Source organism: Enterobacter sp. 01-M-02-SI-ECC (genome assembly GCF_047530595.1).
Classification (GTDB): Bacteria; Pseudomonadota; Gammaproteobacteria; order Enterobacterales; family Enterobacteriaceae; genus Enterobacter; species Enterobacter cloacae_M.
The window spans coordinates 1-57,343 of sequence record NZ_JBLKCZ010000011.1 but is presented as its reverse complement, the minus strand read 5'-3'; the positions used below and the strand labels follow the sequence as shown (position 1 = coordinate 57,343).

The following is a 57,343-nucleotide window of genomic DNA, read 5'->3' as shown; positions in this document are numbered from 1 at the left end:
TTGCTTTAGAATCAAAAGACACACAGGAAAAGTGGACAACGTAATGTTTAAGCACGCACAGCTTGAAACGGTTAAGGCATGGATTATCGACCCCGCTAACGAATCGCTACCGCTTCATGAAAGGATCCAGAGAGCAATACGGACGCTGATACTGGAAGGGGTATTATCTCACGGTAAGGCCCTTCCTGCCTCACGCGCTCTGGCAGCTTCTCTCAGCGTTTCCCGGGATACCATTGAAGCGGCCTACTCCAGCCTGCATGCCGAAGGTTTTATTGAGAGACAAACAGGCAGAGGGAGCTTCGTCTCTTCCAGCGCGCGTTTTTTAAAACCCCGTCCTCGACAGCATCAGCCAACCGCTGAGATAAGAAAAGCGAAACTCAGCGTCCGGGGAAAGATCGTTTATGAAAGCGGCGGGATCCGAGAATTTTCTTCACCTCGCCCCCTTGCGCCCGGCATTCCTGAAACCCGCATGTTTCCCATTCCGATCTGGGAGCGTCTTCAGCGACAGGTCCTGAAGGAGTTTCAGCATCAGGCATTAGAGCAAAGTCCCCCACAGGGTATAGAGCGCCTGCGACGGGCAATTGCGGAATATGTCAACCTTGAGCGCGGAACGCGTGCGAGGGCGGAACAGGTCATCGTTCTGACAAATTCTCAACAGGCGCTTGCGCTCTGTTCCCACGTGCTGATGGACGCCGGTGATGGCATTGTCATTGAAGATCCCTCCTATCAAGGGGCGCACAAAGCGTTCAACGCTGCAGGGCTTCGCTGTATTCCGGTTCCTCTTGATGAAAAAGGCATCTCGGTTGACGGTCTTAATTCTCTGACCGAGCCTGCCAGGGCGATCTACCTTACGCCTTCTCATCAGTACCCTACCGGGGTGACGCTCTCTCTTGACCGACGACTGGCAGTTGTTAAATGGGCAAACCGTTACGGAGCCTGGATTATTGAGGATGACTATGACAGCGAGTTTCACTACGAAGGCAAGCCAATGGCCAGTCTTCAGGGGCTTGATACTTCCAACCGGACAATTTATATCGGCACGTTCACCAAGTCTCTGTTCCCTGGGCTACGTATTGCCTACACCATCGTTCCCTCAGAACTGATAGAGCCCTTTACCATGGCGAGGACATTAATGGATGGTCACACCGCCTCAATAACCCAGCTGACGCTGGCTAAATTTCTGGAGGGGGGCCATTTTGGCGCCTATGTTCGTAAGATGCGGAGTATTTATGTTGCTCGTCGCGACGCGCTGGCAAGCATGATGGACGAATATCTCTCCGAATATGTTACCTGTGAAACGCCTGCGGGGGGAATGCAAATGCCTTGTCACCTGAAATACGGCATATCCGAGAAAGAAATAGCCACCGCCGCCCGCCGCGCGGGTGTTGATATACTTGGTCTTACCAATTTATATGCAGGTCCTCCCGCGTCCACCGGTTTTTTGATGGGATTTGCTGCTTACACGGAAAGGGAGATAGAAGACGCTGTAAAAAAACTGGCCGCAATTTTCCGTCATGTTTGATGCCGTCGACCGGTCAGCGGCGAACACTCATTCCGGGCGAGCAAGGCTATAAACAGGTATCCGCCGGGTTGTTTTGGTGAGCGTATCAAACACCTCGGCGTCGGACGTCACGATCCTCATCCCCGTTTTGCGTAATCTCTGCACATCGGCCGCGATGCGCTGAATGCCAAACCAGAAAAGCCCGTCGAGTGCCGTTATCGCTAACCCATTTTCCAGCGCCAGCTTAAGTCGTTCGCGGGGGGCTTTAACCTGCTGGGCAATTTGCCGGTAAGGCGCTTCATTGCATCCTGTCGCGTCACTGCGCTGGATACGCGTTTTCAGCTGATAGGTAAACTCGTCAGGTATGCCGTCCAGATCCCTTTTAAGGCTATAGACGCAGCCAAAGCGCTTGCCGTTAAACAGAACATTTTTCTGACTGAGCTGAAGCTCTTTTCTGACAGCGTCAATCAGCTGGGGCGCGCGGGTGAGGAGCAGCCTGAACGGCAGCTCGAAGCTGGTGACATAATCCACATTAAGCAGCGCGAGACGCAGACGATCCTCCGCACCGGACTGTTGCTCACGGCACTCCTCCAGCACCTCCGCCCACTGGCGCGTCAGGCGCTCCGGTTCGGCGGCTTCGGTCAGGAGATATTTTTCAATCTGATAATCAACTCTTCCGGTCATCGTGTGGTATCCCGTCGCTGTGGCTGCGGTAATTCTATACAGCGCGGTGAGTTTTATAAAGGACTGAACCGCAGCGACAATCTGTAAATGTCGTTGCGATTCAGTATCCTGACGTTTCGGATCAGTGCGCCATAATCCAGCCCATCAGAAGCGTGGCGAAAATTACCGTCGACGCGCCGCCGATGCGGGTGGCGATCTGCGCGAACGGCATGAGCGACATCCGGTTAGACGCGGACAAAATGGCCACGTCCCCCGTTCCGCCCAGCCCGCTGTGGCAGCAGGTCACAATGGCCGCTTCCACAGGATACATATTCAGACGCGACGCAATAACGTAGCCGCTCAGCGCCATCGCAATCACAACCGAACCGCATACCACCACGTATCCCACCGAGAAGACCGACACCACGCTCTCAAGCGGCACGTATAACATCCCGAGGCCGATCATCAGCGGCCAGACCAGCGCAGCCGAGACGAATTTATAGCAGCTATGCGCGCCCTGCTCCATTGAGGCCGGGATCACCCTGAAGTATTTACACAGAACGGCAATCAGGATCATCAGCACCGGGCCGGGAATGTGCACCAGTTTTTCAAACAGTCCGCCGACGATGAAAAACGCGCACACCATCAGCAATCCGCCGCCCATCAGATGAAAATCCGTCTGCTGCGTGCTTTGCGCCCCGGCAAACAGGCTGGCGTCGTCTTTACTCCGCGTGAGCATGCCATTTCCCGAAAGCGCAGGACGTTTCGCGCCGAGTCGCGCCAGCGAGCCCGCACAAATAATGGCAAAGATATTCCCAACGACCGCAGCGGGTGCAAGCTGCGCAACGTAGACGTCCGGCGTCTGCCCCAGTATTGCCGAATAGGCCAGGGACAGCGGCAAAATCCCCTCGCCGATCCCGCCGCCAATGATGGGCACAATGATGAAGAAGAAGGTGTGGTAAGGCGTATAACCAAACAGTGAACCCACAATGAGGCCGCTCAGCACGGCCATGCATGTTCCCGCCACCAGCGGAACAAACATGCGCATCATCCCCTGGATCAGCAGCACCCGATTCATCCCCAGAATGCTGCCGACCACCAGGCAGGCGATGACGAAATAGAGCAGATTCGCCTCTTTCATCAGCAGATGCACGGTATCAAGGGTATGTTTCCCGAATACGCCAAAATAGACCAGCACGGAGGGGACCATCAGGCACAGGATCGCCGGGCCGCCGATATCTTTCAGCACCGGGATTTGACGCCCGACTTTGGCAAAGGCGAAACCGAGGGTCATGATGACCGCGAGTCCACCTATCATATTTTTCGGCAGCAGCCCTGCCCAGGCGGACGTCGCCACAATCGCGGCAATCCCGACGAACAGCATCAACGGGACCGTGCCCACCTCGGTATTATTGAGCCCAAAGGCAAAACGCGAGGTCGACAGTTCTGAAGTCGGTACAGGATTATCTTTCATATAATCACCTGAATTTATGTTCGGATAAACAGAGAAAGGAATAACTGAAACTATTCCTGATACGAATAAATGTTCTTAAATATAAATAAAGACTTAGATGGCCTTTTCTAAAAACAGGCTCGCGATGAAATTATCATGGACCTGCGGGTAGAAATGTGAACAATCTGGCTCTTTGCTTTTAAATAACTTAATTCATCATTAAGTAACTAAAGTTATTTATAACGACTAATGTTGCTTTCTTGCGTCTTATCAATATTTGACGAAGGTATTAGTTATCCAACTAATGCAATCTTTTTGAAATTAATAAAACCAGAGAGAGTGTGACCCTTGTCACTCCTGTCCTGCTTTCTAAGCGCTAGATTAGCGCTGCAATAAAACACATAAAATACCCTACAGGAAATACTATGCCTTCATTACTATTACAGTCACTGTTTCCGCTCGTCTTTATAATGTTACTTGGATGGCTAAGTGGAAAGCTGGGATATTCCCGGCGTGAAGATGCAAACGTCATGGCAACCGTGGTGATTCGTTTCGCCCTTCCTTTCCATCTTTTTATCGGTGCATTGCATACCGATCCCAATAAAATTAAGAACCTGACCTTTATTGCCGTTTTAGTTGTCGGTTTAATGGGGTCGTATTTACTGACGCTATTTATTTCGCGCTACGTTTTTCGCCACGATATCAAAACCAGCGCCATTCAGTCACTGGTTTGCGCCTTTCCCGATATGGCCTACTTTGGCGCACCGGTCCTGGCGGTCTTGATTGGGCCGGAAGGATTTATCGGCGTGCTGATTGGCAATATTATTACCAGCGTTATCATGATCCCTCTGACTATCGTCCTGATTCGTATGGGTGATAAAAACGGTCATGACGGCCTGGAGGCGCTGCACCCGGGGGCGATGATCGTGCAAAACCTCATCAAGGCGGCACGCAATCCTATCGTCTGGATCCCGGTCTCCGGCGTATTGCTCAGTCTGGCCGGCGTGCAAATCCCTTCTATTCTCAGCATGCCTATCGAAATGGTTGGCAAAGTTTCAGGCGGACTGTCCCTGTTTGCCCTCGGCCTGTTGTTTTACGGTGAACGTCCAAAACTGAACGTGCAAACGTTTACCAATATCAGTATCAAAAACCTTATTCAGCCGGCAATGATGGCCGCCGCGGGGATCGCCTTTGGCCTGAGCCATACCTTACTGCAGCAGGTCGTCATTATTGGCGCAACGCCTTCCGCGATTGCCGCGGGGATGTTTGCGTTGCGCAGCGATACCTATATTGATACCGCATCCTCTTCCATATTAATTGGCACTGCCGTCGGGGTCGTGACCGAAGGCATTATGATCTATTTCATCTCTTAATCTGTTTTATTTAAAAAATTCAGGAGTTAACCATGTCCCGGAAAGAAGTTCTGTACACCCCCTATAACGGGGCCGTATTGCTGGAAAATCCGCTGCTAAATAAAGGGCTCGCATTTATTAAAGAAGAGCGTGACAATTTTAATTTGCATGGGTTATTGCCGCACAACGTTGAAACGATTGAGGAACAAACCGAGCGCGCCTGGGTGCAGTTCTGTCATTTTAAAAGCGATATTTCGCGTCATGTATACCTGCGAAATATTCAGGACACCAATGAAACTCTTTTTTATAACCTCCTGCGTTCGCACCTGAAAGAGACGTTACCGATTATCTATACCCCGACGGTCGGTGAAGCCTGCGAGCATTTCTCTACGATTTATCGACGCGCGCGCGGCCTGTTTATTTCATGGCCGAATCGCCATCGTATTGATGAGATGCTGCAAAGCTTTTCGCGCAACGACGTTCGCGTGATTGTGGTGACGGACGGGGAACGTATTTTAGGGCTTGGCGATCAGGGTATCGGCGGAATGGGCATCCCAATTGGCAAGCTGTCGCTGTATACCGCCTGTGGGGGGATCCATCCGGCCTCTACCCTGCCGATTATGCTGGATGTCGGCACCAATAATCAGCAACATCTCGACGACCCGATGTACATGGGCTGGCGCCACCCGCGCATCAGCGACGACCAGTACGCTGAGTTTATGGATATGTTTGTCAGCACCGTTAAAGCGCGCTGGCCCAATGTTCTCCTGCAGTTTGAAGACTTTGCGCAGAAAAACGCTACCAGGCTGCTCCAGCGCTACCGCGACCAGCTGTGCTGCTTCAATGATGATATACAGGGCACGGCCGCCGTCACCGCCGGTACGCTGATGGCGGCGGCGCATGCGGCGGGCACGCGCATTCGCGACCAGCGCGTGGTCTTCCTGGGCAGCGGCTCTGCCGGATGCGGAATAGCTGAAAAGATTGTGGCGCTGATGGTGGACGACGGCCTGACCGAGTCCGAAGCCCGCAGTCGGATCTTTATGGTCGATCGCTTCGGCCTGCTGACCGACGACATGACCAACCTGCTCGATTTCCAGAAAAACCTGCTTACCGCGCGCGACGCCGTTTGCAGCTGGCAGGTAGACTCGCAAAATATTTCCCTGCTGGACGTGGTGAAAAACGCGCATCCCACGGTGATGATCGGCGTTTCAGGCCAGCCGGGGCTGTTCAGCGAAGAGATTGTCAAAGAGATGCATCGCCACTGTCCGCGCCCAATCATCATGCCGCTCTCGAACCCGACCTCGCGGGCGGAAGCCCAGCCGCAGGATCTTATCGCCTGGACCCAGGGGGCCGCGCTGGTGGCCACCGGCAGCCCGTTTGCCCCGGTATTCTGGGAGAATGAACACTACGAGATCGCCCAGTGTAACAACGCCTATATTTTCCCGGGCCTGGGGCTGGGCGTGCTGGCCTGCAACGCGCGCCGGGTGACGGAAGAGATGCTGATGGCAGCAAGCCCCAGCCTGGCCGCGCAGTCTCCGCTGGTCACCACGGAAAAAGGCGGATTGCTGCCGCCGGTAGATCAGATTGAAACGGTTTCACGCCAGATTGCCGTCGCCGTCGCCCGGGCCGCGATTAAACAGGGCGTGGCTCCGTCGATAGATGATGAGACGCTGATGGCGCGTATTGAGAAGACCTGGTGGCAGGCGGACTATGCGCCGTACCGCAGGTCTGCGCTGTAGCGCCAGTCATGCCCTCACCGCAGGGTGAGGGCATCGCTGTGGTTTTAGTGCTGTATGCCTGAGCGGTCAGAAAAATCGCTGGCGGAGAGACTATCATCCCGAGTTGCCGCCTGTTTCAGACGGGCATACCGGTCAGGTCCCCCTTCAGGACGCGTTTTGAAGCGACGATGCAGCCACATATACTGCTCTGGCGCCATGCGTACGGCCTGCTCAATTGCCCTGTTCATCTGCGTCGCCACGGCTTCTTTATCGCCGCCCTGCAACGCCTCGCTGATATCCTCAAGAATAATCAGTTCGTAACCGGAGCCATCCGCCCTGCGGCGCGGCACAAAGGGGATGACGGCAGGCTTAGCGCTTTTGACCAGCATATAGCTTCCAGCGGTCGTGGCGGCATCCGGAACCGCAAAGAACGGCACAAAGACGCTATTGGTTTTGCCATAGTCATGGTCCGGGGCGTACCACAAAATCTCATTTTGCTTCAGCGAGCGGATCATGCCCTTTAAATCATGACGATCGAGCATGGTTTTATTGGAGCGCAGGCGTCCGCGCGTCTGAAGCCAGTCCAGCAGCGCGTTATTATTCGGACGATAAACCCCAATGCCGGGATTAAGCATGCCAAAGATCCGCGCGCCCAGCTCAAGGGTGAGAAAATGCATGCCAACGAGCACCACGCCATTGCCCTTTGCCCGCGCCTTTTCCATGTGCTCATACCCCTGCACGGTAAAGCATTTCTTCACCCGCCACGCGGGCCAGAACCATGCCATCCCGGTTTCGATTACCCCCATTCCTACCGATTCAAAATTACGCTGCAGCAGGGACTCTCGCTCCGCCTTTTTCATCTCCGGGAAACAAAGCTCCAGGTTGCGGCGGGCAATTTCGACGCGGCGGGGAAGCAGGCGCATCGCCAGTCGACCAAGGCCATGACCGATTCTGAACAGAAGCGGATAAGGGAGCAGCATGATGAGCCACAGAGCCGCAATGCCGGCCCAGCTTAGCCAGTAACGGGGATGAAGAAAGGCGAATGAAAAACGGGGTAATTTTGTCATGCGAAAATTATCCTTTAACGTGTCTGTCCTTAATTGATTCTTTTGAAGATCTTTCCTAAGGATTAATAATATGTCAGCCAGAAACGTTAATTGTAGCGGATAAAACAAAACGCATTTTTATCGATTTTTGCGAAAAAAATGAAGACGAGACGGGAAAAAACCGGGAAGGAGAGATCCATCCCCCCCGGCAAGTGCGCTTACATTGAATAGCCAGGCTTTTTAATTAATTCGTCCAGCTTCGGTCCTATTTCGGTATCCCAGACCTGCGCTTTCCAGTCCTCCTGGTTCACCTGATTCAACGCAACGGAGACAGAGCTGTCTTTGCTGTTGAAATGGCGAATAATGACCTCAGCAATATCCTCGGCCAGTGCGGCTTTTTGTTCGTCGTTCAAATCGCGGGGAAAACATTTGATATCTACGTGTGGCATATGCAGGCTTCCAGTTGTGAGTCAGGGCTCCACGTTATCAGATAATACCGTTGGCCTTTAACACCTTGTGCAGTTCCGGCAGCTGGCATACGGTGTCCGCAATAGCCGTAAACCTCGGCGTATTGGTCGCAAACCAGTCATGGCGTGGCCCCCAGGTTCGCGCCACCGCGATATACACATCCAGCAGCGTCAGCCGTTCCCCCAACGCAAACGGGGCGGCCTTGAGCTGAGTTTCGAACCACAAATAGAGGGACTTCCGGTATTCGATGCAGTTTTTCTGCAGCTGTTCAGGCGCATCCGGCGCCCAGCGTTCGGGATAGTCTGCATACGTAAACGTGGGATAGACGTTAGCCACAAACCAGATCAGCAAGCGCTGAAACTGCTGGCGTTCGGCCTGCCCCACGGGCGGCGCGAGATCGGGGCATCTGTCGAGCACCATCAGGGCAATCGCCGCCGTTTCGGTCATGATGGCGCCATTTTCCAGCTCCAGCGTGGGTACCTGACACAGCGGGTTGAGCTTTTGCAGCAGCTCGCGCTGCGGACCGGGCTGGTCAAACCCGTCCACGTTGATAAATTGATAGGGGATATCGGCCAGGGTTAGCATCACTTCACCGATCGCCGAGCCCCAGCCGGGTACGCCATAGAGTTTAATCATGTTGCCTCCTCAGGGATGAAAACCCTAAGTGTATACCCGCCATACTTCAAGTTGCAGGTGCGTTGGCTGCACTCACTCACCCCAGTAACGTACTAGTGTACGCTCCCGGGGATTCGTTCCCTTGCCGCGTTACTCGGCCTGTAGCCTCGCCCCTTCGGGGCCAGCGCAAGCGCTGTTCAAAACGGCAAGCCGTTTTGTCCTGCAACTCGAATTATTTTGGGTATAGAGCACCATTAGTAGGTTATCCCTGGCGGGTTGACCTCCGACTGCGCCACCGCTTCGCCCTGCTCGCCCCAGCGCGCCAGCACCTTCTGGTAATCACCTCGCTTAATCGCGCCGTCCAGCGCGGCCTGCAGCGCGTACACCAGCTCATTGCCCTTTTTGGTGGTGGTCGCGACATAGGCTTTTTTCGGCCCTAAACCGACGACGCGGGTTTTGCCCGTGAGCGCAGCCTTATAGGCCGATACCGACTGCGGACCAAAGAACACGTCCGCCCTGCCGGACTGAATATAGAGATTGCCCGAGGCATCGTCGTGGAGATAGACCGGCAGCGCAGGCGCCCTTCCCGCCTTTTTGTTCTCTTCGTTCCAGCCCAGCAGAATGCGCTCCTGATTCGTACCGGAGCCGACAATCACCTTCTTCCCGGCCAGATCTTCCGCGCTTTTGATTGACTGAATGTCGCTGGTGGATTTCACCGAAAACGCCAGCGAATCGACGCGGTAGGTCGCAAAATCAAACTTCTCTTTACGCTGTTCGGTCACCGCAATGTTCACCAGCGCCACGTCATAGCGCCCGGAGGCGATCCCCAGCGGCCAGTCCTCCCACGCCGTCGGCACCAGCTTTAGCTTCAGCCCCAGGCTGCCCGCCAGCAGGCGGGCAATATCCGGATCGCTGCCGATGCGCGTACGGTTATCGCTGGCGAGCAGCGCCAGCGGCGGAGAATTCAGCGCCGAAACGGCGACCGTGAGCGTACCCGGCTCAACGAATTTGTAATTGGCGGGGATCTTCGCCACGGCCTGCCGATCCACCGTCACCGGCAACGGCTGCTCGTTGGCTTTCAAATCAATGCTGGCGTGGCTCGCCGTCGTGAAGACCAGCCCCGCCAGAAGTCCATATTTCATTGGCGCTCCTTACAGCACTTTTGACAAGAACTGGCGCGTTCGCGCATGTGACGGACGGTTTAATACCTCGTCACTGCTTCCCTGCTCGACAATTTTTCCGTCGACCATAAACACCACCTGATCCGCCACTTCCCGGGCAAAGCCGATCTCGTGGGTCACCACCACCAGCGTGGTGCCGGACCGGGCCAGCTTTTTGATCACGTCCAGCACTTCCCCCACCAGCTCCGGATCCAGCGCCGAGGTGGGCTCATCAAACAGCATCACGCGGGGACGCAGCGCCAGCGCGCGGGCAATGGCGATACGCTGCTGCTGACCGCCGGAAAGATGGCGCGACCAGGCATCGGCTTTATCCCGCAGCCCGACCACGTCCAGCAGGCTGTACGCCCTTTCCACCGCCTCTTTTTTGCTGAGCTTTTTATGCGCGATGGGCGCCTCGATCAGGTTTTCCAGCACCGTGAGGTGCGGAAAGAGATTGAAGTTCTGGAACACGTAGCCCACGTTGACGCGCTGCTTGAGGATCTCCTTCTCCTTCAGCTCATAGAGCCTGTCGCCCTGACGGCGATAGCCGATGTAGTCCCCGTCAATCTGGATAAAGCCTTCGTCAACGCGCTCCAGGTGGTTAATAGTGCGCAGCAGCGTCGATTTACCGGAGCCCGACGGCCCGAGGATCACCGTCACGGACCCGGGCGGGATCTCCAGCGAAACGTTGTCGAGCGCCTTATGGCGACCAAAAAACTTGCTGACGCCGGTAATCGAAATGTGTCCTTCAGGAGAGGCTTGCATGGACGGGCTCCTGTGCTGGCGTGGTGGTGACAGAACGGGTGCGACGGGCGGCACGGTTCTGATTAACGGCAGAGCGGCGTTCGCTGCGGGCAAGCGCGCGTTCGACGCCATACTGGATAGCGGACAGGACGGTGGTGATCGCCAGGTACCACGCGGCACCGACCATCAGCAGCGGGATCACCTCCTGCGTGCGGTTGTAGATCATCTGGATGGTATAAAACAGCTCCGGCATCGCCAGGACGTACACCATCGCCGTGCCCTTGGCGAGGCTGATGATTTCATTGAACCCCGACGGCAGAATGGTGCGCAGCGCCTGAGGCAAAATGATGCGCACCGTGCGGCGCCAGGCGGGGAGGCCCAGCGCGGCGGCGGCCTCATACTGGCCGTGATCGACCCCGAGGAAACCACCGCGAACGATCTCGGCGGTATAGGCGCTCTGCACCAGGGTGAGCCCCACCACGGCGGTAGAGAACTGCCCCAGCACGTTGATGGTTTCAAAACTGCCCCAGGTAATACCGGTAAACGGCACGCCGAGCGAGAGCGTGTCGTAGAGATAGGAAAAGTTGTACAGGATAATCAGCACCACGATCAGCGGCAGCGACCGAAACAGCCAGATATAGGCCCACGCCAGGCTGCTCAGCAGCCAGGATGAAGAGAGTCTCGCCAGCGCCAGCATGCCGCCAAACACCACGCTCAGCGCGGTGCCGATCAGCGTCAGCAGCAGGGTCTGCCCGACACCTTCAAGGATCACCGGGTCAAAGAACCAGCGGGCAAACACCGCCCACTCCCAGCGCGGGTTAAAGGCCACAGACTGAATCACGACCGCCAGGACAAACAGCGCCACCGCGGCGCCGACGGCCCGCAGCGGATAACGCGCCGGGACCACCTTAATGGTTTCAACGTTGCTCATCGTCGTTCCTCATGCGGTTTTACTGAACGCTTCGCGTACCAGCGTTTTGGTGAAGCGCAGCCGACCGTCAAACGGCGGCTGGCTGTACTCTTCCGGATCGCGGTTCAGATCGAACTGCGCCTGATAGCCCTGGCTGAGATAGAGCCGTACCGCTTCCGGCTGGCGAAAGCCGGTTGTCAGGTAAATTTGGCTGTATCCTGCCAGCACCGCCCTGCTCTCGAGCTCCTGCACCACGCGCCCGGCAAGCCCCTGCTGACGCAGGGTTTTGTCCGTCCAGATGCGTTTGATTTCCGCGGTGCGTTCGTCGAAAGGTTTGTACGCGCCGGTGGCGATAATCTTCCCGTCGCGCTCCAGAACGATAAACAGCCCCTGCGGCGCTAAATACCATTCGGTGAGCTCAACCTCCGCGTCTTTGGAGAAGTAGTCCCCGTAGCGGGCGGCATATTCACCGAACAGCCCTTCGATAATGGGCTGAAGCTCGGCGTCTTCCGGGGAAACATCACGAAATCGTTCGCTCATCACGCCTCCTTAATCGCCCAGGCCAGCCGGATTCACTTCTGACTGAGGAATACGCTCAACGCCTTCCCCCCAGCGGTTCAGCACTTTGTCGTAGTCGCCGTTTTTGATGACGCCGTTCAGCGCGGTTTGCACCGGCTCAACCAGCCCGCTGCCTTTCTTCAGCGTGACCGCAATGTGCGCCGCCTTCGGCCAGCCGCCGTCGACGCTACCCACCAGTTTGGTTTTCCCGTTCAGCGCCGCTTTCCAGGCGCCAATCACGTTCGGACCAAAGTTGGCATCCGCGCGCCCCGACTGCAGCGCCAGCGTTTGTGCCGCATCGTCTTTGGTGTAGATCGGGGTAAAGGGCTTCAGCCCCTTCTTCAGATTTTCGGCATTCCAGGCCAGCAGGATGGCCTCCTGGTTGGTGCCGGAGCCGACGATAATCCGCAGCCCGGCGATGTCCTCAGCCTTCTGCAGCGACTTGATCGGGCTGGTTGATTTCACGTAGAACCCGAGGGAATCTTTGCGGTAGGTGGCAAAGTCAAATTTCTCTTTACGCTCTTTGGTGACGGTAATGTTGCTGATGGCGGCATCATATTTCCCGGAGGCCACGCCCAGCGGCCAGTCTTCCCAGGAGGTCGGCACCACGTTTAGCTCCAGCCCGAGGCTGTCTGCGACCAGACGGGCGACGTCAACTTCACTCCCTAACAGCGTTTTGTTGTCATCGGAAAACACCGTCAGCGGCGGTTGATTGAGGCCCGCCACCGCCACGGTAAATTTCCCCGGGACGGCAAAGCGATAGTCTTTCGGCAGCTGTGCCACCGCATCGTTGTTTTTAGCGGTATTAACCGGCGTTTTATTGGCCTCGATGCTCACGCCGGTGCCGTTAATATTCACATTATCTGCCCAGACGGCAGGGGAAAAGGCCAGCGCGAGCGCCAGAATAAGCGTTGTTTTCTGCATAGCGGGGTTCTCTTTTATTGTTGTGTGTATTGGTTTTCAGGTTCGTCTAAACCCAGACTTTCGCGCAGCGTGGTGCCCGGGTAGTCGGTACGGAACAGGCCGCGCGCCTGTAAAACAGGCACCACCTGGTCAACAAAGCGCGGGAAGGTGTCCGGCGTGCCGCCCTGAATGATGAAGCCGTCTGCGGCATAGCCTTCAAACCAGGCCTGCAGGCCGTCGGCCACCTCTTCCGGCGTACCGGAAAAGCGCGGGCGAGGCGAAGCGGCTTCAAGCGCCACCTGACGCAGGGTTAAGCTGCGCTCGCGGGCGTTACGCTTAATTTCATCGGTGGTGCTGCGGAAGCTGTTTTTGCCTAAGTCGCCGATATCCGGGAACGGCTCGTCGAGCGGATACTGGCTGAAATCGTGATGCTCGAAATAGCGTCCGAGGTAGTTGAGGGCATCGTTAATCGACACCAGCGCCGCCGTGGTCTGATACTGGTTTTCCACGCCATCGGCGTCTTTACCCACAATCACGCTGACGCCCTGGAAAATATGTAAATCCGACGCGCGGCGTCCGTTACTTTCCAGCTGCTGCTTCACGTCGCGGTAAAAGGCTTTCGCTTCGTCGAGCGTTTCGTGATGGGTAAAAATGGCGTCGGCATGTTTCGCCGCCAGCTTTTTCCCGTCGTCCGACGCGCCTGCCTGAAAGACAATCGGCCGCCCCTGTGGCGTTCGCCCAATATTAAGCGGACCGGCGACCTGGAAGAAATCACCGCAGTGGTCCAGGGTATGCAATTTTGCCGGGTCAAAAAACTGACCGCTCTCTTTATTGCGCACAAAGGCGTCGCCTTCCCAGGAATCCCACAGCCCTTTCACCACGTCGAGATACTCATCCGCAATGCGATAGCGCAGCGCGTGCTCGGGGTGTTTTTCGCGAGAGAAGTTCTTTGCTGATCCTTCCAGCGGGGAAGTCACCACGTTCCAGCCCGCGCGCCCGTTGCTCAGGTGATCGAGGCTGGCGAACTGGCGCGCCGTAGTGAAAGGCTCGCTGTAGGAGGTGGATAAGGTTCCCACCAGCCCCAGGCGCGAGGTGATGCTGGCGAGAGCGGATAACACCGTCAGCGGTTCAAAGCGATTTAAAAAATGCGGGATCGATTTCTCGTTGATATAGAGACCGTCGGCAACGAATAAAAAATCGAGTTTGCCCTCCTCCGCCTTTAACGCCGTCGCTTTGACGAAATCAAAATTGATGCTGGCATCGGCGACGGCCTCAGGGTGACGCCAGGCGGACATATTTCCGGATGCACCATGCAAAATGGTCCCCAGCCGCAGTTGACGATGTGCAGACATATTCACCTCTTAAGAATTAGACGTGTTGCAGGGCTTTTTCCGCAAGCTGTGCAAAATAGCGGGCAGCGGGCTCAATTAATGCTTCATCCGGATTGAATGCCGGATGGTGTAAACCGTACGGGCTTTTGCTGCCGATGCTGACAAATGCCCCAGGGATATGCTGCAGATAGACCGCGAAATCTTCCCCGCCCATATGCAGCTCGGCGTGCCGGGTTTCGTAGCCTGCTTCTCTGGCGACCGAGGTGGCGAAATCGGCCCAGCGCTCGTCGTTCACCAGCGCGGTGGGCCCGGCATACCAGGTGATGTCAATCTGCGCGCTAAAGGCGCTGGCAAACCCGGCGGCTATTTCGCCCACGCGGGCCTTCACATTCTGCTGCACTTCCGTGCGGTGGGTGCGCAGCGTGCCTTCCAGCTCGACGCTTTCCGGCAGCACGTTCCAGGTGTTACCGCCTGCAATGCGCGTCACGCTCAGCACCACCGAGTCCAGCGTGTTGACGTTGCGGCTGGCGACGCTTTGCAGCGCCGTTACCAGCTGGCTCGCCAGCACGATGGCGTCGTTGCCTTCGTGCGGACGCGCGGCGTGCGCGCCCTTACCGGTAATGCGGATCACGAAGCGATCGACGTTGGCATAAAACGGCCCGCCGCGGGTAGCGAACTCACCGACCGGCAGGCCGGGCTCGTTATGCATGCCGAAGATGGCGCTGACGTCACGCAGGGCACCGGCCCGAACCATGCTCTTCGCACCGCCAAAGTTCTCTTCGGCAGGCTGAAACAGGATCCGCACCCGGCCGTTAAGCGACGCTTCCCGCTCTTTCAGCTTTAACGCGGCGCCGAGGATCACGCTGGTGTGGATATCGTGTCCGCAGGCATGCATTACGCCTGCACGCTGGGAGCTAAACGGCACGCCGCTGCGCTCTTCAATCGGCAGGGCATCAATATCTGCGCGCAGCGCAATCAGTTTGTTGCCCGAGCCGATTTCCGCCACCAGCCCGGTCGACAGGTCGTAAGGCTGCGGAGTAATCCCGGCATTCGTCAGCCACTGGCGCAGGCGCGTTGTGGTCTCCACTTCCTGGCCGGAGAGCTCCGGGTTCTGGTGCAGCTCGCGACGCCAGGCAATCAGCTGTTCGCCAAAGCTCATACGGTGACCTCCTTGTTAAGACGCGCCTCGGCAAGCAGGCGCAGCGACGCGACGCGCGTTGCCCCCTCCGCTACCGGCGTGTCGATGATAAATTCGTCAATACCCCACTTTTCATGCAGGGCGTTAAGCTGTTCGAGCACCGACTCAGCCGTACCCGCCAGCAGCGACTGCGCCCGACGTGCAATGCGCACCGGCTCGCTGCCCGCCTGGCGCGCAAAGGCGTAGGCCTGCTCTTCGCTGGCCACGGTGACACGCTGGCCGTTTGCCAGCTCAACGCCCCACACTTCAACCTTCTGCGCCAGGGCTTCCGCCTCTGCCTGCGTCGGCGCGACAATCGCCTGTACCGCCACAATCACGTCCCGCGTGCTGTTCTTACGCCAGGTCGAGACCACCTCGCGCAGCAGCTCAGGGTCACCGTTCAGATGCGCGGCAAACACAAAGTGCCAGCCGAGCCCGGCGGCCAGCAGCGCGCTATCGATACTCGCGCCCAGCAGGAAACCCTCTGCAGGCAGCGGCGGCAGCGGCGTGGCGCGAACGGCCTCTTCATGAGACTGATGCTCAGGACGGATCCAGCGATCGAGCTGGGCCAGCTGTTCGGCGAAGCTGCCCTTTTCCAGTTGATTCAGACCCTGCTGAAGCGCGCGGGTTGAGAGCGGCAGCCCGCCGGGGGCTTTTCCGACGCCGAGATCCACGCGGCCGGGCGCCAGCGCGGCCAGCACGTTAAAATTCTCGGCGACTTTATAAGGGCTGTAGTGCTGGAGCATCACGCCGCCGGATCCGACGCGGATGCGCGTTGTCTGCCCGAGGATCCAGGCAATCAGCAGCTCCGGCGAGGGGCTGGCAAGATGGGGAGTGTTGTGGTGTTCGGCAATCCAGAAGCGGTGATAGCCCAGATTTTCTGCCTGCTGCGCCAGCGCCAGCGTACGCGCCAGTGCATCGGCAGCCGTTTCGTTTTCAGCGATGGGGCTTTTATCCAGAATGCTGATTCGCCATGACATGTTGCGTTCTCGTTTGACTTAACATGTCGACATTATTAAAGGCGCATTTCACCACTGAGAAACAATTAATTTACATTTAGTTTGCCGGAAATCAGATATATAAAACCATGCTAAGAATAAGACTTTAAGTCGGCAATCAGCGTTTTCCCCTGCTCGCGCCGGGTAATGCGGACGAAGCGAATATGCCCATACTGCGGGTTTTGCAGATCGGCTTCATAGCGCGTGCGGTTGTTACGCCAGGTTTTCATCGTCCAGATGAGAATGGACTCTCTGCTGAAGAACGCGCGCCGGAAACTCTCTTTGTTCCCGGTTCCGGGCCAGAGCTCTTGTTTATGCCAGGCGCGTTTGACTGCCCTGTTGACGGCCTGCCAGAGGGTGCGTGCAAAGCCATAATCGACCCATACCACAACGTCGACGTCACGCCATTTCACCGGGCGCGTGCGGTTATAGTTGCCGTCAAGCACCCAGTCTGGCGAAGCCTGTAGCGCCTGCTCCAGCTTTTCCTGAAACACATCGTCCGGCGTTCCCTGCCAGTCAGGCCGCCAGTAGAGTCTGTCCATCTCGATATAGGGAATAGCCAGTTCGGTCGCAATCTGCTTCGCCAGAGTGCTTTTTCCGCTCCCGCTGGTTCCGATGACGTTAATTTTCACCTCAGCCTCACTGTAATAACGAAAACTGACCAAATCATAGCGTTTTCATCCTGTTAACGAAACGCTATTTCAGCATGGCAATTTATCCTGAGAGACGATCTCCCTCTTTCAGTTTGGGTTATGTCGTTTATTTGCTGCGACTCCAGAATACGCTCCTGAAAATATTTTCATTTTTATTACATTCGCCAGCATTAACAGATTAAAAATAATGAACAACGCGTATTTCAGGCAGTCATAATTTCAGACAGAATATGCAGCAGAGCGTTATATAAAAATAATCACATTTATCATGCCGGAGCATTTTCCGGGCATTTTTTATTCTTGCACATCATCATGGAGTTACTCATGAGGCGTAACAGTCCCGTTACACAAAACGAGTATTTACTTAACGATGGTTCGACGTTAATGTCGACCACCGATACCAAAAGTCATATTACCTATGCTAATTCCGCTTTTATTGAAGCCAGCGGATATAAAGAAGAACACCTTCTGGGTGAGCCGCATAACCTCATCCGCCATCCCGACATGCCTGCCGAAGCGTTTGGCGACATGTGGTATACCCTGCAGCAGGGTGAGACCTGGACGGGGCTAGTGAAGAACCGTCGTCATAATGGCGACCACTACTGGGTGCGGGCCAACGTGACGCCGGTCTGGCAGGGTGGATCCCTGACGGGCTATATTTCCGTGCGAAATATACCCGCACGGGAAGAGATTGCGGCCAGTGAAAAACTGTATGCAAAAGTGCGTAATAACGAATTAAAACATTACCGCTTTTATAAAGGGTTACTGGTTCGGCGCGGTTTATTTTCGTTTATGTCGCTCTTTAAATGTCTCAGCACCAGTAAACGCATCCACCTAGGTATTGCGACGACGGCGTTACTCTCCTGCCTGGCGGTGTATTTATTCCCTGATAAACTTATGCAGTCGGGAAGTCTGGCGCTTCTGTTTATTGCCCTGACCTATTATCTTCATGCGCAGATCGCCCGTCCGGTAAAATCTATTGTGCAACAGATGCAGCGCGTGGTTTCAGGACGTAAAACGGACTATTACCATTTTGACAGGATCGACGACATCGGGCTGATGATGCGCCTGGTGAATCAATCAGGCTTGAACCTGAATTCGCTGGTTGACGATGTCGGGGCGCAAATCAGCGGGATTGGCACCATCAGCCAGCAGGTCGCGAAAGAAGGTGCGGCGCTGCAAACGCGTTCAGAAGAGACCGCAGACTTTCTGCAGCAAACCGCGTCAGCAGTGGAAGAGATCGCCAGCGCGGTGGAGCAGACGGCAGAAACGGCTAAAGAAGCCACGGAGATGGCGGATCGCACCCGCGACAGCGCCCACCGCGGTGAAGCGATGATGAAAGAGACCATCGGTATGATGCAATCCGTGTCGCAGGATAACAGCCAGATCGTCGATATTATCAGCGTTATCGATCGTATCGCCTTCCAGACCAACATTCTTGCGCTGAATGCGGCCGTGGAAGCGGCGCGTGCGGGTGAAGCCGGGCGCGGTTTTGCCGTGGTGGCGGCTGAGGTGCGCAATCTTGCGCAGCACTCCGCGACGGCGGCGAAAGAGATCAAAGCGCTGATTGAGAAAAACGTCGCCAGCGTCAACGCAGGCGTAGAGAAGGTAGAACAAACCGAAACGCAGCTGACGGTCATGATCGACAACGTGCTGCGGGTCTCCTCCCTGATTAAGGAGATAGGCCATGCCACGCAGGAGCAAACCCAGGCGCTGACGCTCATCAACGCATCCATCTCCCGTATCGGCGCAATGACCCACAACAATACGGGGATGGTGGATAACGTCACTCACGCCGCGAATCACCTGACGCAGCGCACCACGCGCCTGCAGCAGGCGATTGCCGTTTTTGGCGGTTAGCCGTTCGGATACTGCTCGTCGGTGACTTTTTCCAGCCATGCAACCGGGCTGCCGTTAACGGATTCGGCGATGGCAATATGCGTCATCGCCGTTTGCGCGCTTGCGCCGTGCCAGTGCTTTACGCCGGGTGGGATCCAGGCGATATCGCCCTGATTCAATATTTCCGCCGCTTTGCCCCACTCCTGTAACCAGCCGCGACCCTGCGTCACAATCAGCGTTTGCCCAAGGGGATGCGTATGCCACGCGGTGCGCGCGCCCGGCTCAAAGGTCACGGTTGCCCCGCCGACGCTGGCAGGTTCGCTCGCCTGAAATGGCGCGTCAATGCGGACGGTGCCGGTGAACCAGGCTTCCGGCCCTTTTGCTGAAGGTAATGATCCGCTGCGAATAATTTTCATCTTATGCTCCTCGTTTACTGTTGGGTTAACAGTAGCGCAAAGCAATCCGGAGCATTAGCGTGCATAATCAGATAGGAAATATGATTGAAATTCATAAATAGAGGCAATCGCGATGCTAAAAGATAATTTCAACGACCTCCTCTCTTTTATGGTAGTCGCCCGCGAGCGCAGCTTTACGCGCGCGGCGGCGCAGCTGGGCGTCTCGCAATCGGCGCTGAGTCATGCCATGCGCAAGCTTGAAGCGCGGCTCGACGTTCGCCTGTTAACCCGCACAACCCGCAGCGTGGTTCCGACACTCGCGGGTGAGCAGCTTTTTACGCGCTTAAGCCCGCATCTGCTGGAGATCGAACAGGAACTCACGGCGCTTCGCAGCGCACGCGACAAACCCGCAGGCGCTATCCGCATCGTCGCCGGCGAACACGCGATGGACGCCGTGCTCTGGCCGGTCCTGAAGGCTTTTATGGTGCAGTATCCTGAGATTAACGTCGAAGTGACGGTAGATAACGGCCTGACGGATATCGTGGATGGCCGTTTCGACGCGGGAGTACGCCTGGGTGAACAGGTGGCAAAAGATATGATTGCGGTACGGATAGCGCCGGATATGCGCATGGCCGTGGTCGGTTCCAGGGATTATCTGGCTCGCTTTGGCGTGCCGCAGACGCCGGAGCAGCTCGCTGACCACCGCTGCATCAACATGCGCCTGCCCACGCGCGGCGGACTGTATCACTGGGAATTTGAACGCGACGGGCGCGAGCTTCGCGTGCGGGTTGAGGGGCAGCTTACGCTGAGCAGCCTGTCGCAGCGCATCGACGCCGCTGAGAATGGACTCGGATTAGCCTACGTGCCGGAGGCGTCGGTTCTGGAGGCGCTTAATCACGGACGGCTGGTCAGGGTCCTTGAATCGTGGTGCCCTACCTTCGAGGGATATCACCTTTATTATCCGAGCCGTCGCCAGCACACTACCGCTTTCAGGTTACTGTTAGATGCTCTGCAGCAGTCAAAATCTTTACCACCTGGTAATAATTAAGAGATTCTGATGATTAAATAATCAACCCGCCGCATGTTTTGTCTAAAAACTCACCACGATTCAGCGTGTTGTGATCGCCGTCTGCTCTGACCACACGATTTCCTTCGACGTGCATCACTTTCGGCACGGTTATATTTTGCGTCGCTTATGAATTGCAGGTAGGATGCCTCGCCATGTTTCGCCTTATCCATACGCAGAATGACTGGGAAGGCGACATGTGTTTGCGCAGAAGCAATCGTTTGTATTGCGCTCTGCCAGGCAGGACTATCACGATAATGGTTCAGACAGGCAAACAGGTAACTCAATGAAAACAAGCAATAAAAGCGCAGCCGATCATCATGCTGCTAAACGTCGCTGGTTGAACTCCCACGAAGAGGGCTACCACAAAGCGATGGGCAACCGTCAGGTTCAAATGATCGCCATCGGCGGCGCTATCGGAACGGGTCTGTTTTTAGGTGCGGGTGCGCGTCTGCAGATGGCTGGCCCTGCTCTCGCCCTGGTCTATCTGGTGTGCGGGATCTTCTCTTTCTTTATTCTTCGTGCGCTGGGCGAACTGGTACTGCATCGCCCTTCCAGCGGAAGCTTCGTCTCTTACGCCCGTGAATTCCTCGGTGAAAAAGCGGCCTACGTTGCGGGCTGGATGTACTTCGTCAACTGGGCGATGACCGGTATTGTCGATATCACCGCCGTTGCGCTGTATATGCACTACTGGGGCGCGTTTGGCGATGTGCCGCAGTGGGTCTTTGCGCTTGGCGCGCTGGCGATTGTCGGCACCATGAACATGATCGGCGTGAAGTGGTTCGCGGAGATGGAGTTCTGGTTTGCGCTGGTTAAAGTGCTGGCCATCGTGGTGTTCCTGGTCGTGGGTACCGTCTTCCTCGGCAGCGGCAAGCCGCTGGACGGCAATGCCACCGGCTTCCACCTGATAACCGATAACGGCGGATTCTTCCCGCACGGTCTGCTGCCTGCGCTGGTCCTGGTTCAGGGCGTGGTGTTCGCCTTCGCCTCCATCGAACTGGTGGGTACCGCAGCAGGTGAATGTAAAGATCCGCAGACCATGGTGCCAAAAGCCATTAACAGCGTGATCTGGCGTATCGGTCTGTTCTACGTCGGTTCCGTGGTGCTGCTGGTTCTGCTGCTCCCGTGGACTGCCTATCAGGCCGGTCAGAGTCCGTTTGTGACCTTCTTCTCTAAGCTGGGCGTGCCTTACGTTGGCAGCATCATGAACATCGTGGTTCTGACGGCAGCGCTCTCCAGCCTGAACTCAGGCCTTTACTCTACCGGCCGTATCCTGCGATCCATGTCGATGGGCGGTTCTGCGCCGAAGTTCATGTCGAAAATGAGCAAGCAGCAGGTTCCCTATGCGGGGATTCTGGCAACGCTGGTGGTTTACGTCTTTGGCGTGTTCCTGAACTATCTGGTGCCGTCCCGCGTATTTGAGATCGTTCTGAACGTGGCTGCACTGGGGATTATCGCCTCCTGGGCTTTCATTGTGGTCTGCCAGATGCGTCTGCGCAAAGCGATCAAAGAAGGCAAAGCGGCTGATGTGAGCTTCAAGATGCCGGGCGCACCTGTGACCTCCTGGCTCACCCTGCTGTTCCTGTTCAGCGTGCTGGTGCTGATGGCGTTCGACTACCCGAACGGTACCTACACCATCGCGACCATTCCGCTGCTGGCGGTACTGCTGATTGCCGGCTGGTTCGGCGTGCGTAAGCGCGTTCACGAGATCCACAGCACCGCGCCGGTTCATCACGACGATGAAAAACACGACGCACCGCTGGTAGAAGAAACCTCGCGTTAAGCATCCGGTAAGCATTAAAAAGGGAAGGCAAATGCCTTCCCTTTTTTTATCTTACAGCGCGATACGAATTACGTCGTCAGGCTGGGTGGCTTCCTGCTGGCGAGTGGATTTTTGTTTCACCGTCACGTACAGGGTTTTGCCATCCGCAGAGAGCGCCAGGCTGTTCGGGTAGACCGGCGTGTCGAAGGTTTTGGTGACTTTATAAGATTTCGCGTTAATCACGCTCACCTTACCGGCTTCACGGTGCGTCACGTAAACCTCATTGCGCGTTGGGTTAAACAGGACGGCAAGTGATTCAGGCGCGGCGAGCTTCTCCATCACGCTGCCGTCTTTCAGGCTCACCACCAGCACTTCCGGCTGTTTTGAATCGGTCAGGAACGCGCGCTGGCCGGCGGTATCGAGGCTGATGTTCAGGTAGAAGTGCTCTTTGCCGTCATCCTGCACTTTTTTGCGGCTCAGGATTTTATTGGTCGCCGTATCAATGGTTACCAGCTCGCCGTCCGCATTCGTGGTGTACAGACGTTTTGCCTGCGCATCCAGCGCCAGGCCGGTGCTGTACGTACCGGTATTGGCAATAGTCTCTTTCAGCTTCAGCGTTGCGCCATCCACCACCCAAATCACGCTCTCTTTGCCGACACCGGTGATGTAAATCGTGTTGCTCGCGTCATCCGCCACCAGCTGGCGCGGCTGCAGCGGTTTGACGGTTTCACTGCGCTGGCGATTATCGAGCACCAGTCGCCCTTTCACGTCGCCCGTTTTCGCATCGATGGCCGTCACCGCGCCGTTGAGGGTGTTGCCAAACCACAGGGTTTGCGTCGCGCCGTCGAGCGTGGCGCCAAAGGGTTTGAGATCGCTGTGAATCGCCTGCGTCACGTCCAGCGTAACCGGATCAAGGCGATAGATAACTCCGCCCTTATCGGTTTTGCGGCTTTGCGAGGTCGCCACCCACAGCGCATTCTCCTGCTGGCTGACCGCCATTTCATACGCCCCTTTGCCCACCGCTTTACGCAGCACCTCTTCGGCGGCATGCACCTGGAACGTCCCGGCAAGCAGTAAAGTGGCAGACAGCAGTGACAGGCTCAGACGCGGCGAGCACAGATGACGTAAAGACATAACAATTCCTTTTCTGAAAAGAGGGGTTTGGGCTGACATCACTTCCGGCAGACAACGTCATGGCATTGTCTTTTGATAATGAGAATAGTAATCATTAATGGACTGAATGTGGAGTTTTTCTTTCGCGCTTCGCCTTTCATTAACGCAATGTGCGGTTATAGTTTTCAAAACATTTACAAAACCTTTAACATGTATGGACATGTTCCATTTGGTTCGTTTATACACCACAACCGGTTTTATTCATGAAAATCATTTCTGCCCGTAAGGCCTCTCTCCCGCTGCTGCTGGTTCCCGTTATTTTGGCGCCGCTTAGCGCAATGAGCGCGGAAGAACAAACCATGATCGTCAGCGCCACGCCGCAAACCGTATCGGAGCTCGATACCCCGGCCGCTGTCAGCGTTGTTAACGGCGATGATATGCGCCAGGCCGCGCCGCGCATCAACCTGTCTGAATCTCTTGGCAGCGTCCCGGGACTGCAAATTCAGAACCGCCAGAACTATGCCCAGGATCTCCAGCTTTCAATACGTGGGTTTGGTGCCCGCTCAACGTTTGGCGTGCGCGGTATCCGTATGTACGTCGACGGTATCCCTGCCACCATGCCGGACGGACAGGGCCAGACCTCCAACATCGATCTCTCCAGCGTGGAGAGCGTTGAAGTGCTGCGCGGCCCCTTCTCGGCCCTGTACGGCAACGCCTCCGGAGGCGTGATTAACATCAACACCCAGACCGGGCAGCAGCCGCCAACCATTGAAGCCAGCAGCTATTACGGCAGCTACGGGACCTGGCGCTACGGCATGAAAGCCACCGGCGCGATGGGTGACGGCACCCACGCCGGGGACGTGGATTACACCGTTTCCACCACCCGTTTCACCACCAAAGGCTACCGCGACCACAGCGGCGCGCGCAAGAATCTGGCCAATGCCAAGCTGGGCGTGCGCATTGACGACGCGAGCAAGCTGACGCTGATCTTCAACAGCGTGGACATGAAGGCCAACGATCCGGGCGGGCTGAGCTATCAGGAATGGCAGAACAATCCGCGTCAGTCTCCACGCGGCGATCAGTACAATACCCGCAAGACCATCAAGCAGACCCAGGCCGGCCTGCGCTACGACCGCCAGCTCAGCGCTCAGGACGATCTCAGCGTAATGATGTACGCCGGCGAGCGTGAAATGACGCAGTACCAGTCGATTCCGTATCAGCCGCAGCTAAAACCCTCCCACTCCGGCGGCGTGATTGATATGCAGCGTCATTATCAGGGTATCGATACCCGCTGGACGCACCGCGGCGAGCTGCTGGTGCCGGTGACCTTTACTACCGGCCTGAACTACGAAAACCTGAGCGAAGATCGTCGCGGATACGAGAACTTCGTGATGAACAACGGCGTGCCGGATTACGGCGTGAAGGGTGACAAGCGTCGAAACGAACGTAACCTGATGTGGAACGTCGATCCTTACCTGCAAACCAGCTGGCAGCTGACGCAGAAGCTGTCTATGGATGCGGGGGTGCGCTACAGCTCGGTCTGGTTTGATTCCAACGACCATTACGTTACGCCGGGCAACGGCGATGACAGCGGTGACGCGAGCTATCATAAGTGGCTCCCGGCCGGTTCCGTGAAGTATGCGGTGACGGACGCATGGAACCTCTACGCTGCCGCAGGGCGTGGATTCGAAACGCCAACCATCAACGAGCTTTCCTATCGCGCCGATAACCAGGGCGGCCTGAACATCGGCCTGCAGCCGTCCACCAACAACACGTATGAAGTGGGCAGCAAAACCCGCATCGGCAATGGCCTGCTGACCGCGGCGCTGTTCCGCACCGATACGGATGATGAGATCGTGGTGGATGCAAGCTCTGGCGGGCGTACCAGCTATAAAAATGCCGGTAAAACCCGTCGTCAGGGGGTGGAAGTCTCCCTCGACCAGCAGTTTGCTGAGAACTGGAAGCTGAAGATGGCATGGACGTATCTGGATGCCACCTACCGGACTAACGTCTGCAGCGACGCAGACTGTAACGGTAACCGGATGCCGGGCATTGCCCGCAACATGGGTTACGCCTCGTTTGGCTGGCAGCCGGAGGAAGGCTGGTACGCGGGCTCTGACGTGCGCTACATGAGCGATATCATGGCCGACGACGAGAATACGGCGAAAGCGCCGTCGTATACTGTGGTCGGGCTGAACACCGGGTACAAATTCAACTACGGCAGCTGGGGCATGGATGTCTTTGGCCGCGTCGATAACCTGTTCGATAAAGAGTACGCGGGCTCGGTTATTGTCAACGAGTCTAACGGTCGTTATTACGAGCCTGCGCCAGGCCGTAACTACGGGGTCGGGCTGTCGGTCTCTTATCGCTTCGAGTAAGCGAAAAGAAAAGTTTATCTTATTAATGAAATAACGCTCCTGATGGCAATAAACCATCAGGAGTTATTCACCAGATAAATAATTAGAGGCGGAATATAGTCGCTCTGCTAAATAATCTCTTAGTTAAAATATTGTCGCTGTAAAAGCAAATTCGCTTCATCAATCACCTTATCAATCGCCTTCTGGCAGGCAACAACATCTCTTCGCTCAAGGGCGGAAAGCAGTTCGTCATAGTGATATGTCGAGGCTTTGATGTCGTTAAGCTCCTGATGCAGATAGTTCATACAGGGCCCGATGCGCACCCAGAGCTGCTCAATTAAGGCATTAAGCGTTGGCATTTCTGCATACTGATAAAGCGTAAACCGGAAGACGCGATTCGCATGCAATGCCTGCTGGACGTTCCCGTTGCGCATGGCCTCATGAAAGGCATCCGACAATTTGCGCAACGCCTCCAGTTTGCTATCAGACATATTCTGACAGGCCGCGGCGACCGCCATCGGCTCAAGCTGCTTGCGGATGGCGTTAATCTCGTTATAGCGCTCCAGCGTGACCTCCGGAACCAGAAATGCCTGCGCCGGCGTGGCGTGTAACGCCCCTGATGACACCAGGCGCAACAGCGCCTCGCGAACAGGGGTAATACTGGTTCCTAATTTATCGGCGATCTCTTTCGTAATCAGTCGTGCCCCAGGTTTGAGTGAGCCTGTAATTAACGCTCCTTTCAAACTGAGTTCAACTTGCATAGTAAGACTGACCCTTTGGGCTTTTTCTAAGTGATCCAAATCAAGCATGTGGAATTCCTGTAGCTAAAACTTAATGCTATTTTTAAACGCCAGTTTTAATAAAACGGCGCTGGTCCGATATATCCTGTATCGTCATGCCTGGTGGTGGGAAGTATGTAAAAACAGCAAAAAAAGCAAATTTTGTTTTTTTATCGTTTTCGGGCTCATCCGGGATGATGGCGCGAAAAGCTATGTCCAGTAATTAAAGACAATATATCGTATCTTCACAAATAAATATGGCGGGAAACCCCGCCATATTGCTGTTTATTTATTGTCACTCGCGACGCGAATCACGACTTTGCCGAAGTTTCGTCCTTCCAGCAGGCCAATCAGCGCCTCGGGGGCGTTTTCCAGCCCGTCCGTTACCTGTTCGCGATAGTGGATTCTCCCCTCCTGCACCCAGCGCCCCATCTCTTCCTGGAACTCCTTAATGCGGTGCCCGTAATCCTGTCCGATGATAAAGCCCTGCATACGAATGCGTTTCTTCAGGATGGTCGCCATCAGGAGCGGCAGGCGATCCGGCCCCTCGGGCAAGCCCGTCGCATTGTAGCCGCTTACCAGACCGCATACCGGCACGCGCGCGGAGGTATTCAGTAACGGCAGCACGGCGTCAAATACTTTTCCGCCAACGTTTTCATAATAGACATCAATTCCTTTCGGGCAGGCGTGCTTCAGCTGGTCGGCAAAATCGGCCGCGTGATGATCCAGACACAGGTCAAACCCAAGAACCTCAACGGCATGGCGGCATTTCTCTGCGCCACCGGCCACACCAACCACCCGACAACCCTTGATTTTGCCGATCTGCCCGACGGTCGCGCCAACCGGGCCTGTCGCCGCGGCGACCACCAGCGTTTCGCCCGCTTTTGGCTGCCCGATATCCAGCAATCCCATATAGGCGGTAAAGCCCGGCATGCCCAGAATACCCAGCGCCCAGGAAGGATGCGATGGATTTTCGCCCAGCTTCACCAGGCCGCTTCCGTCCGAGAGTTCATACTCCTGCCAGCCGCTGTAGCCCAGCACCCACTCCCCGGCTTTGAAGTCGGGATGATTTGACTGCTCAACGCGGCTAACCGTTCCCCCCACCATCACCGCGCCCAGCTCAACCGGTGGTGAATAGGATGGCGCATCGCTCATGCGCCCCCGCATGTAAGGGTCCAGCGACAGCCAGACGGTGCGCAGCAAAAGCTGTCCCTCAGCCGGGGCGGGAACAGGCTGCGTTTCGAGACGAAAATTATCCGCGACCGGCGCACCCTGCGGACGAGAGGCCAGCACCCAGCGGCGATTTTGCGAAACAGGTTGATTCATCGGGATCTCCTTCTGGTACAAATGTCATTACAGCCTGGCTCACGATCGGCGTTATCGCATTAGCATTACGAGGCAGACTGGTTAAGCCGTACAACCAGATAGATGCAGGTTTCATTCGTTACGTTGATGAACCGGCAGTCATTTGGCGGCCCCAGCTCGAGACAGTCTCCGGCGTGCATTTCGTGGCGCGTATCGCCCTCCTGAAACACCAGTTCGCCGGACTGGAGCCAGATAAGCTGACGTGCCAGCGCGTAAGAAGATGCAGGCATCGGAACATCGCTGCCCGCGGGCAGTTCAACCTGAACAAGGTCGATGGGCAGATCGGTGCGGGGAGAAACATGGCGGCGGAGATAGTGCGTCTGCGGATCTCGCCAGACGGGCTGGTTTGCAAGGCGCAGCAGCTTGCCCTCCTGCATTTCGGCCCGGGCAATAAGCGTTGACATGCTGATGCCAAACGCGCCGGACAGGCGAGCAAGCAAGGTGGCTGTCGGGCTGCTGTCTCCGCGTTCAATCTTGTGGATCATCGCGCGCGAGACCCCTGCCCGGTCAGCAAGCTCGCTCAGGGACCATCCGCGAGACTCGCGTTCAAGGCGAATTCTTGCGCTAATCCGTTGATTCATCGTGTCTGTTATGGTGTTCATGACGTCATACTATAGTGTATGAAAGGAATTTCAATGGGCTTTTGATAACAAAAAAATATGGCTTATGCCGTAGCGATCGAACAATACACTTGTGTAATATCGTAACTAATGCGTAATACTATAGTGAACAACACACAGAGGGTTAATCATGATCGTTCGTCATGCCTGCAAGGAAGACTGCGCTGCGATAGGCGAAATCTACAACCACGCGGTGCTGCATACTGCCGCGATCTGGAACGATAAAACCGTCGATACCGATAACCGAATCGCCTGGTTTGAGGCGCGCACGCTCGCGGGTTACCCGGTTCTGGTGAGCGAGGAAAACGGCGTTATCACCGGTTACGCCTCTTTCGGCGACTGGCGCGCCTTCGACGGTTTCCGTCATACGGTTGAGCATTCGGTCTACGTCCACCCGGATCATCAGGGACAAGGCATTGGCCGCACGCTGATGGTCGCGCTGATTAACGAGGCCCGCGCCATCGGTAAACACGTAATGGTGGCCGGTATTGAAGCGCAAAACCATGCCTCGATTCATCTCCATGAAACGCTTGGTTTTGTCACCACGGGGCAGATGCCGCAGGTGGGAACCAAGTTTGGCCGCTGGCTGGACTTGACCTTTTTGCAGCTGCAGCTGGACGGGCGCAGCGATCCGGACGCTATCCCATGAATCAGTCACTGACGCTGGCGTTTCTGGTGGCGGCGGGAATTGGACTGGTATTGCAAAATACCTTAATGGTGCGTATCACCCAGTCCTCCTCCACCATTCTTATCGCGATGCTGCTGAACTCTCTGGTCGGCATTGTACTGTTTGTCAGCATTCTGCTGCTGAAACAGGGCGTCGCCGGATTCAGCGAGCTGGCCGCAACGGTACGCTGGTGGACGCTTATTCCGGGGCTGCTGGGGTCGTTTTTCGTGTTTGCCAGCATCAGCGGGTATCAGAACGTTGGCGCGGCGACGACTATCGCCGTGCTGGTAGCAAGCCAGCTGATTGGCGGGCTGGTGATGGACGTGCTGAGAAGCAACGGCATTCCGCTGCGCGCCCTCATTGGCCCGGCGTGCGGCGCGGTGATGCTGGTCATCGGGGCCTGGCTGGTGGCGCGACGCCAGTTTTGATCGTTACAGTATGGTGCCGCCTTTGGTCAGCTGTTCCTCACGCGCGTCCAACTCCTCTTTATGCTGCTTACCATGGTGCGAAATCGCGGTACGCAGACGCTGCTGCTGGGTGTAGCGATCTTCACGGCTGAGCTCAGCGTCATCGCTTAATTCGATCAGCAGTTCATTCATATGGGTAATCACGCTCTCTTCGATGGCGGCATCGACACAGGCGGTAACTTCGCTTAAATGTGACATTGTCACTCCTTGTCATGTGCCCGGTGGCGCTACGCTTGCCGGGCCTACGGGTGCCAAATGTAGGCCGGGTAAGGTGTAGCCGCCACCCGGCGATAAAACGCTTAGTTCAGCTTCGCTTTGGAGAAATCGCTGCCCATCAGGCTCACGCTGTATCCCGTCACGTTGCTGCGGGTCGCATAGAACGTTTTCCCGTTTGCCAGTGCGATCCAAGGCGCCTGCTGGTAGAAAATCTCTTGCGCCTGGCCGTAGAGTTTCGCACGCTCGGCCGGGCTGCTGGTCAGCTTCGCTTTTTGCACCAGTGCATCATAACCCTTATCGCACCAGCGCGCGGCGTTTGATCCGGTTTTAATGCTGTTGCAGCCCAGAAGCACGTCGGCAAAGTTATCAGGGTCACCGTTATCGGACATCCAGCCAAACAGCGCGGAGTCATGTTCGCCTTTACGCATTCCGGAGAGATATTCACCCCACTCGTAAGAAACAATTTTGGCCTTCACGCCGACTTTCGCCCAGTCGCTCTGGATCATCTCTGCGATACGGCGCGAGTTCGGGTTATAAGGACGCTGAACCGGCATTGACCACAGCGTGACTTCCGCCCCCTTCTCCAGCCCCGCCTGCTTCATCAGTGCTTTCGCTTTTTCAGGATCGTAGCTGTAGTCCTTCAGGTCTTTATTAAAGCCCAGCATATTTGGCGGGATCGGCGATTTTGCCACCGTACCAGACCCCATAAAGACCGCATTGACGATCGCCTTCTTGTCGGTCGCGTAGTTAAGCGCCTGGCGCACCAGCACGTTATCAAACGGTTTTTTCTCGGTGTTGAACGCCAGATAGCCGACGTTCAACGCATCGACCGAGTGCAGCGTCAGGTCTTTGTTATTCTTGATGACGTCAAACTGAACCGGGGACGGTGCAGGAATGATCTGGCACTCGTTGGTCTGTAGCTTCGCCAGACGGGTTTCCACATTCGGCGTGATGGAGAAGATGAGATGCTTCGTCGGCACTTCGCCTTCCCAGTAGTTCGGGTTCGCGACGTAGCGGATCAGCGAATCCACCTTGTACTGCTGCAGCACATAAGGCCCGGTGCCAATCGGCCAGGTGTCTACATTTTCAGGCGTGCCTTTTTTCAGCATCGCGTCGGCGTATTCGGCGGAAAGAATCGAGGCGAAATCCATCCCCCAGTCGGCCAGAAACGCGGAGTTGGGTTCGCTGAGGGTGAACTGGACGTGATAATCGTCGACCTTTTTAACGTCCTGGATCAGCTTATCGAGACCGACATCGTTAAAGTATTCGTAGTTGCCCTGCGACACGTTGTGATACGGGTGTTTAGGGTCTTTCTGACGCAGAACCGAGAAAATAACGTCATCGGCGTTAAAGTCGCGCGTCGGTTTGAAGTATTTATTGCTGTTGAACTTCACCCCTTTGCGCAGGGCAAAGGTATACGTCTTACCGTCCGGCGAAATCGTCCAGGACTCCGCCAGCGACGGAACCGGTGTGTTTTTCACCGGGTCGAAATTGATCAGGCGGTTGTACAGTACCTGAGAGCTGGCCACAAAAGACGGGCCAGAGCTGGCGATTTGCGGGTTGAAGGACTCGGGAGACGCTTCAGAACAGTAAATAAGGGTGTCGTTGTTTGCCGCCCATGCGGCACCGGCTGGTAACAGCGCGCTCAGCGCAAGGGCGAGCAGTGTTTTCCCTGTAGACATGGTTATAACCCTGACAGTTTTATTATATAAGACAGTAATAACAGCACAGGCGATATGACCTGGCAAATAACGAAACACTATCAGGTTATTCTAAAGCCGCGTTTATTGCTGTTTTAACAGCCAGCGCCCAAAAAGGTGATTTGCCTTAAGGGCCATTATTCGTCAAGCACAACCGTCACTTTCTATGCCGCAAGAAATCGGTCCTTTTAGCGTCTCTTCCCCCGTTTGGTTGCTTCCTCGTTTCGTTAAAGTAACGGTGTGAAGAAGTATATGGGATCAAATCGTGGCAAAAACTCTTTTACGCAGCGGTAACCTGGATGACTTTCAGGCCGTTGGCGGCGGCGGACAAGCCGTTTTTGAATCAGCGTTACAAATCCGGGAAGCGCTCCGGTTGCGCAAACAACAGGCCATCGTCGACTGTCTGGCTATTCCTCAGGTCAACGACAGCGGTGACCGCGTGGACTGGTATTCCCCCGTTGAAGGGAGCGTAACCAGCTGGAAAGCGGCCGATGAAGATGACCGTTATCGCGCCCTGCGCTATCTGGAAAACACGCTAGCCAGCGTTGAGTCGTTAAGCAAGAAATGCCTCCAGTCGCCCAAAACTGCGCAGCAGCTTTTTGGTTCTCTGCTGTCAAAGGCGTTTCAGTTCCCGGGTGAAAACTTCCTCTTCCTGGTGGACGGAAAGCCGGTCATCAGCTTCTGGGGGTTTGTAAACCTGAACGAAAATGCGCGCGACGATGTCCTCGACTGCCTGCGTGAATCGCTGGTCCCTGAGCCTGCCCCCGTTGTGATTGAAGATCCTGAACCCGAGCCTGAGCCAGAACCGGTTGTGGCCTTCGAACACGCCGACGAGCCGCTGATCGCCCCTTCCACGGTGGTGCGTATCACGCCGGAAGATCTGTATGAGCCTGAGCCGGCACAGGCCGTTGCGCAACCAGTCCAGGAACCTGTTCCGGCGAACGTCGTGAAAAAACGTCGCATTCCCCTGTGGACGCTGCCGGTTGCCGTCGCGATCGTTGCCGCCATTGCCGCACCGCTGCTGTGGCCAAAACAGTCCCCTTCCGCTGAGCCCGTGCCGACACCGACACCTGAGCCAGTAGAGATTGCGCCAAAGCCGATCAAAACGGTTGAGCCGCTGGCCATGAAATTACCGCTGCATCAGGCAGAGGTCGTGGCCAGCAAAGAAAAAGAAGCAGCTCCGGCCGCTCCTGCGCCACAGCCCGCTCCGGTGGTGATTGTCGCCATCCCGAAAGACGCCATGGTGATGGAAGCGAATCAGGTGAAAGCGGGATCGACGCGTTTCCTGAACGGTACCTGGCGTGCGGTTCTGGACGTGAAAGATCCGGTCACCGGCAAGCCACCGTCAATGCGCTATCAGATCCAGAACAATAAAGGCTTCGCCCGGGTTGTCCATGGCGACAACGTTGTCTGCCGTGCGGAGGTCTTCTCCGGCCTGCACAGCAACGGCGAGCTGATGATTAAAAGTCGCGGTACTGCCCGCTGCACCGACGGCTCCCGCTACCCGATGCCGGAGGTTGCCTGTAAAGCAGGCGCCAGCGATATCGCAGAATGTCGCGCCCGTTATGATGCCAATACCGTCGTTCCCCTGACGTTCAAGAAAGCAGGTGCCTGATCCTATGCTGGTAAATCTTTGCGACTATAAACAAAGCGTCACGCTTATTGCCAACAGCGGCGTGCAGTTCCTTGATTTCGGTCTGACGCCGCAGGACACCGCCAGCAACGGGCGCTTCGTACGTAAAACCGCGAACGGTCCGCTTTTGCGCCTCGATTTCGACCTGGTCAACGGGCGCTATACCCTCCCGGGCACGAACGGTGGGCAGCCTGAAGTGGTCAAACCGGAAACCACCCTCCCGCTGCATCAGTCCCTGGCGGTGCTGGACGGCGTCTGGCTTCCGGTTCCGTTCCTGCGCTTCAACCCGCCGCGAACCTTCGTTGAGGGGCCTGATAACTGGGCCCGCGTTCAGGTGCGCAGGCTGGATACACCCGATACGGCAGGCAATACGCACCGCGTCACGCTCGCCCTTGACAGCCAGATTGCAGAACACGCCACGTCCGCCCTGTCCCCGGTTGAAAACGATATTCTCAACGGGACCCGATTCGCGCTGGCCTGGCGAGACAACGAAGTTGAAAGTTTCCTCGACCAGACCTGGATTGACGGCTGGCTGCGCGAGGCGTTTACCCAGTATGCCGACGGCGTTGAGAACCGCTCTGAACGCGACCTGCAGCAGGCGATGCGCAGTTTTGAATATCAGGCCCACTGGCTTAACCTGCTGACCATGCTCGGTGAACAGCTCACCGTACCGGAAGTGAAATTTGTCACCCATACGCTCAGCACGCCAGCCATTCCGGTCGACCTGATCCTCGACGTGGGCAATACCCACACCTGCGGCGTCATTATTGAAGACCACGGCGACGCCAACGATGGCCTGCGCCAGACCGCCGAGCTGCAGGTCCGCTCGCTAAGCGAGCCGCAGTTCCTGAATGCGCCCCTGTTCACCAGCCGTCTTGAGTTTTCGGAAGCGCGCTTTGGCAAGCAGCACTTCTCGGTTGAAAGCGGTCGCGAAGATGCCTTTGTCTGGCCGTCAATTGTTCGCGTGGGCGATGAAGCCCGCAAGCTGGCGATGCAGCGTCTGGGGACCGAAGGCAACAGCGGCATCTCCAGCCCGCGTCGCTACCTGTGGGATGAAACGCCGGTCGTGCAGGACTGGCGCTTTAGCCAGATGAACAGCAAAACCCAGCGTGAGCCGCTTGCCACCGCGTTTCCGCTGATGAACCTGATGAACGATGACGGCGAACCGCTCTTCACGCTTCCGCAGGACGAGCGGCTGCCGGTCTTCTCGCCGCAGTACAGCCGCAGTACGCTGATGACGCACATGCTGTGCGAGCTGCTGGCGCAGGCGCTGGGGCAGATCAACAGCGTCGCCACGCGCCTGCGTCTGGGCTTCCCGGCGTCGCCGCGCCAGCTGCGCACCCTGATCCTGACCCTGCCCTCGGCCATGCCCAAGCAGGAGCGCGAAATTTTCCGTCGCCGCATGTTTGAAGCCATCGCCATCGTCTGGAAAGCGATGGGCTGGCACCCGCAGGATGAGGATTTCGTCACCCGCAAACAGCAGGATAAAAGCGTGGTGCCGGTTCCTGAAATCCAGATGGAGTGGGATGAAGCCAGCTGCGGTCAGCTGGTCTGGCTGTATAACGAAGCAATCTCCCGCTTTGGCGGTCAGACGGAAGCCTTCTTCGCCTCCCTGGCCCGCCCGGACCGTGAGCCTGAGCCGGGTAGCCAGCCGGGCCGCGCGCTGCGCGTCGCGTCCATCGACATCGGCGGCGGCACAACGGATATGGCGATCACCCATTATCAGCTGGATGACGGCTCCGGCAATAACGTCAAAATCACCCCGCAGCTGCTGTTCCGTGAAGGCTTTAAAGTCGCGGGCGACGACACGCTTCTGGACGTGATTCAGCGCTACGTGTTGCCCGCGCTGCAAACGCAGCTGCAGAAATCCGGTATCGCGGACGCTTCGCTGCTGATGGCGTCGCTGTTTGGCGACTCCGGGCGCATCGATACCCAGGCGGTACTCCGTCAGCAAACGGCGCTTCAGCTCTTTATGCCGATTGGCCACGCTATTCTTGCCGCGTGGGAATCGAGCGACGTTGACGATCCGCTGGCCGGTCTGCATGCCACCTTTGGCGATCTCCTGCCGCAGAAACCGACCCGCAACGTAATGAATTATCTGCAGCAGGCGATCGACCATGCCCTGCCTGCGGGTTCAGACGCGTTTGACCTGTTCGCTGTGCCGCTGCATGTGAACTTCCGCGAAATGCAGGATGCAATGCTGGCCGGGCAGTTTACGCTGGCCTCGCCGCTTCACGCGGTGTGCGAGGCGATATCCCATTACAGCTGCGATATTCTGCTGATCACCGGACGCCCCGGCTGCCTGCCTGGCGTTCAGGCGCTGATTCGTCATCTGCAGCCGGTGCCTGTAAACCGTATCGTCTGGCTGGATAAATACCAGGTGCACGAGTGGTATCCGTTCAGCCAGCAGGGGCGCATTGGCAACCCGAAATCGACGGCCGCCGTGGGGGCCATGCTCTGCAGCCTGGCGCTGGACCTGCGTCTGCCGCGCTTCAACTTTAAAGCCGCGGACATTGGCGCGTATTCAACCGTGCGGTATCTCGGCGTGCTGGATAACACCGTTAATACCCTGCGCGAGGAAAACGTCTGGTATCAGGATATCGACCTCGATAAGCCGGGCGCGAAGCTCGACGCGCGTCTGCACTTCCCGCTGCGCGGTAACGTTACCCTCGGCTTCCGCCAGCTGGCGAACGCGCGCTGGCCCGCCACGCCGCTCTACACGCTCAGCATCAACTCGGCTGAACTGGCGAAAGCCATTGCCGGTGACGGCGTGCTGAACGTGCGGCTGAAGCTCTGCGGCGGCAGCAAGCAGGAAGGTCCTGAGGCCTTCGAGCTGAGCGATGCCTGGCTGCAGGACGGCACGCCGGTTGCCCCTGACGCATTAACCTTCAAACTGAATACCCTGGCCGATCGCCGACACAGCGGTAGCCACTACTGGATCGACAGCGGGAGCGTATACCTGAAATGACAGCGACGACGACCACCACTCAGGCCTTAATCGGGTGGATTAATGAGACGCGCCTGAACGCCCCTGTGCTGGATAACGATGCTGACGCCCTGCTTGCTCGCATCAACGCGGCGCAGGCGCGGGAGCAGGCCATTGAACGCGCCATGACGCGCCAGAGCAGCATTGGGCTTTACGGTCATTCGCAGAGCGCGAAAGCCCATCTGCTGTTATCCCTGTGCGGCAGCGGTAATGGACGCCTGAACGTGACGCCGGGCCAGCGCACCTTTGACTATTTTTCGCATATCAATCCGGGACATGCCCTGACCAATATGGCCGTCCGCTTCACCCGGGAAAGCCCGGAGGTGGCGGATGAGGCGTTCCCGCTGCGTCTAAGCCTGGTCACCGAGGCCGAGCTGGTACAGCTGTTTATTGCCCGCTCGACGCTGCATCCGCAGATGCGCGCGGTAGATAAGGCGGTCATTGAGACACGTCTGGAGAAATGGCGCGGGCTGCGCCAGCCGCAGGGCGTGCCCGGTATCACGGCTCAGGAAGTGGGTGCGATAGCCCGCTTCTGGCAAAGCACCGTACCCGCCGCTAAGCAGCAAATTGATGATGCCCTGTGGCATGAGTTCGCCAGGCTGGTGCCTTCTCTCGATCTCAGCACGCGGGCCAGCGTCTGGTCGCTGCTGTGGGGCGAGCAGCAGGAGTTGACCCAGCAGTGGTTAAAACTGGCCCATGTGCTGCACCAGACCAGCCATGCCGGCGAGCTTGCTGCCCCGCTTAGCCTGCTGGTGGACAGCTTTGGCCTGCCGGGTGAAGGGTTCCTGACGCACGACGGCACGTTAGATCTTCAGGACGCGCAGGAGACGCTGCTTCATCCGCTGAATAGCGGTATAATGCTAAACGCCATCAGCATCCCCGTCGACGTGCTGGCCTTCCTGACCCGCGAGCTGGTGCTGCCGGTTGAGAACGGCGCGCTGGATAACGTCGATATTATTGATATTCCGGTTTTTGAAGATAACCGTGCCGACCCGCTACGCCAGGCGAAGTCCCAGTGGCTGCTCGAGCATTACCGTCAACAGCTTCAGCCGGATGTGCTGGTGATTTGCAACGCGACGGCGCAGCACGAACACACGGCAAAAAAAGCAAAAGTGTTGATGAACTGGGTCAAGGAGACGCAGCCTGCTGAAGAATCGGCCCTGCCGGGGCTGGTATGGGCGATTACCCCTCACGACGCCCGCTTTACCACCCGCCAAAATCTCGATGAAGCCGTACAGCATCTGCTCGGAAAGCCGGGTTTACGCTGGGGCACGCTGCAGGCGCTGGACAGCCACAGCATGCAGCGCGTCATTGAGTGGCTGTCTCAGGCCACGCTGCCCGCGCAGCGACAGAAGCGTCTCGGCACGCTGAAAGGCTTGCTGCGACAGGAGCTCTCATCGCTGATGCAGAGCTATCTGGCACCGCTGGTTGAAGAGCCGGGGACAAGACGCGCTCAGGCCGAAAACATGGTGCGCACGCTGCAAAGCAGCGCCGCCCGCCACGGCGAACTGCTTGAAGGCCTGCTGCCGCCGCTGAAAGCCTTTGAAACGCTGCTCGCCGTTCAGCAGCCGCGCGAGGAGCAGGTGAACGGGCTGTTTACGGACACTATTGACCTGTTTGCCGAGAATACCCAGGAAAGCAGCGGCCTGTTCCAGACAAAAGACAAAGCGCGTCTGGCGCACAGAGTCTGGATAAATCATCTGCGTCAGTGGAGCCGCAATGAGGCCACGGCCGCGCGCCTTGGGCTGGAGCCTTCGGTATTACAGCAAATCGCGGATGTGCTGGTGGTCACCAGCTACCGGCTTGATCTGCCTCAACAGCTTCAGCGTATCGTCGAAGCGGATAAAAGCAGCGCGGCACAGCTGCATGCAGTGATGGGCAATTTCATTGGCTGGCTGGGTTACGACCAGACGCCTGTGGCAACACGTCCGGCAAGCCGCATCCGCAAGGGGCAGGCAATCTTCGTTACGCCAGTGGTCAGCAGCGCCGAGCCTCGCTTGACGCGACTGGGAGAACAGCCTGTGCATGCGGCCACCGCGTACGTATACGACTGGCTGGTCGCACTCTATAGCCGCGCGATAGAGAACATTGATTACCAGCATCCGCATGATGTTCAGCCCGGTGCTCGCCGGGCTTTACAGGCGTTATTGCGCTGAGATGTCGGCCCGCAGCCATGCGGGCCATTTTCACCGCGCCATACAGCCAACGATCGTCTCCGCCAGCGCAGAAGGGTTTTCCCACGACATTGAATGCCCTGCCGCAGGAATGATTTTCACCTCGACGCCCTTTTGCTTCAGACTTTCCACATCGTCATCCGGCAGAGACAGTTCGCCGAAAATCAACGTTACCGGGCAAGGAAGTGACAGGAACTGCGCTTCCCATTCGGGCTCTACGCCCGCCACCAGGCTCGATGCGCCCCGCCAGACGGCATATGGCGCATTGCTCTGCAGGCACCCGGCCCACGCCGTTTTTTCCGCGCTGAGCATGGCGTCATAGCCCTGCGTCAGAAACTGCTGCTCGGTTTGCGCCGCAATAGACCGGCTGAACATGCCCCCGCCCGCGTGAAAATTAGGCTCTGACACCATCAGGCCCTTCACGCGCGACGCCAGCAGCCCCGCCGTTTCGATAGCAATGCTGCCGCCCATGCTGTGGCCGTATAACCAAAAGGACTCCAGCTCTAGATGGTCAATCAGTTCCGCCACAACGTGCGCCTGGTCGGTGGTTTTATAGCTGTAGTGCTCAGGCTTGTCGCTGTAGCCGCTGCCGGGCAAATCGATGAGAATCGCTCTACGCGCGCCAAACAGCGGGTCATGAACGACACGGGGATATTCATAGGAAGAGGCGCAGCCCAGCCCGTGAATGAACACCACGGGATCGCCGGTGCCGGGCAGGTCATGCCAGCGCACGGTACAACCGGCCTGCTGCGAGTAAAAACTGTTCATAAGCACTCCTTTTACGATGCACTGTGTATTTATACAGTTGCCGTATCTGGAATGCCATATTCATCTTTTAAAAATGGAAGCGTGCTTCAGAAAAGCGAGACCAGCAGCGCAACGGGAAAGCTCATTGGCCAGGTTGACCCCACCAGAAAAGCGCTGAGCAGGCGGATACGTTTGCGGTCTTTAGAAAGGAACCAGGTAATTAATGCGCAGATGGAAGCCATGATTGCGTAAAAAACCAACATCTTTTGATACAACGTCATTCTGTATACCAGAGCCGAAAAAATAACCGCACGCAATATGCGTCATATGTTGATACAGATCAAGTTTTTTCGTTACAGAATAACCACTTAAAGATTACGGATAATAACAATTGAGTATCTTACGTAACACTCATGGCGGGCGCGGGGAACGCCCGGCCGCGCATGCGGCCAGGCATGGCGGGCTTAGTGTTTGATCATGACATGCCGCACGACCGTATAATCCTCAAGCCCGTAGACCGACATATCTTTGCCGTAGCCGGATAATTTCATGCCGCCGTGCGGCATTTCGCTCACCAGCATAAAATGGGTATTCACCCAGGTGCAGCCGTACTGCAGGCGCGCGCTCAGACGATGGGCGCGGCCCACGTCTTTGGTCCAGACCGATGACGCCAGGCCATACTGCGAATCGTTCGCCCAGGCCAGCACCTGCGCCTCGTCGTCAAACTCGGTAACGCTCACCACCGGGCCAAACACCTCCCGCTGAACGATGGCGTCGTCCTGCTTCGCCCCCGCCAGCAGGGTTGGCTGGAAGTAGTAGCCTGCCCCCTCTTTTTTGGTCCCACCGGTGACAACGCGGATGTGGCCGAGCGCTTTCGCCTCATCGACCGCCTGACAGACGCGTGAAAGATGGGCCGCCGAGCTGAGCGGTCCCAGTTCGGTAGAGTCATCCTCCGGCGCCCCCATTTTGAGGCTGGCGACCGCTGCGCCCAGCTTTTCCACCAGCGCGGCATAGATGCCCTTCTGGGCATAAATCCGGCAGGCCGCCGTACAGTCCTGCCCGGCATTGTAGAAACCAAACGTCCGCACCCCTTCGACAACCGCATCCAGGTCGGCATCATCAAAGACGATAACCGGCGCTTTGCCGCCCAGCTCCATGTGGGTGCGTTTAATGGAGGACGCGGTATGGCCGATGATATGTTCCCCGGTAGCAATCGAACCGGTCAGCGAGACCATACGGACTTTTTCATGCCCGGTAAGCGGATCGCCCACCGTTTTCCCCCGGCCAAACAGGACGTTCAGCACACCTGCCGGGAAGATATCTTTTGCCAGCTCTCCCAGCTTCAGCGCGGTCAGCGGCGTGATCTCTGAGGGCTTAATCACCACGCAGTTCCCTGCCGCCAGCGCGGGGGCCAGCTTCCAGGCCGCCATCATCAGCGGATAGTTCCATGGGGCAATAGAGGCAACCACGCCCACCGGATCGCGGCGGATCAGCGACGTGTGGCCGTCAAGGTACTCCCCGGCGGCCAGCCCGTTCAGACAGCGGGCGGCCCCGGCAAAGAAACGGAAAACGTCGACCACCGCCGGAATTTCATCGCCCAGAGCACAGTGCAGCGGCTTCCCGCAGTTGAGGGATTCGAGCCGGGCAAAGTCCTCCCCATGCGCTTCAATCGCATCCGCCAGCTTCAGCAGGCACTCGGCACGGGTTTTCGGCGTGGTTTGCCCCCACTCCGCAAAAGCACGGTCGGCCGCCTGAACCGCCGCGTCGACCTGAGCCGCTGACGCCTCAGCAATCTCCAGCAGGAGTTCTCCAGTGGCCGGGTTATAGACCGGCTGCTTTTCTCCCTCTCCGGTTACCAGTTTTCCCTCTATCAGCAGTTGTGTTTGCATAGCATTTTCCTGTTGAATTCACTGTTATTTCCCGCTGCCGGCGATGTTCTCACCGTCGCGGGTTAGCCACCAGGCTCCCAGAATGGGGATAGTTGTCACCAGCATCACCAGCAGTGCCACGACGTTGGTGACCGGAACGTCGCGCGGACGACCGAGTTGATTGAGCAACCACAGCGGTAACGTGCGCTCGTGTCCCGCCGTAAACGTTGTGACGATTATCTCGTCAAACGACAGGGCAAACGCCAGCATTCCCCCGGCCAGCAGCGCTGAACCCAGATTGGGCAGCACCACATAGCGGAAGGTTTGCCAACCGTCAGCCCCGAGATCCATCGACGCTTCCACCAGGCTCCAGGAGGTGCGTCTGAACCGGGCAATCACGTTGTTAAACACCACCACCACGCAAAAGGTGGCGTGTCCGACCACGATGGTGAAAAACCCAGGCTCAAGGTCGATCGTTTTGAAGGCCGTCAGCAGCGCCAGACCGGTGATGATCCCCGGCAACGCAATCGGCAACAGCAGCAGCAGCGAGATCGCATTCTTGCCAAAAAACTCGCTTCGCCACAGCGCCGCTGCAGCAAGCGTGCCAAGCACAAGGGCAATCGCGGTGGATAGCGCCGCAATCTGAAGTGACAACGTCACGGATTCAATAATATCGCCGCGCCCCGCCGCCACGCTGAACCACTTCAGAGTCAGCCCCTGCGGCGGAAAGCTGAAGGCCGCGTCTTCGGTATTAAAGGCATAGGTCGCGATAATCAGCAGCGGGAAGTGCAGGAAGATAACGCCTCCCCAGGCTGCCACTTTCAGGAACAGCGGTGCGCGTTCAGAGTGCATCGAATGCTCCCAGACGTTTCACGAACGCCAGATAGAGTGAAATCAGCACGATGGGCACCAGCGTGAACGCGGCGGCCATGGGCATATTGCCAATGGCACCCTGCTGCGAGTAGACCATGTTACCGATGAAGTAGCCCGGCGGCCCCACCAGCTGCGGAACGATGAAATCCCCCAGCGTCAGGGAAAAGGTGAATATTGAGCCTGCCGCAATACCCGGGATCGCCAGCGGCAGAACGACATAGTGAAAGGTCTGGCGCGGACGCGCGCCAAGGTCGGCTGAGGCCTGCAGTAGCGAGGCCGGCAGGCGTTCCAGAGCCGCCTGGACGGGCAGGATCATAAACGGCAGCCAGATATAGACGAACACCAGAAACCGTCCCAGCCCGGAGGTGGACAAGGTGTTGCCGCCAATCGCCGGGAGCGTAAGGAGGGAGGTCAGGATCGGCTCCAGCCCCATATGGTTGAGAAACCACTGCGCCACCCCATCCTTCGCCAGCAGCAGCGTCCAGGCGTAGGCTTTGACGATGTAGCTCGCCCACATTGGCAGCATCACAGCGATATAGAAAAACGCTTTCCACTTGCCGCGGGTGTATCGCGCCATGTACCAGGCCATCGGGAAGGCCAGGATGGCGCTGGCAATCGTCACCGCAATCGCCATGGTTAACGTGCGCAGGATAATGTCGTAGTTTGCCGGGTTGAAAAGCGCCTGAATGTTCGCCAGGGTCAGATCCGGCTTGACGGCCATGGTGAAATCGTCAAAGGTGTAAAATCCTTGCCACAGCAGGGTCAGAAGCGATCCTAGATAGACGATGCCAAACCACATGAGCGGCGCGAGCAGAAGCAGGAACAGGCCGAGCGACGGTTTACGCCAGAACAGCGCCGTCATGCGGCTTAAGCGGCCGTGCGAGGCGGGAGGATGCGCGACACTCATAGACATTTCACCTCTCCTCGTGCAGGCGAATCATCGCCTCGCGTGACCACGACGCCATCACCGCCTGCCCCGGCGCAATGCCGCTCAGCGACGAGGTTTCACTGAGATTGGCCTGGCTCACCAGCAGTTTGGCGCCATCGGCAAGTTTCAGCTCCAGCCGCGTGGCCGCCCCCTGATACTGAACGGCCTGCACGATGCCCTGAACCTGAACGTCTCCGCCCTCATTAAGGCGAATATGTTCCGGGCGCAGGGAATAGCTGCCTTCCATGCCGCATATTTTCTGCGCAAGGCCCGCATCAAAGACGTTGGACGTGCCGACAAAACCGGCGACAAACGGCGTGCGCGGACGCATGTAGAGATCGCGCGGAGTATCCACCTGCTCGATGCGCCCGTTATTGAACACCGCCACCCGGTCTGACATGGACAGGGCCTCGCCCTGATCGTGGGTGACAAAAATAAAGGTGATGCCGAGTTCCTGCTGAAGCTTCTTTAGCTCGAACTGCATCTGTTCACGCAGTTTGAGATCGAGCGCACCTAAGGGTTCATCCAGCAGCAGGACGCGCGGCTCATTGACCAGCGCCCGGGCGATGGCGACACGCTGCCGCTGGCCGCCGGAAAGTTGTGAAGGTTTGCGGGCTATGGCAAAGCTCAGGCCCACTTTTTCCAGGGCATCACGGGCCTGCGCATGACGTTTTTTCTTGTCGATGCCTTTGACCATCAGCCCGTAGGCAACATTGTCGAGGATCGACATATGCGGGAACAGCGCGTAGTCCTGAAAGACGGTATTCACATCCCGCTCCCAGGGAGGCAGTTCGCTCGCCTCTTTGCCGAAGATAGAAATTGTGCCGCCTGACAGCTGTTCAAAACCTGCGATCAGACGCAGGCAGGTGGTTTTGCCGGAGCCCGAAGGCCCCAGCATGGAGAAAAATTCTCCGTCACGAATAGCAATGGTGACCCCATCCACCGCCCGTACGTCGCCGTACAGACGGGAAACGTTGTTAAACTCTACCGCGTACGTCATGTTCTGCTCCCGGGCAATTAACGACCGCCCATGATGGCGATGTAATCCTGCGTCCAGCGGCTGTAAGGGACAAATTTGCCGCCTTCGGCGATGGGGGTTTTCCAGAACATGATTTTGTCGAACTCGTTATAACCGTTTGTTTCGCAGCCTTTATCACCCAGCAGCGTGCTGGCCTTACACCCTTCAGCAACCACGGGCAGGGAGCCAAACCAGGCCGCCAGATCGCCCTGCACTTTCGGCGTCAGCGACCAGTTCATCCATTTATAGGCGCACATCGGGTGTTTTGCCTGCGCGTGCAGCATTGTGGTGTCCGCCCAGCCTGTCACCCCCTCTTTCGGGAAGACGGTGGCAATGGGCTGGTTCTCGGCCTTCAGGGCATTCGCCTGATACGGCCAGGCGCTGGAGGCCACGACGCCTTCATTTTTGAAATCGCTCATCTGAACGGTGGTGTCATGCCAGTAGCGGTGGATCAGCGCGTGCTGGTCGCGCAGCACTTTCAGCACGGCGGCATACTGTGCTTCGGTAAGCTGGTAAGGGTCATTGATACCCAGCTGCGGCTGGGTAGCTTTGACGAAGAGCGCCGCATCGGCGATATAAATCGGGCCGTCATAGGCCTGAACGCGTCCCTGATTGGTTTTACCGTCCGGCAGATCCTGTTTGGTAAAGACCACGCTCCAGCTGTCCGGCGGCGTCGGGAAGGTTTTGGTGTTGTACATCAGCAGGTTTGGCCCCCACTGATACGGCGTGCCGTAGACTTTCCCGCCGACGTTAAACCATTCCCCTTTCACAATCCGCGCGTCGAGGGTTTTCCAGTTGGGGATGAGGTCGGGGTTAATGGGCTGAACGCGTTTCCCCATGATCAGGCGCAGGGAGGCGTCACCCGAGGCGGTGACCAGGTCATATCCCCCTTTCGCCATCAGGCTGACCATTTCATCCGACGTGGCCGCCGTCTTGACGTTGACCGCACACCCGGTCTCTTTTTCAAACTGGGTGACCCAGTCGTAGTTTTTATCCGTCTGTCCGCGTTCGATGTATCCCGGCCAGGCGATAATATCCAGTCGACCTTCCCCGTCGCCGATGGCCTTTGGTGGTTCTGCGGCTTGCGCTGTCATGATAGTCATGCCGAGCGCGCACAGGCTGCTGCGGGCAAATTTTTTGCTCATAAGGGTTACTCCTGTCGCAATGAAATTTAGCGGCAGCCGTGCCGTAAAAATATCTCCCTTATTAAACGTAGACCGCGCAAATGCGCCGCACCGTACGGCTTCAGGAAATTTCATCAAGGTGTGACCGAGGGCGCATTCCCCGTTAACTGGATTATAGACAAGGAGTTAGCCGCGAGAGACGGTATGCAGATTTCCTATGACAGGGCACCGCGAAATATTCGCAGCGCCGTCATCAGGATAAGAATTGATTATTTAAATAACGGAGAAAAGTTTATTCCAGCATCGTGCTAATTAATTTTCCTAATTGAATGACCGCCTGCTCTTCTCGCTCTCCCCAGGCCCAGGAGGTATTAAACCGGAAGAACGGTGTCCACGCGTCGGAGGTGGAAAACATCTTTCCGGGCGCAATGCTGATGTGGTGCGTTAAGGCTTTTTCGCTGAGCAGCCCCGCATCCAGCTGCGCCGGAAGCTCCAGCCATAAAAAGTAGCCGCTGTCGTTATGGTGGATTTTGACGCCGGCAGGCATATGGCGCAAAAGGGACTGCCAGGCCTGCTGTTTTCGCTCGGCGAGCGTACGCCGCAGCCGGCGCAGATGGGCGTCGTAGCGTTTCGTCGCCAGGTAATCCACCAGCGCCAGCTGCACGGGTGAGCTGGTGGAGAGCGTGCTCATCAGCTGTAGCTGCTGAATGCGTCTCGCGTGTTTTCCTGCCGCAACCCAGCCGATGCGAAAACCGGCTACCAGACATTTTGAAAAGGACGAGCAGTGAAGCGTCATGTCCTGGCGATCCCATGCTTTCGCCGGGAGCGGCTTTTCGCGGCCAAAATAGAGCTCGCTGTAGACATCGTCTTCAATCAGGGGGACGTTGTGTTGCGTTAACAGCGCGACAAGCTGCGCTTTTTTCTCCGCGCTCAGCGTGAAGCCAAGCGGGTTTTGACTGTTGGTCATGATCCAGCAGGCCTTAACCGGGTACTCCTTCAGCGCCTGTTCAAGGGCATTCAGGTCAATCCCCTCGCGGACATCCGTCGCAATCGACAACGCTTTGAGCTTCAGGCGTTCCAGCGCCTGCAGCGCGCCGTAAAAACACGGGTTTTCGACTATCACCCAGTCGCCCGGCTCGGTTACCGCCTGCAGGCTGAGATTGAGCGCTTCAAGCGCGCCTGCGGTGATCACGATCTCTTCAGGGGAGATATTCATCCCCTGCTGCGCGTAGCGACGGGCAATGGCGTGGCGGAGATCGACGTTACCCGGGGGCAGGTTCTCAATCACGCTCATCGCCGTCGCGGTTTTGCTGACGTTCGCCAGCGAGCGGTTGAGCTGCTGCAGCGGGAAAAGTCGGGGATCGGGAAATGCGGAGGCAAAAGGAACAACGGACGGGTCGCGGCTGGCCTGTAAGACGTCGAAGATGTAGGTATTAATATCCACCACTTCGTCACGCATCACCTGGGCAGGTGGAGCAGGCTGATGTGCGGTCGGGCGCGAGGCAACGTAATAGCCCGACTGCGGTCTGGCGACAATGCGCCCCTGACTTTCCAGCATCTGATACGCGTGGCCAACGGTCATAAAACTCATGCCGCTGCTCGCCACCTGCTCTCGCAGCGAAGGCAGCTTATCGCCCGGCAGCCATACGCCAAGCTCAATCTGCGAGATAATTTGTTGCGCCAGACTCTGGTATTTTTTCATCAAATTCTCCTTGTGACCGACAGTGTATATCAGCAGGAGAAAAAGAGAAGATTTAGCTAACTGTTATGGTTCGTGAAACGAATTACTTACGGTACTCGGTAATGTGGCTTTGCGCCTGGCGCGCGGCGGCCAGGTGATCGAGCGTAATCATCGACGATTTGCAAAAGATGCATTTCGCGCCGAGTGGGTTTTTCTCGGACATATCAAAGACTGAGGTACGGTACTGCGAGCCATGACAGCATGGGCAGCGGAAATGAATATAAGAAGTCATAGGATTCTCCTGTGAACGTAAAAACGTAAATTACTAATGGGCCGATTGGGCAATAATGGTTTTAAACAAAACGAATCGGAAAGTAGATAAAGACCCAAGAGAGGCTGCGGAGAGGCACAACGTGATGAGAACTGCTTTATAAAACTACGTCAGATATTTATTTGGACTCAAAACCAGAGGGTCATTAACGCACGGCGCAGACGACAAGGCAAGCAGTTTTATGCGTAAAATTCATAAAAATACAATTTTTATACCTCACGCGAGGTATATCAGATGGTTAAAGCATGAGTTTTAAGCCAACTGTTATGGTTAAAAATCACTTTTCTGCGTCTGATAGTCCGAACGTTGCCCCTATACCATAACAGCACACCGTTTGACATTGAGGCTGTGCATGTTTGGTTTAGATGCTTTTCACCTTGCACGGATACAGTTTGCCTTTACCGTATCCTTTCACATTATTTTCCCGGCGATCACCATCGGCCTGGCAAGCTATCTTGCCGTACTCGAAGGGCTGTGGCTGAAAACCAAAAATCCGGTCTGGCGCTCGCTGTACCATTTCTGGTCAAAGATTTTTGCCGTCAACTTTGGCATGGGCGTGGTCTCCGGGCTGGTGATGGCCTACCAGTTCGGCACCAACTGGAGCGGATTTTCACAGTTTGCGGGCAGCATTACCGGCCCGCTGCTGACGTATGAAGTGCTGACCGCCTTCTTCCTCGAAGCCGGGTTCCTCGGCGTGATGCTGTTCGGCTGGAACAAGGTCGGGCCGGGACTGCACTTCTTCTCCACCTGCATGGTGGCGTTGGGCACCATTATCTCCACCTTCTGGATCCTCTCGTCGAACAGCTGGATGCAGACCCCGCAGGGCTATGAGATCGTCAACGGTCAGGTCGTGCCGGTGGACTGGTTCGCCGTGGTGTTTAACCCCTCCTTCCCTTACCGCCTGTTGCATATGTCGATAGCCGCATTCCTGAGCAGCGCCCTGTTTGTGGGCGCATCCGCGGCATGGCATCTGCTGCGCGGGAATAATACCCCTGCCATACGGGCAATGTTTTCGATGGCGCTGTGGATGACGCTGATTGTCGCCCCCATCCAGGCCATGGTTGGCGATATGCACGGGTTGAACACCTTAAAGCACCAGCCCGCCAAGATTGCAGCCATTGAAGGCCACTGGGAAAATCCGCCGGGTGAGCCTACCCCGCTACTGCTGTTTGGCTGGCCGGATATGGAACAGGAGCGCACCCGCTTTGGGCTGGAGATCCCGGCGCTGGGGAGTCTTATCCTGACGCACAGTCTGGATAAACAGGTTCCGGCCCTCAAAGAGTTTCCGAAGGAAGACCGTCCGAATTCCACCATCGTCTTCTGGTCATTCCGCATTATGGCGGGCCTGGGCATGCTGATGCTGCTGCTCGGGGTAACGGCACTCTGGCTGCGCTACAAAAAACGCGTGTATTCGTCGCGCCCCTTCCTGTGGTTTGCGCTGCTGATGGGGCCAACCGGGCTGATTGCCATCCTGGCCGGGTGGATCACCACCGAAGTGGGCCGCCAGCCGTGGGTGGTCTACGGACTCCAGCGAACGAAGGATGCGGTATCTGCCCACGGTGACCTGCATATGAGCGTGAGCCTGCTGGCCTTCTTCGTCGTCTATACCTCGGTATTCGGCGTGGGTTACAGCTATATGGTTCGCCTCATCCGAAAAGGCCCGCAGCCGCATGAATCTTTCGCCACCGAGTCCGACGGACGTCCGGCGCGCCCGCTTTCTGCCGTCACAACTGAACATAAGGAGCAGCCATAATGGGTATCGATCTTTCCATTATCTGGTTTGTCATCATCGTCTTCGCCACGCTGATGTATATCGTGATGGACGGTTTTGATCTGGGGATCGGTATTCTGTTCCCGGCCACGCAGAACGCCGACGATCGCGACGTGATGGTCAACAGCGTCGCGCCGGTCTGGGACGGAAATGAAACCTGGCTGGTGCTTGGCGGTGCCGCCCTGTTCGGCGCATTCCCGCTGGCCTATGCGGTGATCGTTGATGCCCTCACCATTCCGCTAACATTAATGCTGATCGGACTTATTTTCCGCGGGGTGGCATTTGAGTTTCGCTTTAAAGCTACGCCGGCCCACCGCCCCTTCTGGGATAAGGCGTTTATTGGCGGTTCCATTCTGGCAACGTTCACCCAGGGCGTGACGGTAGGCGCCGTTATTAACGGCTTTACCGTCACCGGCCGGGCCTATACCGGCGGCCCCTTTGACTGGTTTACCGCGTTTAACCTATTTTGCGGCGCGGGGCTGGTGGTGGCTTATGCGCTGTTAGGCTCTACCTGGCTGGTGATGAAAAGCGAAAACGCGCTGCAGGAGCGGATGCGTGAGGTGTCGAAAACGCTGTTAATCGTGCTGCTGGCGTTTATTGCGGCGATCAGCTTCTGGACGCCGCTGGCGCAACCGGCCATCGCTGCGCGCTGGTTCACGCTGCCGAATCTGTTTTACCTGCTGCCGGTCCCTGCTCTGGTGGTGATTTTTAGCCTCTACCAGTGGCGCTGCCTGAATAATCCCGCCAGCCATAGCCGTCCGTTTATTCTGACGCTGGGGCTGATATTCCTCGGCTTTAGCGGGCTTGGGATCAGCATCTGGCCGCATATTATTCCACCGTCGATCACCCTGTGGCAGGCCGCCGCCCCGACGCAAAGCCAGGGCTTTATGCTGGTGGGCGCGCTGTTGATCATTCCCGTTATTCTGGTCTACACCTTCTGGAGCTACTACGTGTTTCGCGGCAAAGTTCAGCATGGGGAGGGTTATCACTGATGCAACAACCGGTATGGAAAAGATTACTGTGGCTGGCCATTATCTGGGGCGGCAGCGTACTGGCGCTGGCTGCTGTCAGTATGCTCTTCCGCATGCTGATGACGGCGGCAGGATTTAAATCGCATTAACGTTATTCCGGGCAACCGCTGCGTTGCCCGGTACTTCTCCCCGCACTTTCAGATAAACCCCATTAACGCACGGCAGAGTATCGTTACACTGGAAAAAGATTCACGGTATTTATAGTTTGAGAAGAAAAATGAAAAAGCTCATTGCGTTAAGCGTTATTAGTCTTGTCCTTACCGGCTGCGTTAATCCGGGTAAAGCCTCCGTACAGCCGGAGCAACTTAAAAACCACCGCTTTGTGCTGGAAAACGTAAACGGTAAGGCCGTGAAGACCGCGACAACGCAACCTGAGATCGGTTTTAGCGCGCTGCCAGATATCAGTCTGGTGAATAACATCAGCGTTTCCGGCCAGATGTGTAACCGCTTCAACGGACAGGGGAAATTGTCCGAAGGCGAGCTTAAGGTTAAAACGCTCGCCATGACGCGCAAGCTCTGTACCGAGCCGCAGCTGAATGAGCTGGATCAGGCCATCGGCGACATGCTGCGCAAAGGGGCGCAGGTCGACCTGACTGAGGACCAGTTAACGCTGGCGACAGCCGATAAAACGCTGATGTTTAAGCGTGTAGAATAATCAGTAGTTACCGCAGCTTCCAACGGCAAGCGACTGTTCGCTACAGCGTTTGCCGTTTGGCAAGGCGCACATCCCAATAGCAGAACCATCAAGCTGGCGGGCGACAGACAGCGAACCGCCAATCATCGCGCAGTTGGCCTGACCTGAACTGGACATTGCCGCTTTCATTCCCGGCGCCACGTGGGCTGCCGTTGCCTGCTGGACTGGCTCACTGCTACATGCCGACAACAATAACGCGGCACACCCTACCCAAAATGCTGAACGCATGCTCTCTCCCCCATGAATAATGCGAAACCTATGCATAATAGGCATCACATCCCGTGTCGTCGAGAGCGGAAGTGCGTATTTATGCGCTTCAGAAACAATTTCTCGCAATTTTTTCGACAAAAGTTTGATCTACTCATTGATGGCAAGAATACCAAGGACACAAAAGCGAAAATCGTAAAATCCCCCGTTTGCTAGAATACACAGATAATATTCAGGGTTTGTTGCCGTAATACAGACCCCTATTTTTTGCGCAATGTAAGGGTGTTGTCCTATGCAAACTATTGACGGTAATGGTGCAGTTGCCTCAGTCGCGTTTCGCACCAGTGAAGTTATCGCCATCTACCCGATTACGCCAAGTTCTACCATGGCCGAGCAGGCGGATGCCTGGGCGGGTAACGGGTTAAAAAACGTCTGGGGCGATGTCCCAAGAGTGGTTGAGATGCAGTCTGAAGCCGGTGCGATTGCCACGGTACACGGCGCCCTTCAGACCGGCGCGCTTTCCACGTCGTTTACCTCCTCACAGGGATTGCTGTTAATGATCCCTACGCTTTACAAACTCGCCGGTCAGCTGACGCCATTCGTTCTGCACGTTGCCGCGCGTACCGTTGCTACCCACGCGCTCTCTATCTTTGGCGACCACTCCGACGTGATGGCCGTGCGCCAGACCGGCTGCGCGATGCTGTGCGCCAGCAGCGTTCAGGAAGCTCAGGACTTTGCCTTAATTTCGCATATCGCCACGCTCAAAAGCCGCGTGCCGTTTATTCACTTCTTTGATGGTTTCCGCACCTCTCACGAAATCAACAAAATCGTCCCGCTGGCCGACGATACTATCCTGAATCTGCTGCCGCAGGCGGAAATCGACGCGCATCGCGCCCGGGCTCTTAATCCTGAACACCCGGTTATTCGCGGGACATCGGCGAACCCGGATACCTATTTCCAGTCCCGCGAGGCCACGAACCCCTGGTACAACGCGGTTTACGACCATGTTGAACAGGCAATGAATGAGTTTGCCGCCGCGACCGGTCGGGAATATAAACCCTTTGAGTACTACGGACATCCGCAGGCGGAACGGGTGATTGTGCTGATGGGGTCAGCCATTGGTACCTGTGAAGAGGTGGTTGACGAGCTGCTGACGCGCGGCGAAAAAGTTGGCGTGCTTAAGGTGCGTCTCTATCGTCCGTTCTCGGCCAAACATCTGCTTTCGGCTCTCCCTGAAAGCGCCCGCGCTGTGGCGGTGCTCGACCGTACCAAAGAGCCGGGCGCGCAGGCGGAACCGCTGTATCTGGATGTGATGACCGCCCTGGCAGAATCCTTTAACAATGGTGAACGTGAAACGCTGCCGCGCGTTATCGGGGGGCGCTATGGTTTGTCCTCCAAGGAGTTTGGGCCGGACTGCGTGCTGGCGGTATTCAACGAGTTAAGCGAAGCGAAACCCAAGCCGCGCTTTACCGTCGGCATTTATGATGATGTGACCAACCTGTCCCTGTCGCTGCCGGAAAATACCCTGCCCTCGACCGCCAAACTTGAGGCGCTGTTCTATGGTCTGGGCAGCGACGGCAGCGTCTCCGCGACCAAAAACAACATCAAAATTATCGGCAACTCAACGCCATGGTACGCCCAGGGGTACTTCGTTTACGACTCCAAAAAAGCAGGCGGCCTGACCGTTTCCCACCTGCGCGTGAGCGAACAGCCCATCCGCTCCGCGTATCTTATTTCTCAGGCTGATTTTGTTGGCTGCCACCAGCTGCAGTTTATCGATAAATACCAGATGGCCGAGCGCCTGAAGCCCGGCGGTATTTTCCTCCTCAATACGCCGTACAGCGCAGACGAAGTCTGGGGGCGCCTGCCGCAGGAAGTTCAGGCGGTGCTGAACCAGAAAAAAGCCCGTTTCTACGTGGTCAACGCCGCAAAAATTGCCCGCGAATGTGGCCTGGCTGCGCGTATTAATACCGTTATGCAGATGGCCTTCTTCCATCTGACCAACATCCTGCCGGGCGACAGCGCGCTGGCGGAACTGCAGGGCGCGATTGCCAAAAGCTACAGCAGCAAGGGCCAGGAGCTGGTCGAACGCAACTGGCAGGCGCTGGCGCTGGCACGCGAATCGTTGTTTGAGGTTCCGCTGCAGCCGGTGAATGCGACAAGCCCGAACCGCCCTCCGGTGGTGTCCGATGCGGCGCCTGATTTCGTGAAGACCGTGACGGCGGCGATGCTGGCCGGTCTGGGCGATGCCCTGCCCGTCTCTGCGCTACCGCCGGATGGTACCTGGCCGATGGGCACCACGCGCTGGGAAAAACGCAACATTGCCGAAGCGATCCCCATCTGGAAAGAAGAGCTGTGTACCCAGTGCAACCACTGCGTTGCGGCCTGCCCGCACTCTGCCATTCGAGCCAAAGTGGTATCACCGGAAGAGATGGAAGCCGCGCCGGCCAGCCTGCATTCGCTGGATGTGAAATCTCGCGATATGCGCGGACAGAAATACGTTCTGCAGGTCGCGCCGGAAGATTGCACCGGCTGTAACCTGTGCGTCGAGGTCTGTCCGGCGAAAGACAGGCAGGATCCGAAGATCAAAGCCATCAATATGATGTCGCGTCTGGAGCACGTTGAAGAGGAGAAGGTCAACTATGACTTCTTCCTGAATTTGCCAGAAATCGATCGCAGCAAACTGGAACGTATTGATATTCGTACGTCACAGCTGATTACGCCGCTGTTTGAGTACTCTGGCGCCTGCTCCGGCTGCGGTGAAACGCCGTATATCAAGCTGCTTACCCAGCTGTACGGTGATCGGATGCTGATTGCCAACGCTACCGGCTGTTCGTCCATCTACGGGGGCAATTTGCCTTCCACGCCGTACACCACCGACGCGAATGGGCGCGGTCCGGCGTGGGCAAACTCGCTGTTCGAGGATAACGCCGAATTCGGCCTGGGCTTCCGCCTGACAGTCGACCAGCACCGCGCGCGCGTGATGCGCCTGCTGGAGCAGTTTGCCGGACAGATCCCCGCGGAGCTCAATGACGCGCTTCACGCGGACGCGACGCCAGAAGAACGTCGTGAGCAGGTTGCTGAGCTGCGCCGCGCGCTGCAGGGCGTGACGGGGGCTGAACAGCTGCTGACCGACGCTGACGCCCTGGTCGAAAAATCAATCTGGCTGATTGGCGGCGACGGCTGGGCTTACGATATCGGCTTTGGCGGGCTCGATCACGTGTTGAGCCTGACCGAAAACGTCAACATCCTGGTTCTGGATACGCAGTGTTATTCCAATACCGGCGGCCAGGCGTCGAAAGCGACGCCGTTAGGCGCGGTAACGAAATTCGGTGAACACGGTAAACGCAAGGCGCGCAAAGATCTCGGCGTGAGCATGATGATGTACGGTCACGTTTACGTCGCGCAAATCTCGCTGGGTGCCCAGCTTAACCAGACGGTGAAAGCGATTCAGGAAGCGGAAGCGTATCCTGGCCCGTCGCTGATCATTGCCTACAGCCCTTGTGAAGAGCATGGCTACGATCTGGCCCTCAGCCACGACCAGATGCGTCAGCTGACAGCGACCGGCTTCTGGCCGCTGTACCGGTTCGACCCGCGTCGTGCTGACGAGGGTAAATTACCGCTGGCGCTGGATTCGCGTCCGCCTTCGGACGCACTGGCCGAGACGTTAATGCAGGAACAGCGCTTCCGTCGCCTTAACGCCCAGCAGCCGGAAGTGGCTGAACAGCTCTGGAAAGATGCCGCTGCTGATCTGCAAAAACGCTATGACTTCCTGGCGCAGATGGCGGGTAAAGCCGAAAAACCTACCAGCGACTAGTTACCCTGCCCGGCTTGTCCGGGCATTTTTTTGCCATAAAAAAAGCCCGGCGTATTCACACCGGGCGAATCCAGATAATAATTGAATATCTATTTAGTTTCCTTAATAGCATTCACGTTAATTATGGATGAATCATCTTACAGGCATATAACGCCGGCTAGATTAGCTTAATTAACGCCTGATTTATAATTTAAATTTAATATAATTACTTTTAAATCATTCATCAAACCAATGATCATTTCTGCCGATTTATTCGGTTTAGATTTTACTTAGTTCGTAACAATTATATTTTATTACTCTTACACGGGAGTGATTTAGCATGAGACAACTTTCTCATTTTGAAAGTTCAACAGGTAATTAAATAAAAACAACTGCAAAGGAATATCACAATGCAAAGAAAAGTACTGGCTCTGATGATTCCGGCTCTGTTAATGGCTGGTTCTGCACATGCAGCTGAAATTTATAACAAAGACGGCAACAAATTAGATCTGTACGGTAAAGTCGATGGTCTGCACTATTTCTCCGACGATAAAGGCGCTGACGGGGATCAAACCTATATGCGTCTGGGCTTTAAGGGCGAAACCCAGATCAACGATATGATGACCGGCTACGCGCAGTGGGAATACAACATTCAGGCTAATAATACGGAAGGGTCTGATAATCAGTCCTGGACGCGTCTTGCCTTCGCCGGTGTCAAAGTGGGCGACTACGGCTCCTTCGATTACGGTCGTAACTACGGCGTGCTGTACGACGTGGAAGGCTGGACCGATATGCTGCCTGAGTTCGGTGGCGACTCCTACACCAAAGCCGACAACTTCATGACCGGCCGCGCCAACGGTGTGGCAACCTACCGTAACACCGACTTCTATGGTCTGGTGCAGGGCCTGAACTTTGCGCTGCAGTACCAGGGCAAAAATGAAGACGCCAGCAACAACCAGGAAGGCACCAACAACGGTCGCGACACGCGTCACGAGAACGGTGATGGCTTTGGTATCTCCACAACCTATGACTTCGGCATGGGAATTACTGCAGGGGCCGCGTATACCTCTTCTGACCGCACCAACGAGCAGGTCATGAATACCACAGCGGGTGGAGACAAGGCGGATGCCTGGACGGCGGGCCTGAAGTATGACGCCAATAACATCTATCTGGCGGCAATGTATTCTGAAACCCGCAATATGACACCGTATGGTGATAATACCGACGCCGTGGCGAACAAAACCCAGAACGTCGAAGTGACCGCGCAGTACCAGTTCGACTTCGGCCTGCGTCCGTCCGTTTCCTACCTGCAGTCGAAAGGTAAGGACCTGGGCAACGGCCAGGGCGACCAGGATCTGGTTAAATACGCTGACGTAGGGGTCACCTATTACTTCAACAAAAACATGTCCACCTACGTTGATTACAAAATCAACCTGCTGGATGAAGATGACAGCTTCTACAAAGACAACGGCATCAGCACCGATGATGTTGTAGCGTTAGGCCTGGTTTACCAGTTCTGATGGTCAGAGCCCGCATAATCATGCGGGCTCGCTTGTTTTTTGAAGTTCGTCACAATAGACAGCTTAAGAAAGGGGTTGGTTGAGGGAAAGTTGAAAGTAAGCTGGTTAAACTGTGGTGATAGCCCTTTTATCACTAAGGATAACAACGTTGTTTGGTCGTGTATCCCTTGCCGTACTTACCCTTTTAGCATTGCTGTGGATGGCGTTAATTTTTGATTTTGGTGATATCGTCGGGCATCTCGGCGCGCTGTTAAACCATCTGGATGGCAGTTAACAGGGTTGCCTGGGAAATAAAAAGCCACCAGCAGTGCCGGTGGCGGGTAAACGCGTATGTCGCGTTATTTTTTCACAGGTTGAGGCTTTTTATCACCTGATTCAGGGGCCTCACGCGGATCGTCTTTTTCAACACAGAGCATAGTTTCTCCTGTTTCAGTTACCCACTGCCTACTATAGCCGGAGGAGTAAAAGAGTGGCCAGGCGGCAATCATGCCTGCTCTTCACCTTTCTCGCGAAAAGAAAGATATCCAAATACCCCACTTTCCCCATCCATGGGATGGTTAACGCCGTCCATCACCTTCACCTCTGGAAAATCAAAAGGTGAAACGTTTTCAAAACAGGCGACATTAACGCCATATTCGTTTGGGTTAGAACGTCGCTGATGGAACGTGTAAATCCCGCACACCGAGCAGAAGAAATGCCGTGCAGTTCCCGTGTTAAAGCGGTACTCGGTGAGCTTATCTTCACCTTTGGTCACCTTAATGCCTGACAACGGCGCAGAAACGACGACCGCGCCCCGCATACGACAAAAGGAACAGCTGCAGCGCCGGGCGGTGTTCAGCCCATCGGTAAGTTCAACGGTGAACGCCACAGCGCCGCAATGGCACTTCGCATTTCGTCTTTCAGACATGGGCTATACCCCTTTTCTCACCAGCTCGGCAGCCTTAACGAAAACCTCATCTTCTACGCCATCGCCTTTTTGCCTGCCGAGCCTGACCAGTTCATCGACAATGCTGTTGCGATGGATCGGTTTTTGCGCTGAAACCAGCCCAATAACGGCGGCCCCAATCGCCAGCCCCACTAATCCGGTTTGTTCATCTTTGTTTTTCATATTCATGCTCCTGGTACAACAAACAAGCGTAGCAGGAATACGGTAAAACGAAATGCCGGACAGATGCTCTGTGAATGTTATTTAAACAGTTCAGAGAGGTACAACTTCCAGAATCGACAGATACGAACGGGTGTCTATTATTTTGTTCAGCTTCAGATTGGGGTCGGTTCCGGCTGAGGGCGAAATGACACCCTAAGCTTTCGGTTCCTTGGGCCAAAGATATTCGCCAGTCAGTAGAATGTGCGCCCAGCCCAATG

51 protein-coding genes and 1 pseudogene are annotated in these 57,343 nt (G+C 56.4%); 19 read left to right on the top strand and 33 right to left on the bottom strand.

Annotated features, from left to right (window positions below; all coding sequences use genetic code 11):
* Positions 1-43 precede the first annotated feature (43 nt).
* Positions 44-1,522, top strand: coding sequence for a PLP-dependent aminotransferase family protein (locus ACMWLG_RS15310; RefSeq protein ID WP_045620313.1), 1,479 nt, complete (start codon positions 44-46; stop codon positions 1,520-1,522).
* A gap of 27 nt (positions 1,523-1,549) precedes the next feature.
* On the opposite strand, the gene ACMWLG_RS15305 is transcribed toward ACMWLG_RS15310, so the two are convergent.
* A complete protein-coding gene (locus tag ACMWLG_RS15305) occupies positions 1,550-2,185 on the bottom strand; it encodes a helix-turn-helix domain-containing protein (protein WP_045399993.1) in 636 nt (211 codons plus the stop codon).
* Positions 2,186-2,306: 121 nt separating this feature from the next.
* Complete coding sequence (locus ACMWLG_RS15300; protein ID WP_045399995.1) at positions 2,307-3,638, bottom strand: 2-hydroxycarboxylate transporter family protein; 1,332 nt, start codon at positions 3,636-3,638, stop codon at positions 2,307-2,309.
* Between the two features lie 404 nt (positions 3,639-4,042).
* Between ACMWLG_RS15300 and ACMWLG_RS15295 the strand changes: the two genes are divergently transcribed.
* The gene (locus ACMWLG_RS15295; RefSeq protein WP_045399997.1) at positions 4,043-4,990 is read left to right on the top strand and encodes an AEC family transporter; all 948 of its coding nucleotides are present in this window, start codon (positions 4,043-4,045) and stop codon (positions 4,988-4,990) included.
* A 32-nt stretch (positions 4,991-5,022) separates the two neighbouring features.
* Positions 5,023-6,708, top strand: a complete 1,686-nt coding sequence (locus ACMWLG_RS15290) for an NAD-dependent malic enzyme (protein ID WP_045620467.1) — start codon at positions 5,023-5,025, stop codon at positions 6,706-6,708.
* A gap of 44 nt (positions 6,709-6,752) precedes the next feature.
* Here the strand turns inward: ACMWLG_RS15290 and ACMWLG_RS15285 are convergent, their stop codons facing one another.
* The 11 genes and pseudogenes from ACMWLG_RS15285 to ACMWLG_RS15235 all read right to left on the bottom strand — a co-directional run bounded on the left by ACMWLG_RS15285 (position 6,753) and on the right by ACMWLG_RS15235 (position 17,229).
* Positions 6,753-7,754: a Kdo(2)-lipid IV(A) acyltransferase gene (locus tag ACMWLG_RS15285; protein WP_045620469.1), complete on the bottom strand. Its 1,002-nt coding sequence runs from the start codon at positions 7,752-7,754 to the stop codon at positions 6,753-6,755.
* 197 nt (positions 7,755-7,951) lie between these two features.
* Complete coding sequence (gene pptA, locus ACMWLG_RS15280; RefSeq protein ID WP_023311964.1) at positions 7,952-8,182, bottom strand: tautomerase PptA; 231 nt, start codon at positions 8,180-8,182, stop codon at positions 7,952-7,954.
* Positions 8,183-8,219: 37 nt separating this feature from the next.
* Positions 8,220-8,837, bottom strand: a complete 618-nt coding sequence (locus tag ACMWLG_RS15275) for a glutathione S-transferase family protein (RefSeq protein ID WP_023311965.1) — start codon at positions 8,835-8,837, stop codon at positions 8,220-8,222.
* A gap of 233 nt (positions 8,838-9,070) precedes the next feature.
* Positions 9,071-9,958, bottom strand: a complete 888-nt coding sequence (locus ACMWLG_RS15270; protein ID WP_045400003.1) for an ABC transporter substrate-binding protein — start codon at positions 9,956-9,958, stop codon at positions 9,071-9,073.
* Positions 9,959-9,967: 9 nt separating this feature from the next.
* On the bottom strand, positions 9,968-10,741 hold the full coding sequence (locus ACMWLG_RS15265; protein ID WP_024909602.1) for an amino acid ABC transporter ATP-binding protein: 774 nt from the start codon (positions 10,739-10,741) through the stop codon (positions 9,968-9,970).
* Positions 10,725-11,651, bottom strand: coding sequence for an amino acid ABC transporter permease (locus tag ACMWLG_RS15260; RefSeq protein WP_045400006.1), 927 nt, complete (start codon positions 11,649-11,651; stop codon positions 10,725-10,727). The genes ACMWLG_RS15265 and ACMWLG_RS15260 overlap by 17 nt, the downstream gene beginning before the upstream one ends.
* Positions 11,652-11,660: 9 nt before the next feature.
* Positions 11,661-12,170, bottom strand: coding sequence for a GNAT family N-acetyltransferase (locus ACMWLG_RS15255; RefSeq protein WP_045400010.1), 510 nt, complete (start codon positions 12,168-12,170; stop codon positions 11,661-11,663).
* A 9-nt stretch (positions 12,171-12,179) separates the two neighbouring features.
* Positions 12,180-14,443: pseudogene (locus ACMWLG_RS15250) on the bottom strand (NtaA/DmoA family FMN-dependent monooxygenase).
* Positions 14,444-14,459: 16 nt separating this feature from the next.
* Positions 14,460-15,581 carry an amidohydrolase gene (locus ACMWLG_RS15245; RefSeq protein WP_045400018.1) on the bottom strand — a complete coding sequence of 374 codons (1,122 nt, stop codon included), beginning with the start codon at positions 15,579-15,581 and terminating at the stop codon, positions 14,460-14,462.
* Positions 15,578-16,579 carry an LLM class flavin-dependent oxidoreductase gene (locus tag ACMWLG_RS15240; RefSeq protein WP_045400021.1) on the bottom strand — a complete coding sequence of 334 codons (1,002 nt, stop codon included), beginning with the start codon at positions 16,577-16,579 and terminating at the stop codon, positions 15,578-15,580. The genes ACMWLG_RS15245 and ACMWLG_RS15240 overlap by 4 nt, the downstream gene beginning before the upstream one ends.
* A 110-nt stretch (positions 16,580-16,689) precedes the next feature.
* Entirely contained in the window at positions 16,690-17,229 is a 540-nt protein-coding gene (locus ACMWLG_RS15235) for an AAA family ATPase (protein WP_045400195.1), read from the bottom strand.
* A gap of 345 nt (positions 17,230-17,574) precedes the next feature.
* Between ACMWLG_RS15235 and ACMWLG_RS15230 the strand changes: the two genes are divergently transcribed.
* Positions 17,575-19,110 (top strand): methyl-accepting chemotaxis protein, encoded by a 1,536-nt coding sequence (locus tag ACMWLG_RS15230; RefSeq protein WP_045400023.1) that lies wholly within the window; start codon positions 17,575-17,577, stop codon positions 19,108-19,110.
* Here ACMWLG_RS15230 and ACMWLG_RS15225 read toward each other — a convergent pair.
* Positions 19,107-19,505: a cupin domain-containing protein gene (locus ACMWLG_RS15225; RefSeq protein ID WP_023311976.1), complete on the bottom strand. Its 399-nt coding sequence runs from the start codon at positions 19,503-19,505 to the stop codon at positions 19,107-19,109. The genes ACMWLG_RS15230 and ACMWLG_RS15225 overlap by 4 nt on opposite strands.
* A gap of 112 nt (positions 19,506-19,617) precedes the next feature.
* Between ACMWLG_RS15225 and ACMWLG_RS15220 the strand changes: the two genes are divergently transcribed.
* Positions 19,618-20,532, top strand: a complete 915-nt coding sequence (locus ACMWLG_RS15220) for a LysR family transcriptional regulator (protein ID WP_045400026.1) — start codon at positions 19,618-19,620, stop codon at positions 20,530-20,532.
* A 304-nt stretch (positions 20,533-20,836) separates the two neighbouring features.
* The gene (gene ansP / locus ACMWLG_RS15215) at positions 20,837-22,333 is read left to right on the top strand and encodes an L-asparagine permease (protein WP_023311978.1); all 1,497 of its coding nucleotides are present in this window, start codon (positions 20,837-20,839) and stop codon (positions 22,331-22,333) included.
* 51 nt (positions 22,334-22,384) lie between these two features.
* Here ansP and ACMWLG_RS15210 read toward each other — a convergent pair whose 3' ends face one another.
* Complete coding sequence (locus ACMWLG_RS15210; RefSeq protein ID WP_045620472.1) at positions 22,385-23,446, bottom strand: YncE family protein; 1,062 nt, start codon at positions 23,444-23,446, stop codon at positions 22,385-22,387.
* Positions 23,447-23,688: 242 nt separating this feature from the next.
* Between ACMWLG_RS15210 and pqqU the strand changes: the two genes are divergently transcribed.
* Positions 23,689-25,803, top strand: coding sequence for a TonB-dependent receptor PqqU (gene pqqU / locus ACMWLG_RS15205; RefSeq protein ID WP_045400031.1), 2,115 nt, complete (start codon positions 23,689-23,691; stop codon positions 25,801-25,803).
* 119 nt (positions 25,804-25,922) lie between these two features.
* Here the strand turns inward: pqqU and ACMWLG_RS15200 are convergent, their stop codons facing one another.
* From ACMWLG_RS15200 to ACMWLG_RS15190, 3 genes are all read right to left on the bottom strand, one after another.
* The gene (locus tag ACMWLG_RS15200) at positions 25,923-26,591 is read right to left on the bottom strand and encodes a GntR family transcriptional regulator (protein WP_045400033.1); all 669 of its coding nucleotides are present in this window, start codon (positions 26,589-26,591) and stop codon (positions 25,923-25,925) included.
* 255 nt (positions 26,592-26,846) lie between these two features.
* Positions 26,847-27,887, bottom strand: coding sequence for an NADP-dependent oxidoreductase (locus ACMWLG_RS15195; RefSeq protein WP_045400037.1), 1,041 nt, complete (start codon positions 27,885-27,887; stop codon positions 26,847-26,849).
* A gap of 65 nt (positions 27,888-27,952) precedes the next feature.
* The gene (locus tag ACMWLG_RS15190; protein ID WP_414762999.1) at positions 27,953-28,528 is read right to left on the bottom strand and encodes a helix-turn-helix domain-containing protein; all 576 of its coding nucleotides are present in this window, start codon (positions 28,526-28,528) and stop codon (positions 27,953-27,955) included.
* Positions 28,529-28,676: 148 nt separating this feature from the next.
* Between ACMWLG_RS15190 and ACMWLG_RS15185 the strand changes: the two genes are divergently transcribed.
* Both ACMWLG_RS15185 and ACMWLG_RS15180 read left to right on the top strand, forming a co-directional pair.
* Positions 28,677-29,195, top strand: a complete 519-nt coding sequence (locus ACMWLG_RS15185) for a GNAT family N-acetyltransferase (protein ID WP_045400039.1) — start codon at positions 28,677-28,679, stop codon at positions 29,193-29,195.
* On the top strand, positions 29,192-29,641 hold the full coding sequence (locus ACMWLG_RS15180; protein ID WP_045400041.1) for a DMT family transporter: 450 nt from the start codon (positions 29,192-29,194) through the stop codon (positions 29,639-29,641). Before ACMWLG_RS15185 ends, ACMWLG_RS15180 begins: the two co-directional genes overlap by 4 nt.
* A 3-nt stretch (positions 29,642-29,644) precedes the next feature.
* On the opposite strand, the gene ACMWLG_RS15175 is transcribed toward ACMWLG_RS15180, so the two are convergent.
* Entirely contained in the window at positions 29,645-29,878 is a 234-nt protein-coding gene (locus tag ACMWLG_RS15175) for a YdcY family protein (RefSeq protein WP_045400045.1), read from the bottom strand.
* A gap of 101 nt (positions 29,879-29,979) precedes the next feature.
* On the bottom strand, positions 29,980-31,578 hold the full coding sequence (locus ACMWLG_RS15170; protein WP_045400048.1) for an ABC transporter substrate-binding protein: 1,599 nt from the start codon (positions 31,576-31,578) through the stop codon (positions 29,980-29,982).
* 283 nt (positions 31,579-31,861) lie between these two features.
* On the opposite strand from ACMWLG_RS15170, the gene ACMWLG_RS15165 reads away from it, so the two are divergent.
* Genes ACMWLG_RS15165 through ACMWLG_RS15155 form a run of 3 tightly spaced genes read left to right on the top strand, consistent with a single transcriptional unit; the run spans position 31,862 to position 38,371 of the window.
* Complete coding sequence (locus tag ACMWLG_RS15165) at positions 31,862-33,211, top strand: SrfA family protein (protein WP_045400052.1); 1,350 nt, start codon at positions 31,862-31,864, stop codon at positions 33,209-33,211.
* Between the two features lie 4 nt (positions 33,212-33,215).
* On the top strand, positions 33,216-36,197 hold the full coding sequence (locus tag ACMWLG_RS15160; protein WP_045400054.1) for a virulence factor SrfB: 2,982 nt from the start codon (positions 33,216-33,218) through the stop codon (positions 36,195-36,197).
* Positions 36,194-38,371: a virulence factor SrfC family protein gene (locus ACMWLG_RS15155; protein ID WP_045400057.1), complete on the top strand. Its 2,178-nt coding sequence runs from the start codon at positions 36,194-36,196 to the stop codon at positions 38,369-38,371. Before ACMWLG_RS15160 ends, ACMWLG_RS15155 begins: the two co-directional genes overlap by 4 nt.
* A gap of 30 nt (positions 38,372-38,401) precedes the next feature.
* On the opposite strand, the gene ACMWLG_RS15150 is transcribed toward ACMWLG_RS15155, so the two are convergent.
* The 9 genes from ACMWLG_RS15150 to ACMWLG_RS15110 all read right to left on the bottom strand — a co-directional run bounded on the left by ACMWLG_RS15150 (position 38,402) and on the right by ACMWLG_RS15110 (position 46,920).
* The gene (locus ACMWLG_RS15150; RefSeq protein ID WP_045400060.1) at positions 38,402-39,157 is read right to left on the bottom strand and encodes an alpha/beta fold hydrolase; all 756 of its coding nucleotides are present in this window, start codon (positions 39,155-39,157) and stop codon (positions 38,402-38,404) included.
* Between the two features lie 86 nt (positions 39,158-39,243).
* The gene (locus ACMWLG_RS15145) at positions 39,244-39,417 is read right to left on the bottom strand and encodes a GhoT/OrtT family toxin (RefSeq protein ID WP_013096478.1); all 174 of its coding nucleotides are present in this window, start codon (positions 39,415-39,417) and stop codon (positions 39,244-39,246) included.
* 183 nt (positions 39,418-39,600) lie between these two features.
* Complete coding sequence (patD, locus tag ACMWLG_RS15140; protein ID WP_045400063.1) at positions 39,601-41,025, bottom strand: aminobutyraldehyde dehydrogenase; 1,425 nt, start codon at positions 41,023-41,025, stop codon at positions 39,601-39,603.
* A 24-nt stretch (positions 41,026-41,049) separates the two neighbouring features.
* A complete protein-coding gene (locus ACMWLG_RS15135) occupies positions 41,050-41,856 on the bottom strand; it encodes an ABC transporter permease (RefSeq protein WP_029741505.1) in 807 nt (268 codons plus the stop codon).
* Positions 41,846-42,790 carry an ABC transporter permease gene (locus ACMWLG_RS15130; protein ID WP_414762998.1) on the bottom strand — a complete coding sequence of 315 codons (945 nt, stop codon included), beginning with the start codon at positions 42,788-42,790 and terminating at the stop codon, positions 41,846-41,848. The genes ACMWLG_RS15135 and ACMWLG_RS15130 overlap by 11 nt, the downstream gene beginning before the upstream one ends.
* 1 nt (position 42,791) lies before the next feature.
* On the bottom strand, positions 42,792-43,805 hold the full coding sequence (locus tag ACMWLG_RS15125) for an ABC transporter ATP-binding protein (RefSeq protein ID WP_045354186.1): 1,014 nt from the start codon (positions 43,803-43,805) through the stop codon (positions 42,792-42,794).
* Between the two features lie 17 nt (positions 43,806-43,822).
* Positions 43,823-44,968, bottom strand: coding sequence for a putative ABC transporter substrate-binding protein YdcS (ydcS, locus tag ACMWLG_RS15120; RefSeq protein WP_045400070.1), 1,146 nt, complete (start codon positions 44,966-44,968; stop codon positions 43,823-43,825).
* Between the two features lie 271 nt (positions 44,969-45,239).
* Positions 45,240-46,649: a PLP-dependent aminotransferase family protein gene (locus ACMWLG_RS15115; RefSeq protein ID WP_023311997.1), complete on the bottom strand. Its 1,410-nt coding sequence runs from the start codon at positions 46,647-46,649 to the stop codon at positions 45,240-45,242.
* A gap of 82 nt (positions 46,650-46,731) precedes the next feature.
* Positions 46,732-46,920: a hypothetical protein gene (locus ACMWLG_RS15110; RefSeq protein WP_023311998.1), complete on the bottom strand. Its 189-nt coding sequence runs from the start codon at positions 46,918-46,920 to the stop codon at positions 46,732-46,734.
* A gap of 391 nt (positions 46,921-47,311) precedes the next feature.
* On the opposite strand from ACMWLG_RS15110, the gene ACMWLG_RS15105 reads away from it, so the two are divergent.
* The 4 genes from ACMWLG_RS15105 to hslJ all read left to right on the top strand — a co-directional run bounded on the left by ACMWLG_RS15105 (position 47,312) and on the right by hslJ (position 50,416).
* Complete coding sequence (locus tag ACMWLG_RS15105) at positions 47,312-48,712, top strand: cytochrome ubiquinol oxidase subunit I (protein ID WP_045400073.1); 1,401 nt, start codon at positions 47,312-47,314, stop codon at positions 48,710-48,712.
* Entirely contained in the window at positions 48,712-49,722 is a 1,011-nt protein-coding gene (gene cydB, locus ACMWLG_RS15100; protein ID WP_045400076.1) for a cytochrome d ubiquinol oxidase subunit II, read from the top strand. Before ACMWLG_RS15105 ends, cydB begins: the two co-directional genes overlap by 1 nt.
* Complete coding sequence (locus tag ACMWLG_RS15095; protein ID WP_008501283.1) at positions 49,722-49,850, top strand: DUF2474 domain-containing protein; 129 nt, start codon at positions 49,722-49,724, stop codon at positions 49,848-49,850. Before cydB ends, ACMWLG_RS15095 begins: the two co-directional genes overlap by 1 nt.
* 128 nt (positions 49,851-49,978) lie before the next feature.
* Positions 49,979-50,416 (top strand): heat shock protein HslJ, encoded by a 438-nt coding sequence (hslJ, locus tag ACMWLG_RS15090; RefSeq protein ID WP_045400079.1) that lies wholly within the window; start codon positions 49,979-49,981, stop codon positions 50,414-50,416.
* Here the strand turns inward: hslJ and ACMWLG_RS15085 are convergent, their stop codons facing one another.
* Positions 50,417-50,683: a DUF333 domain-containing protein gene (locus ACMWLG_RS15085; RefSeq protein WP_023312003.1), complete on the bottom strand. Its 267-nt coding sequence runs from the start codon at positions 50,681-50,683 to the stop codon at positions 50,417-50,419.
* 271 nt (positions 50,684-50,954) lie between these two features.
* Here ACMWLG_RS15085 and nifJ point away from each other — a divergent pair, with 271 nt between their 5' ends.
* The 3 genes from nifJ to ACMWLG_RS15070 all read left to right on the top strand — a co-directional run bounded on the left by nifJ (position 50,955) and on the right by ACMWLG_RS15070 (position 56,252).
* Positions 50,955-54,479, top strand: coding sequence for a pyruvate:ferredoxin (flavodoxin) oxidoreductase (nifJ, locus tag ACMWLG_RS15080; protein WP_045400082.1), 3,525 nt, complete (start codon positions 50,955-50,957; stop codon positions 54,477-54,479).
* A gap of 389 nt (positions 54,480-54,868) precedes the next feature.
* The gene (gene ompC / locus ACMWLG_RS15075; RefSeq protein ID WP_045400085.1) at positions 54,869-55,978 is read left to right on the top strand and encodes a porin OmpC; all 1,110 of its coding nucleotides are present in this window, start codon (positions 54,869-54,871) and stop codon (positions 55,976-55,978) included.
* 148 nt (positions 55,979-56,126) lie between these two features.
* Positions 56,127-56,252: a hypothetical protein gene (locus ACMWLG_RS15070; protein WP_255319991.1), complete on the top strand. Its 126-nt coding sequence runs from the start codon at positions 56,127-56,129 to the stop codon at positions 56,250-56,252.
* Positions 56,253-56,316: 64 nt separating this feature from the next.
* Here ACMWLG_RS15070 and ACMWLG_RS15065 read toward each other — a convergent pair whose 3' ends face one another.
* The 3 genes from ACMWLG_RS15065 to ACMWLG_RS15055 all read right to left on the bottom strand — a co-directional run bounded on the left by ACMWLG_RS15065 (position 56,317) and on the right by ACMWLG_RS15055 (position 57,086).
* Entirely contained in the window at positions 56,317-56,394 is a 78-nt protein-coding gene (locus ACMWLG_RS15065; protein WP_223239581.1) for a hypothetical protein, read from the bottom strand.
* A gap of 68 nt (positions 56,395-56,462) precedes the next feature.
* The gene (locus ACMWLG_RS15060; RefSeq protein WP_023312006.1) at positions 56,463-56,885 is read right to left on the bottom strand and encodes a GFA family protein; all 423 of its coding nucleotides are present in this window, start codon (positions 56,883-56,885) and stop codon (positions 56,463-56,465) included.
* Between the two features lie 3 nt (positions 56,886-56,888).
* Entirely contained in the window at positions 56,889-57,086 is a 198-nt protein-coding gene (locus tag ACMWLG_RS15055; RefSeq protein WP_023312007.1) for a hypothetical protein, read from the bottom strand.
* Between the last annotated feature and the right edge of the window lie 257 nt (positions 57,087-57,343).

Bases quoted from the DNA above. Each gene is read 5' to 3' on its own strand.
- ACMWLG_RS15310 (WP_045620313.1), top strand. From the start codon at position 44: ATGTTTAAGCACGCACAGCTTGAAACGGTTAAGGCATGGATTATCGAC.
- ACMWLG_RS15305 (WP_045399993.1), bottom strand. From the start codon at position 2,185: ATGACCGGAAGAGTTGATTATCAGATTGAAAAATATCTCCTGACCGAA.
- ACMWLG_RS15300 (WP_045399995.1), bottom strand. From the start codon at position 3,638: ATGAAAGATAATCCTGTACCGACTTCAGAACTGTCGACCTCGCGTTTT.
- ACMWLG_RS15295 (WP_045399997.1), top strand. From the start codon at position 4,043: ATGCCTTCATTACTATTACAGTCACTGTTTCCGCTCGTCTTTATAATG.
- ACMWLG_RS15290 (WP_045620467.1), top strand. From the start codon at position 5,023: ATGTCCCGGAAAGAAGTTCTGTACACCCCCTATAACGGGGCCGTATTG.
- ACMWLG_RS15285 (WP_045620469.1), bottom strand. From the start codon at position 7,754: ATGACAAAATTACCCCGTTTTTCATTCGCCTTTCTTCATCCCCGTTAC.
- pptA (WP_023311964.1), bottom strand. From the start codon at position 8,182: ATGCCACACGTAGATATCAAATGTTTTCCCCGCGATTTGAACGACGAA.
- ACMWLG_RS15275 (WP_023311965.1), bottom strand. From the start codon at position 8,837: ATGATTAAACTCTATGGCGTACCCGGCTGGGGCTCGGCGATCGGTGAA.
- ACMWLG_RS15270 (WP_045400003.1), bottom strand. From the start codon at position 9,958: ATGAAATATGGACTTCTGGCGGGGCTGGTCTTCACGACGGCGAGCCAC.
- ACMWLG_RS15265 (WP_024909602.1), bottom strand. From the start codon at position 10,741: ATGCAAGCCTCTCCTGAAGGACACATTTCGATTACCGGCGTCAGCAAG.
- ACMWLG_RS15260 (WP_045400006.1), bottom strand. From the start codon at position 11,651: ATGAGCAACGTTGAAACCATTAAGGTGGTCCCGGCGCGTTATCCGCTG.
- ACMWLG_RS15255 (WP_045400010.1), bottom strand. From the start codon at position 12,170: ATGAGCGAACGATTTCGTGATGTTTCCCCGGAAGACGCCGAGCTTCAG.
- ACMWLG_RS15245 (WP_045400018.1), bottom strand. From the start codon at position 15,581: ATGAGCTTTGGCGAACAGCTGATTGCCTGGCGTCGCGAGCTGCACCAG.
- ACMWLG_RS15240 (WP_045400021.1), bottom strand. From the start codon at position 16,579: ATGTCATGGCGAATCAGCATTCTGGATAAAAGCCCCATCGCTGAAAAC.
- ACMWLG_RS15230 (WP_045400023.1), top strand. From the start codon at position 17,575: ATGAGGCGTAACAGTCCCGTTACACAAAACGAGTATTTACTTAACGAT.
- ACMWLG_RS15225 (WP_023311976.1), bottom strand. From the start codon at position 19,505: ATGAAAATTATTCGCAGCGGATCATTACCTTCAGCAAAAGGGCCGGAA.
- ACMWLG_RS15220 (WP_045400026.1), top strand. From the start codon at position 19,618: ATGCTAAAAGATAATTTCAACGACCTCCTCTCTTTTATGGTAGTCGCC.
- ansP (WP_023311978.1), top strand. From the start codon at position 20,837: ATGAAAACAAGCAATAAAAGCGCAGCCGATCATCATGCTGCTAAACGT.
- ACMWLG_RS15210 (WP_045620472.1), bottom strand. From the start codon at position 23,446: ATGTCTTTACGTCATCTGTGCTCGCCGCGTCTGAGCCTGTCACTGCTG.
- pqqU (WP_045400031.1), top strand. From the start codon at position 23,689: ATGAAAATCATTTCTGCCCGTAAGGCCTCTCTCCCGCTGCTGCTGGTT.
- ACMWLG_RS15200 (WP_045400033.1), bottom strand. From the start codon at position 26,591: ATGCTTGATTTGGATCACTTAGAAAAAGCCCAAAGGGTCAGTCTTACT.
- ACMWLG_RS15195 (WP_045400037.1), bottom strand. From the start codon at position 27,887: ATGAATCAACCTGTTTCGCAAAATCGCCGCTGGGTGCTGGCCTCTCGT.
- ACMWLG_RS15190 (WP_414762999.1), bottom strand. From the start codon at position 28,528: ATGAACACCATAACAGACACGATGAATCAACGGATTAGCGCAAGAATT.
- ACMWLG_RS15185 (WP_045400039.1), top strand. From the start codon at position 28,677: ATGATCGTTCGTCATGCCTGCAAGGAAGACTGCGCTGCGATAGGCGAA.
- ACMWLG_RS15180 (WP_045400041.1), top strand. From the start codon at position 29,192: ATGAATCAGTCACTGACGCTGGCGTTTCTGGTGGCGGCGGGAATTGGA.
- ACMWLG_RS15175 (WP_045400045.1), bottom strand. From the start codon at position 29,878: ATGTCACATTTAAGCGAAGTTACCGCCTGTGTCGATGCCGCCATCGAA.
- ACMWLG_RS15170 (WP_045400048.1), bottom strand. From the start codon at position 31,578: ATGTCTACAGGGAAAACACTGCTCGCCCTTGCGCTGAGCGCGCTGTTA.
- ACMWLG_RS15160 (WP_045400054.1), top strand. From the start codon at position 33,216: ATGCTGGTAAATCTTTGCGACTATAAACAAAGCGTCACGCTTATTGCC.
- ACMWLG_RS15155 (WP_045400057.1), top strand. From the start codon at position 36,194: ATGACAGCGACGACGACCACCACTCAGGCCTTAATCGGGTGGATTAAT.
- ACMWLG_RS15150 (WP_045400060.1), bottom strand. From the start codon at position 39,157: ATGAACAGTTTTTACTCGCAGCAGGCCGGTTGTACCGTGCGCTGGCAT.
- ACMWLG_RS15145 (WP_013096478.1), bottom strand. From the start codon at position 39,417: ATGACGTTGTATCAAAAGATGTTGGTTTTTTACGCAATCATGGCTTCC.
- patD (WP_045400063.1), bottom strand. From the start codon at position 41,025: ATGCAAACACAACTGCTGATAGAGGGAAAACTGGTAACCGGAGAGGGA.
- ACMWLG_RS15135 (WP_029741505.1), bottom strand. From the start codon at position 41,856: ATGCACTCTGAACGCGCACCGCTGTTCCTGAAAGTGGCAGCCTGGGGA.
- ACMWLG_RS15130 (WP_414762998.1), bottom strand. From the start codon at position 42,790: ATGTCTATGAGTGTCGCGCATCCTCCCGCCTCGCACGGCCGCTTAAGC.
- ACMWLG_RS15125 (WP_045354186.1), bottom strand. From the start codon at position 43,805: ATGACGTACGCGGTAGAGTTTAACAACGTTTCCCGTCTGTACGGCGAC.
- ydcS (WP_045400070.1), bottom strand. From the start codon at position 44,968: ATGAGCAAAAAATTTGCCCGCAGCAGCCTGTGCGCGCTCGGCATGACT.
- ACMWLG_RS15115 (WP_023311997.1), bottom strand. From the start codon at position 46,649: ATGAAAAAATACCAGAGTCTGGCGCAACAAATTATCTCGCAGATTGAG.
- ACMWLG_RS15110 (WP_023311998.1), bottom strand. From the start codon at position 46,920: ATGACTTCTTATATTCATTTCCGCTGCCCATGCTGTCATGGCTCGCAG.
- ACMWLG_RS15105 (WP_045400073.1), top strand. From the start codon at position 47,312: ATGTTTGGTTTAGATGCTTTTCACCTTGCACGGATACAGTTTGCCTTT.
- cydB (WP_045400076.1), top strand. From the start codon at position 48,712: ATGGGTATCGATCTTTCCATTATCTGGTTTGTCATCATCGTCTTCGCC.
- ACMWLG_RS15095 (WP_008501283.1), top strand. From the start codon at position 49,722: ATGCAACAACCGGTATGGAAAAGATTACTGTGGCTGGCCATTATCTGG.
- hslJ (WP_045400079.1), top strand. From the start codon at position 49,979: ATGAAAAAGCTCATTGCGTTAAGCGTTATTAGTCTTGTCCTTACCGGC.
- ACMWLG_RS15085 (WP_023312003.1), bottom strand. From the start codon at position 50,683: ATGCGTTCAGCATTTTGGGTAGGGTGTGCCGCGTTATTGTTGTCGGCA.
- nifJ (WP_045400082.1), top strand. From the start codon at position 50,955: ATGCAAACTATTGACGGTAATGGTGCAGTTGCCTCAGTCGCGTTTCGC.
- ompC (WP_045400085.1), top strand. From the start codon at position 54,869: ATGCAAAGAAAAGTACTGGCTCTGATGATTCCGGCTCTGTTAATGGCT.
- ACMWLG_RS15065 (WP_223239581.1), bottom strand. From the start codon at position 56,394: ATGCTCTGTGTTGAAAAAGACGATCCGCGTGAGGCCCCTGAATCAGGT.
- ACMWLG_RS15060 (WP_023312006.1), bottom strand. From the start codon at position 56,885: ATGTCTGAAAGACGAAATGCGAAGTGCCATTGCGGCGCTGTGGCGTTC.
- ACMWLG_RS15055 (WP_023312007.1), bottom strand. From the start codon at position 57,086: ATGAAAAACAAAGATGAACAAACCGGATTAGTGGGGCTGGCGATTGGG.